General features: G+C 54.9%; 34 protein-coding genes and 1 tRNA gene. 28 read left to right on the plus strand and 7 right to left on the minus strand.

Annotated features, from left to right (window positions below; all coding sequences use genetic code 11):
• Positions 1-433 precede the first annotated feature (433 nt).
• The 11 genes from EZM41_RS08685 to EZM41_RS08735 all read left to right on the plus strand — a co-directional run bounded on the left by EZM41_RS08685 (position 434) and on the right by EZM41_RS08735 (position 14,579).
• Positions 434-1,279: a type III pantothenate kinase gene (locus EZM41_RS08685; RefSeq protein WP_342449275.1), complete on the plus strand. Its 846-nt coding sequence runs from the start codon at positions 434-436 to the stop codon at positions 1,277-1,279.
• A gap of 319 nt (positions 1,280-1,598) precedes the next feature.
• Positions 1,599-3,113 carry a lysine--tRNA ligase gene (lysS, locus tag EZM41_RS08690; protein ID WP_198470713.1) on the plus strand — a complete coding sequence of 505 codons (1,515 nt, stop codon included), beginning with the start codon at positions 1,599-1,601 and terminating at the stop codon, positions 3,111-3,113.
• A gap of 6 nt (positions 3,114-3,119) precedes the next feature.
• The gene (ligA, locus tag EZM41_RS08695) at positions 3,120-5,129 is read left to right on the plus strand and encodes an NAD-dependent DNA ligase LigA (protein ID WP_198470714.1); all 2,010 of its coding nucleotides are present in this window, start codon (positions 3,120-3,122) and stop codon (positions 5,127-5,129) included.
• Positions 5,130-5,131: 2 nt separating this feature from the next.
• Positions 5,132-5,422, plus strand: a complete 291-nt coding sequence (gene gatC / locus EZM41_RS08700) for an Asp-tRNA(Asn)/Glu-tRNA(Gln) amidotransferase subunit GatC (protein WP_198470715.1) — start codon at positions 5,132-5,134, stop codon at positions 5,420-5,422.
• A gap of 3 nt (positions 5,423-5,425) precedes the next feature.
• Complete coding sequence (gene gatA, locus EZM41_RS08705; RefSeq protein WP_198470716.1) at positions 5,426-6,892, plus strand: Asp-tRNA(Asn)/Glu-tRNA(Gln) amidotransferase subunit GatA; 1,467 nt, start codon at positions 5,426-5,428, stop codon at positions 6,890-6,892.
• Positions 6,892-8,361, plus strand: a complete 1,470-nt coding sequence (gatB, locus tag EZM41_RS08710; protein WP_198470717.1) for an Asp-tRNA(Asn)/Glu-tRNA(Gln) amidotransferase subunit GatB — start codon at positions 6,892-6,894, stop codon at positions 8,359-8,361. The genes gatA and gatB overlap by 1 nt, the downstream gene beginning before the upstream one ends.
• Before the next feature lie 31 nt (positions 8,362-8,392).
• Positions 8,393-10,477, plus strand: a complete 2,085-nt coding sequence (fusA, locus tag EZM41_RS08715) for an elongation factor G (protein ID WP_198470718.1) — start codon at positions 8,393-8,395, stop codon at positions 10,475-10,477.
• A gap of 58 nt (positions 10,478-10,535) precedes the next feature.
• Complete coding sequence (locus EZM41_RS08720; protein WP_198470719.1) at positions 10,536-11,372, plus strand: sulfide/dihydroorotate dehydrogenase-like FAD/NAD-binding protein; 837 nt, start codon at positions 10,536-10,538, stop codon at positions 11,370-11,372.
• Entirely contained in the window at positions 11,369-12,793 is a 1,425-nt protein-coding gene (gltA, locus tag EZM41_RS08725) for an NADPH-dependent glutamate synthase (RefSeq protein ID WP_198470720.1), read from the plus strand. The genes EZM41_RS08720 and gltA overlap by 4 nt, the downstream gene beginning before the upstream one ends.
• A gap of 32 nt (positions 12,794-12,825) precedes the next feature.
• A complete protein-coding gene (locus tag EZM41_RS08730; protein WP_198470721.1) occupies positions 12,826-13,200 on the plus strand; it encodes a dihydroneopterin aldolase in 375 nt (124 codons plus the stop codon).
• Entirely contained in the window at positions 13,197-14,579 is a 1,383-nt protein-coding gene (locus tag EZM41_RS08735) for a glucose-6-phosphate isomerase (protein WP_342449276.1), read from the plus strand. Before EZM41_RS08730 ends, EZM41_RS08735 begins: the two co-directional genes overlap by 4 nt.
• On the opposite strand, the gene EZM41_RS08740 is transcribed toward EZM41_RS08735, so the two are convergent.
• A complete protein-coding gene (locus EZM41_RS08740) occupies positions 14,559-15,311 on the minus strand; it encodes a tRNA 2-thiocytidine biosynthesis TtcA family protein (RefSeq protein WP_232619237.1) in 753 nt (250 codons plus the stop codon). The genes EZM41_RS08735 and EZM41_RS08740 overlap by 21 nt on opposite strands.
• 107 nt (positions 15,312-15,418) lie before the next feature.
• Here EZM41_RS08740 and EZM41_RS08745 point away from each other — a divergent pair, with 107 nt between their 5' ends.
• The gene (locus EZM41_RS08745; RefSeq protein ID WP_198470723.1) at positions 15,419-16,084 is read left to right on the plus strand and encodes a response regulator; all 666 of its coding nucleotides are present in this window, start codon (positions 15,419-15,421) and stop codon (positions 16,082-16,084) included.
• 9 nt (positions 16,085-16,093) lie between these two features.
• Here the strand turns inward: EZM41_RS08745 and fliD are convergent, their stop codons facing one another.
• Positions 16,094-17,554, minus strand: coding sequence for a flagellar filament capping protein FliD (fliD, locus tag EZM41_RS08750; RefSeq protein WP_198470724.1), 1,461 nt, complete (start codon positions 17,552-17,554; stop codon positions 16,094-16,096).
• Positions 17,555-17,685: 131 nt separating this feature from the next.
• Between fliD and EZM41_RS13845 the strand changes: the two genes are divergently transcribed.
• The 7 genes from EZM41_RS13845 to EZM41_RS08780 all read left to right on the plus strand — a co-directional run bounded on the left by EZM41_RS13845 (position 17,686) and on the right by EZM41_RS08780 (position 22,368).
• Positions 17,686-18,252, plus strand: a complete 567-nt coding sequence (locus EZM41_RS13845; protein WP_232619238.1) for a D-sedoheptulose-7-phosphate isomerase — start codon at positions 17,686-17,688, stop codon at positions 18,250-18,252.
• Positions 18,249-18,989, plus strand: coding sequence for a nucleotidyltransferase family protein (locus EZM41_RS08755; protein ID WP_342449277.1), 741 nt, complete (start codon positions 18,249-18,251; stop codon positions 18,987-18,989). The genes EZM41_RS13845 and EZM41_RS08755 overlap by 4 nt, the downstream gene beginning before the upstream one ends.
• 61 nt (positions 18,990-19,050) lie before the next feature.
• The gene (locus EZM41_RS08760) at positions 19,051-19,659 is read left to right on the plus strand and encodes a hypothetical protein (protein WP_198470726.1); all 609 of its coding nucleotides are present in this window, start codon (positions 19,051-19,053) and stop codon (positions 19,657-19,659) included.
• A gap of 4 nt (positions 19,660-19,663) precedes the next feature.
• A complete protein-coding gene (locus EZM41_RS08765; protein ID WP_342449278.1) occupies positions 19,664-20,239 on the plus strand; it encodes a D-glycero-alpha-D-manno-heptose-1,7-bisphosphate 7-phosphatase in 576 nt (191 codons plus the stop codon).
• A 5-nt stretch (positions 20,240-20,244) separates the two neighbouring features.
• Complete coding sequence (locus EZM41_RS08770) at positions 20,245-21,294, plus strand: lysylphosphatidylglycerol synthase transmembrane domain-containing protein (RefSeq protein WP_198470728.1); 1,050 nt, start codon at positions 20,245-20,247, stop codon at positions 21,292-21,294.
• Positions 21,263-21,859, plus strand: coding sequence for a methyltransferase family protein (locus tag EZM41_RS08775; RefSeq protein ID WP_198470729.1), 597 nt, complete (start codon positions 21,263-21,265; stop codon positions 21,857-21,859). Before EZM41_RS08770 ends, EZM41_RS08775 begins: the two co-directional genes overlap by 32 nt.
• Positions 21,859-22,368, plus strand: a complete 510-nt coding sequence (locus EZM41_RS08780; protein WP_198470730.1) for a methylated-DNA--[protein]-cysteine S-methyltransferase — start codon at positions 21,859-21,861, stop codon at positions 22,366-22,368. The genes EZM41_RS08775 and EZM41_RS08780 overlap by 1 nt, the downstream gene beginning before the upstream one ends.
• Here EZM41_RS08780 and EZM41_RS08785 read toward each other — a convergent pair.
• From EZM41_RS08785 to EZM41_RS08795, 3 genes are read right to left on the minus strand one after another with little or no spacing between them, the layout of a single operon-like run.
• Positions 22,349-23,299, minus strand: a complete 951-nt coding sequence (locus EZM41_RS08785; RefSeq protein ID WP_198470731.1) for a membrane dipeptidase — start codon at positions 23,297-23,299, stop codon at positions 22,349-22,351. The genes EZM41_RS08780 and EZM41_RS08785 overlap by 20 nt on opposite strands.
• On the minus strand, positions 23,296-24,147 hold the full coding sequence (locus EZM41_RS08790) for an MBL fold metallo-hydrolase (RefSeq protein WP_232619245.1): 852 nt from the start codon (positions 24,145-24,147) through the stop codon (positions 23,296-23,298). The genes EZM41_RS08785 and EZM41_RS08790 overlap by 4 nt, the downstream gene beginning before the upstream one ends.
• 5 nt (positions 24,148-24,152) lie before the next feature.
• A complete protein-coding gene (locus tag EZM41_RS08795) occupies positions 24,153-24,722 on the minus strand; it encodes an isochorismatase family protein (RefSeq protein ID WP_198470733.1) in 570 nt (189 codons plus the stop codon).
• 182 nt (positions 24,723-24,904) lie between these two features.
• On the opposite strand from EZM41_RS08795, the gene EZM41_RS08800 reads away from it, so the two are divergent.
• Entirely contained in the window at positions 24,905-25,552 is a 648-nt protein-coding gene (locus tag EZM41_RS08800; RefSeq protein ID WP_198470734.1) for a hypothetical protein, read from the plus strand.
• Positions 25,553-25,558: 6 nt separating this feature from the next.
• Here the strand turns inward: EZM41_RS08800 and thiS are convergent, their stop codons facing one another.
• The gene (thiS, locus tag EZM41_RS08805) at positions 25,559-25,756 is read right to left on the minus strand and encodes a sulfur carrier protein ThiS (RefSeq protein ID WP_198470735.1); all 198 of its coding nucleotides are present in this window, start codon (positions 25,754-25,756) and stop codon (positions 25,559-25,561) included.
• Complete coding sequence (locus EZM41_RS08810) at positions 25,753-27,927, minus strand: aldehyde ferredoxin oxidoreductase C-terminal domain-containing protein (protein WP_198470736.1); 2,175 nt, start codon at positions 27,925-27,927, stop codon at positions 25,753-25,755. The genes thiS and EZM41_RS08810 overlap by 4 nt, the downstream gene beginning before the upstream one ends.
• Before the next feature lie 208 nt (positions 27,928-28,135).
• Here EZM41_RS08810 and EZM41_RS08815 point away from each other — a divergent pair.
• The 8 genes from EZM41_RS08815 to EZM41_RS08850 form a co-directional block, all read left to right on the plus strand.
• A tRNA-Leu gene (locus EZM41_RS08815) sits at positions 28,136-28,223 on the plus strand.
• A gap of 132 nt (positions 28,224-28,355) precedes the next feature.
• Positions 28,356-31,940: a DNA-directed RNA polymerase subunit beta gene (rpoB, locus tag EZM41_RS08820; protein WP_198470737.1), complete on the plus strand. Its 3,585-nt coding sequence runs from the start codon at positions 28,356-28,358 to the stop codon at positions 31,938-31,940.
• A complete protein-coding gene (gene rpoC, locus EZM41_RS08825; protein ID WP_198470738.1) occupies positions 31,941-36,917 on the plus strand; it encodes a DNA-directed RNA polymerase subunit beta' in 4,977 nt (1,658 codons plus the stop codon).
• Positions 36,918-36,999: 82 nt separating this feature from the next.
• Entirely contained in the window at positions 37,000-37,248 is a 249-nt protein-coding gene (locus EZM41_RS08830; RefSeq protein ID WP_198470739.1) for a ribosomal L7Ae/L30e/S12e/Gadd45 family protein, read from the plus strand.
• 24 nt (positions 37,249-37,272) lie between these two features.
• Complete coding sequence (gene rpsL, locus EZM41_RS08835) at positions 37,273-37,644, plus strand: 30S ribosomal protein S12 (RefSeq protein WP_198470740.1); 372 nt, start codon at positions 37,273-37,275, stop codon at positions 37,642-37,644.
• A 15-nt stretch (positions 37,645-37,659) separates the two neighbouring features.
• Positions 37,660-38,130, plus strand: coding sequence for a 30S ribosomal protein S7 (rpsG, locus tag EZM41_RS08840; RefSeq protein WP_198470741.1), 471 nt, complete (start codon positions 37,660-37,662; stop codon positions 38,128-38,130).
• Between the two features lie 43 nt (positions 38,131-38,173).
• On the plus strand, positions 38,174-40,258 hold the full coding sequence (fusA, locus tag EZM41_RS08845; RefSeq protein ID WP_198470742.1) for an elongation factor G: 2,085 nt from the start codon (positions 38,174-38,176) through the stop codon (positions 40,256-40,258).
• A 42-nt stretch (positions 40,259-40,300) separates the two neighbouring features.
• A partial coding sequence (locus tag EZM41_RS08850) for a GTP-binding protein (protein ID WP_232619247.1) occupies positions 40,301-40,455 on the plus strand: 155 nt, incomplete at its 3' end.

Genomic DNA, 40,455 nt, shown 5'->3' on the forward strand with positions numbered 1-40,455 from the left:
TCACTCATCACTCACTTCCACTTCCGCACTCACTTTCACATTCACTCTCACTTTTATATTTTCATCACGGGTTACTCCATGTAGTGGCCCCGCCAAGACGCATCGAGCATCATGGGTATAACTGATATAATATTGCTGCACGAGAGGGACAAACTGACTTTATTTTGGTACATGGCCTATGCCTTGGACGTAGAAGAAGAAACCATGCAAGAGATGTGGAGAAGCTCGGAGGCGAAGAAGATATGCCATTTTGGCGGAGAAGTTAGAAAAGAGGGGCGAGTTGAAAGGCAAGAAGATAGGCAAGATAGAAGCCAAACGCTCGACGTTGATAAAATTCCTCAAGCGCAAGTTCGGTCTCGCATCGCGTTAATCGAGCTTCAGCGCCGTCAATCTCAAATGGGCCTAAGTGCGAGAAAGAGAAAGGAGAACGCCGTTGTCAGATATAGTGTCAGGCATAGCGAAGGACGAAAACACAAAAAGCAAAGACGCGACCTCAAGGGTTTTGGTGCTGGATGTGGGGAATACGAACACCGTCATAGGAGTTTACAAGGGCGATGAACTGCTTGGGCACTGGAGGCTTATATCGGAGCGGCACACCGCAGACGAACTGGGCGTATACTTGACGAACCTCTTAAAGACGGTGAATGTTCACTTGAACTCCTTTGACGGGGCGATTCTCTCCAGCGTTGTGCCCTCCCTCGATATTCCATGGAGGGATGGGGTGAGGCGCTACCTTGGCTTGGAGTGCATGACGGTTTCGACGGATTTGGACTTGGGTATAGAGGTGCTCTACGGAGCGCCGAAAGAGGTTGGAGCAGACCGCTTGGTCAACGCGGTGGCCGGCGTGGCGCGTTACGGCTCTCCGCTCATCATCGTTGATTTCGGCACGGCCATCACTCTCGATTACGTGGGACTCGGAGGAAAATATATGGGAGGGGCGATAGCGCCTGGGCTCGAAGTGAGCATGGAGGCTCTCTTCGGTCGCACGGCCAAGTTGCCGCGCATAGCTTTGGATGCCCCGCCGCCCAGTGTCGTGGGGAAAAACACGGTGGATTCCATAAAATCGGGCATACTCTTTGGCTATGCGGGGTTGGTGGATGCGCTCGTGGAGCGCATTTGGGACGAGTTGGGAGAAGGGGCGAAAGTCATAGGGACAGGCGGCCACGCACATTTGATCGCCATGCATTCGAAGTATATGAAGTTGGTAGAGCCATGGCTCACTCTGGAGGGCTTAAAACTCATATACGAAAGGAACGCCCCAGGCATTAGCGCATCCTAAAGCGTCCGTAGTATCCAAAAGAAAGAGAAACACAAGCCTTCGGGCTTTTAGCGGCGTTATATCTCGCTCGAGCGCCATGACTGTGGGAAAACGCCCTTGTGCGCAATGGCGCGCGGCGCAGAATGCGGTAAAATATCGGCTATACGGGTGCAAAAGCTTGCCCAAGGTTTCTCGGCTTGCTTAGACAAGCTCTATAGCGTACAGGCCTTACAGCGTTTTTATAGCGCCCTTTGCTTCGCCGCGGATATGCGCTGTGCTTTTATGTATCATTTCACCTATAGCGTGTTCGCATCAAAAGTTACAGAGAGGGGTAATCGCGATGACACCTCACGATGAGGTTCAGCTCAACTCCGAAGCGCCGGAAGAGGAAATCTACAGACAGAGATTAGAAAAGCTCGAACGTCTGCGAAAAGAGGAAGGATATAACCCCTTCCGCGTAGAGCGCTGGACGAGAGAGCATCCTCTGTCTTATGTGGTGGAACACTATTCTCATCTCGCTCCCGACGAGCATGCCGACTCCTTTGTCGTCACGGCGGGCAGAATCATGACGATCAGGAGACACGGCAAGGCTTCCTTTGCCGATTTGGAGGACGAGACATCTCGTCTGCAGCTTTATTTCCAGTTAGATGCCCTCGGAGAGGCATCGTATGATTTTTTCAAGAAATGGGTTGACCCGGGAGACTTCGTAGGCATAAAGGGGCACCCTTTTAGGACGCGCAGGGGGGAGCTTTCCATACACGTCGTGGAATTTAAGCTCTTGTCTAAGACGTTGCGGCCGCTCCCCGAAAAGTGGCACGGCCTCAAAGACACGGAGATCCGCTACCGTCGGCGTTATCTCGACCTGCTGGCGAACCCCGAGGTGCGGGAGGTCTTCAGGAAGAGGGCACTCATAATCGAGGCCGTGCGCGAATGCATGAGGCGCCACGATACCGTCGAAGTGGAAACTCCTGTCCTTTCTCCTATAGCGGGAGGTGCGACTGCCAGGCCCTTCATAACCTATCACAACGCCCTCGGCATGAACCTATATCTGCGCATTGCCACAGAGCTTTACTTGAAGCGCCTGATAGTGGGCATGATGGGCCGGGTCTTCGAAATAGGCAAGAACTTTCGCAACGAGGGCGTGGACTCCATGCACAACCCCGAGTTCACGGCTATGGAAGTCTACTGGGCATATGCCGATTACAAAGACATGATGGACCTCACAGAGGAGATCGTTGTGGCTTGCGCCGACGCTGTGGGCGGCAGGCGCGTCGTCTATCAGGGGCAGGAGATAAACTTTGAGCCTCCCTTTAGGCGTGCCACCATGGCGGAGCTCGTAAAAGAGCACGCCGGCGTGGATTTTTCCCAGATCGAAAGCGACGAAGAGGCCCGCGAGATCGCCCGACGACTTGGGGTCGAGGTGGAGGCAGGCGAGAGCAAATACTCGATCCTCGCGGAGTTGTTCGAGGAGTTCGTGGAAGAAAAGCTCGTGCAGCCCACGTTCGTGTTCAAATATCCGGTAGAAGTGTCACCTTTGGCGAAAAGAGACCCGGAAGACCCGAATTTTACCAACCGCTTTGAACTCTTCATATGCGGCGCTGAGGTGGCAAACGCATATAGCGAGCTGAACGACCCCATCGACCAAAAAGAGCGTTTCCTCGAACAACAAAGAAAGCGCCAGGCGGGCGACGAGGAAGCCCACCCTTACGACGAGGATTTCGTGATGGCGCTGGAATACGGCATGCCCCCCACGGGCGGGCTCGGCATCGGAATAGACAGGCTCGTCATGTTTCTCACCGACTCGCGCTCTATTCGCGATGTCATGCTCTTCCCCACGATGCGGCCAAAAGGATAGCGGCAAATGGATAAAGCAGCAGCGGCAAGGCGCATAGAGGAGCTTAAAAGGGAAATAGCTCGCCACGATTATCTTTACTATGTGCTCGATTCGCCCGAAATAAGCGATGAAGAGTACGATGCGCTTATGCGTGAGCTGCGCGCGCTTGAAGAGGCCTATCCGGATCTGCGCACGCCCGATTCCCCCACGCAGCGCGTCGGGGGTATGCCCGTGGACGAGTTTGAGCATGTGGTTCACGAGGTGCCGATGCTGAGCTTGGACAACGTCTTCGATTTGGGCGAGCTCAAGTCCTTTTGCGACCGCGTAAGCCGCGCCTTGAAAGAGGAGGTCTCATACACTGCCGAGCTCAAAATAGACGGCGTCGCCGTTTCTCTCATTTACGAAGACGGCGTCTTCGTCCGCGGATCCACCAGAGGAGACGGAAGAGTGGGCGAGGATGTGACGGCCAACCTCCGCACCGTAAAAAGTATGCCGTTGCGCTTGATGAAGCCCGTTTCCGGGCGCTTGGAAGTGCGCGGCGAAGTTTACATGCAAAAGAAAGACTTCGCCGAACTGAACGCCCAGCGCGAGGAAGAGGGCGAACCGCTCTTTGCCAATCCGAGGAACGCCGCCGCCGGCAGCCTCAGGCAGCTCGATCCTTCGATAACGGCGAAAAGACACCTGCGCGTCTTCGTTTACCAGGCGGTGAACGCCGTACAGCGCGGCTTGAAATCTCAATACGAGGTGCTTCAGTGGCTCAAGGGTTTAGGTCTCCCCACCCAGGGCACAGAGAGGTTATGCGATAGCTTCGACGAGCTGACGAAATACATAGACGAGTGGAGGGAGAAACGCTTTGCTCTGCCCTACGTGACGGACGGCGTGGTGGTCAAAGTCGATGACCTGGCCAAACAGGAAATCCTGGGGACTACGGCCAAAGCCCCGCGCTGGGCGGTGGCTTTCAAATATCCGGCCGAGGAGAAGAGGACAAGGGTAAAGGATATCGAAATCTCCGTCGGCCGCACGGGGGCGTTGACGCCCGTTGCCATTCTCGAGCCTGTGCGGCTTTCGGGGACGATAGTCCAGCGCGCATCTCTCCACAACGAGGATGAGATACGCCGCAAAGATGTCAGAGTGGGCGATTATGTATGGGTGAGGAAGGCGGGGGAGATAATCCCTGAAGTTGTGCGCGTGGATAAAGAAGCTCGAAGGGAGGGATCGCCCCCCTTCGAGATGCCCAAAGAGTGCCCTGCGTGCGGCTCTTCGGTGGTGCGCCTTCCCGGTGAGGCCGCCCACCGCTGCCTCAATCGCTCATGCCCTGCGCAAATAAAGGAAGGTTTGAAACATTTCGCCTCACGGAGCGGCATGGACATCCAAGGTCTCGGTGAGAAGTTGATAGACCAGTTAGTGGAGAAGGGCTTCATCCGCGATATAGCCGACCTGTATACGCTTTCGGAAGAAGAGCTGGCTTCGTTGGAGCGAATGGGTAAGAAATCGGCGCAGAACCTGATTCGAGCGCTGGAGGCATCGAAAAACCGCCCGTTGGCCAATCTCATCTACGCCTTGGGCATACGCTACGTTGGCTCTCGCGTCGCCGAGCTTTTGGCCGAGAATTTCGGCAGCCTCGAGCGCCTTATGGAGGCCACCGAGGAGGAGATCTTGCAGATAGAGGGGATCGGCCCTCGGATAGCCTCTTCTGTGGTGAGTTTTTTTCGCGACGAAGCCAACAGAAGGACCATAGAGCGCCTCATCGCGCTCGGCGTTAAAACGCGCTTGGAACGCCCTGCGCTTGAAAAGGATGTGTGGCGGGGCTTGCGCTTCGTTTTTACCGGCGAACTTGAGCGCGCCACCAGGCTTGAGGCGGAAAACATCGTAAAAAGCCTCGGAGGGCAGGTCTCCTCTGACGTGAGCCGCAAGACTTCTTATGTGGTCGTCGGGAAAAACCCTGGGAGCAAATTGGAGCGCGCTGTTAATTTGGGCGTTAAAACTATAGATGAAGATTCGTTCTGGCGCATGGTTGAGGAAGCCAAGGAGGGATAAAAATGGCAGTATCTGAGGCGGATGTCCGCCGCGTCGCCCTTCTCGCCCGTCTGGAGGTCACAGACGAGGAGGCAAGATCGCTCACGGAGCACTTCGGCAAGATTTTGGAGCACTTTCATCGCCTTCAAGAGTTAGAATTGAGCGGGGTCGACCCCTTTTCCCTTGAGGGACCGGGCACGCCCTGGAGGGTTGACGAGGCTAAACCCTGGGATGGGCGTGACGAGATCTTGTCCGAGGCGCCACGGCGCGAGGGAGATTTCTTCGTCGTCCCGCGCATCGTAGAGGAGGAATGACGGATGGAATTGTGGCAACTCCCTGCCTGGAAGATAGCGGAGGAGGTGAGGCGCGGAAACCTCTCCGCATCGCAGGCGGTGGAATCGCACATCAGGCGCATGGAAAGCCTCGAGCCTTCGATTAACGCCATAATCACCCCTATGCCGGAGGAGGCCAGGAAGAGGGCATTAGCGATAGATGAGGCGCTGTCTAAAGGAGCTGACCTCCCTTTAGCCGGTGTGCCTGTCGCAGTAAAAGACCTCTTATGTACTAAGGGAGTCCGCACGACGTGCGGCAGCCGCGTCTTGGGAGAGTGGAAGCCCCCTTACTCCGCTACTGTCGTGCGCTACCTGGAGGAAAGTGGGGCAGTCGTGATAGGCAAAGCCAACATGGACGAATTTGCCATGGGAAGCTCAACGGAGCAATCGGCCTTCGGTGCCACATCTAACCCCTGGGACGTTTCGCGCGTCCCCGGCGGCAGCTCCGGCGGGAGCGCTGCGGCTGTCGCTGCCGGTTATGCTCCTATAGCGCTCGGAAGCGACACGGGCGGCTCGATCAGACAACCGGCTGCGCTCTGCGGCGTTTACGGCCTGAAGCCCACGTATGGCCTGGTGAGCCGCTGGGGCCTCATAGCGTACGCCTCGTCATTGGACCAGGTGGGACCGTTTTCGAGAGACCTTGCGGACTTAGCACTCGCCCTTGAGGTGATTTCCGCTTACGATCCGCTGGACTCCACGTGTGTGCCGGGGAGCCGTCCTCGCTATCGCGACGCCTTGAAGGCGCACGACCTAAAGGGGCAGCGCATAGGCTTTCTGAAAGGATATCAAGATTTCGATATGGATGACGAGGTAAAAGAAAAGTTCGCTTTGGCTTTGAGAATATGCCAAGAAGGCGGGGCCGAGATGGTGGAGGTCTCTTTGCCCGTCTCTACCGGATACGGCCTTCCCTGTTACTATATAGTTGCGCCTGCTGAGGCGAGCTCGAACCTCGCTCGCTATGACGGTGTCCAGTACGGCTTGAGCGAAGAAGGAAAGAGCATCCTCGAGCTTTACCTCAAAACCAGAGGTAAGGGCTTCGGGAACGAGGTGAAGCGGAGGATTTTGGTCGGGACTTATGTGTTGAGTTCGGGCTATTACGATGCCTACTACCTCGTGGCTCAAAAAGTCCGGCGCCTGATAGCAGACGAGTTCACTGCGGCCTTCTCGGCCGTCGATGCCTTGATTACGCCGACATCTCCAACGCTCGCTTTTAAAAAAGGAGAGAAACTCGACGATCCGATCCAGATGTATATGTCAGACTTATTCACATTGCCTGTAAACCTGGCAGGGCTACCGGCCATCTCGATGAACGTCGGTTACAGCAAAGCCGGGCTTCCCGTAGGGGTTCAGATTGTGGCTCCGAGATGGGGGGAGACGGAGATTTTGAAAGTGGCCTCCGTTTTGACCGATGCCGTCGGCTCGCCGAAGGTGGCCATGGGAGGTGAGGGTTGATGCCGCTTTCTTTTACGCCTGTCATAGGGCTTGAGATCCACGTGCAGCTTGCGACCGTTTCTAAGCTCTTTTGCAGCTGTTCTACAAATTACATCGGAGAGAAACCCAACACCAATGTCTGCCCTGTCTGCCTGGGTCTTCCGGGGACGCTTCCGGTCCTGAACGGGCGCGCCGTGGAGTTCGCCGCGAAGACCGCCCTTGCCTTGAATTGTCGTGTCCAAAACAGGACGCGCTTTCACAGGAAGAACTACTTTTATCCCGACCTCCCGAAGGCTTACCAGATAAGCCAGTATGACCTTCCGCTGGCGGTGGACGGCTATGTGGAGCTGACCGAGGCGGACGGGTCCAAGCGGAGGATCGGCATACAGCGCCTTCATCTGGAAGAGGACACCGGCAAGCTTGTTCACATAGCAAGCGACGGCCGCCTGAGCGGGGCGCTTTACTCCCTCGTCGATTACAACAGGGCCGGCATACCTCTGATGGAGATCGTTTCGGCTCCCGACATCACGTCTCCGGCTCAGGCGAAAGAATACGTGGCGCGGCTTCGCCAGCTCGTGCGGTATCTCGGCGTCTCCGACGGGGATATGGAATCCGGCTCGCTGAGGGTCGATGCCAATGTATCGGTCAAGGTTTCGGACGGCCGGTGGGGGAAGAAGTCGGAGATCAAGAATATGAACTCCCTGAGGGCCATAGAAAGGGCCTTGGAGTACGAAATCGAGCGCCAAAGCGGTATGTTGGCCAGGGGCGAGGAAGTGGAGCAGGAGACGCGCCATTGGGATGATGCCGCCGGCGTGACTCGTTCGAGCCGCAGCAAGGAAGAGGCTCACGATTATAGATATTTCCCAGAGCCAGACCTTTTGCCCCTCGTATTGGAGGAGGGGTTTTTAGAAGAGACCGCCGAAGCGATGCCCGAGCTGCCGTGGGAAGTGTTCAGGCGCTTCGAAGAAGTCTACGGAATCGAGCCCGAAGACGCGGCGCTACTTTCGGAGCGTCGCGATGTGGCGGCATATTTCGAAGCCTGCGTGATGGCTGGGGCATCTCCGGATAAGGCAGCCAACTGGATTAAGACGGAACTCTTTCGCGTCATGAACGAGCGCAAGTGTTCGGCCGACGACTTTCCCGTGAGGCCAGAGGTGCTGACCGAGCTCCTCAGAAAAGTGGAACAGGGAGAGCTGTCCGCCACGGCGGCCAAGGACGTTTTTGGCCTTATGGCAGACCGGTCCTTGAGGCTCGACGAGGCGATAGAGGCCGCGGGAGTGTTCGTGGGCAAGGTGTCAGGCGGTACCCTAAAAGATATAATAGATACGGTATTGCGCGAGAACGCGGAAGTGGTCGAAGATATCAAGTCTGGCCGCGACAAGAAAGGCAAAAAGGTGAAATTCCTGCAGGGATTGGTCATGCGCCACACCAAGGGGCAGGCGGATCCGCAGGAGGTTTCAGAGCTCTTAGAGGAATCGCTTAAGAATTGAGAGGATCGCACAATTCGGAGGGGGTATGGCTATGGGGACACGCAGGCCCGAAGGGATCAGGGTTGTAGCTCTGGCTGGACACGGGGGATCAGGAAAAACTGCGCTGACAGAGGCGTTGCTCTTCGATACGGGTGCCATCTCGCGCATGGGGCGCACAGAAGATGGAAATACCGTGACGGACTTTGATCCAGAAGAGAAGAAGCGCCAGATATCCATAAATGCCTCTGTGGCTACGCTTTACCACGAAGACAAGACGATATTCATCCTCGACACGCCCGGCTATGCCGATTTCGTTGGAGATTTGAGATCGAGCATGCGCGCCTGCGATGCGGCTGTAGTGCTCGTGAGCGCCGTCGACGGCGTTGAGGTGCAGACCGAAAGGGCATGGAGCTTCACCGAGGACTTCGGCATAGCGACTGTCTTTTATGTCAGCAAGATGGACAGGGATAACGCCTCGTTTGATAGGACATTGGGCGAGATCCGCCAATACTTAAGCGACAAGGTTGTGCCTTTATATTTACCGATAGGCTCGGAGAAGAACTTCAAAGGCCTGGTGGACGTCCTCGCGAACAAGGCTTACTTATATGCCGGAGACGGAAGCAAAGGATTCGAGGAAGCCGTTGTTCCTCAAGATATGGCCGACGAAGTTTCAAAAGCACGGGAAGAGGCGATCGAGCGCATTGTGGAGGCCGACGACGAACTGATGATGCGCTACCTCGAAGGGGACAGCATCTCCAAAGAAGAGCTGCTTCCCGTCCTGCGCAAGGCCGTTAGGGAGCGGAAGCTCTTTCCGGCGTTGCCGGGCGCTGCTCCTGCCAATGTCGGCGTCATGCAGCTTCTCGATGTGATTTCGGACATACTCCCCTCTCCTCTGGAGGTGCCCCCCCGCAAAGGAATAAAGGGAGAGGCAGAGGTGGACGTGCCCCCGGATCCGAACGGACCTTTTATGGCCCTCTGCTTCAAGGTTATGGTGGATCCCTACGTGGGCAAACTTTCCTTCATTCGTGTCTTTTCGGGCAGGCATTCCAGCGACAAGGGGCTATTCAACGTCAATAAAGAGACGGAAGAGCGAGTGAGCGGCTATCGCCTGATGCGCGGCAAGGATGGAGAAGAGGTTAAGGAGATCACGACGGGTGATGTAGTTGCTGTGCCGAAGCTCTCGAGCGTAGCCGTGGGAGATACGCTCGCCGAGCGCGGTTGCGACGTGCGCTTTCCGCCGATCCGGTTCCCGGAGCCGGTCTACAGCATCGCCGTCGTGCCCAAGAGCAGGGCGGATGAGGACAAACTCTCTAACGCCATTCATAAAATCTTGGAGGAAGACCCGACCCTTCGCTTCGAGAAGAACGCCGAGACGGGCGATAACCTGCTTTCGGGCATGGGGGATCTCCATCTGGACATCGTCTTATCCAGGATCAGGGAGCGCTACGGCGTGGATCTGGAGACGCGCCTGCCGCGCGTGCCCTACAAAGAGACGATAAAGCGGACTGCCAAAGCGCAGGGGAGATACAAGAAGCAAACCGGCGGCCGCGGCCAGTATGGCGACGTGTGGATAGAGTTTGAACCCCTCGAGCGAGGAGCCGGCTTTCAGTTCGAAGACAGGATAGTGGGCGGCGCCGTGCCCAAATCGTATATACCCGCCGTGGAGAAGGGTTTGAGAGAGGCGATACAGAAGGGCGTCTTGGCAGGTTACCCCGCCGTCGACTTCAAGGCCAAGCTCTACGATGGTTCGTATCACGAGGTGGACTCTTCAGAATTGGCATTTAAGATAGCGGCTTCTCTCTCCTTCAAAAAGGGCTTTTCCGAGGCGTCTCCGACGCTGCTTGAGCCGATAATGGATGTCGAAATCGTCGTCCCTGAAGATTACCTCGGCGATGTCATGGGAGATCTCAACGGCCGCAGGGGTAGGATCATGGGCATAGAGGGCCGCGGCAGACTGCAGGTGGTCAAGGCTCAAGTGCCGCTTGCCGAGATGTTCCGCTACGCCATAACCTTGCGCTCTATGACCTCAGGAAGGGGGAGTTTTTCTATGTCCTTCTCCCATTACGAGGAAGTGCCGCAGGAAATCGCGAAGAGGATCATAGCCCAAGCTCAGGCGGAAGAGGGGGAAGAGGAGTAAAGGGATCATACCTATGTTAAAATAATTACAAATATTATGTGCTGCGGGTGGGATAAAGATGCATGCAATCCTTGAGAAAAGGTTGATTGCGCCGAACGAATATGACATGTGGGTGGAGGCCCCTAAGGTTGCCTCTCATGCCAGGCCGGGGCAGTTCGTCGTCGTGAGGCCGACGTCTAAGGGTGAGCGGATTCCACTCACCATAGCCGATTACGATTTGAAGAGAGGCAGCATACGCTTCATATTTCAAGCCGTCGGCAAGACCACCCATCAAATGGCGCGCTTTGAGGTGGGCGACTCCTTGTCTGATGTCTTGGGCCCCTTGGGCAGGCCGAGCGAGATTAAAAAGTGGGGCACGGTTATGCTGGTCGGCGGGGGCGTCGGCATAGCGGCTTTGTTCCCCATCCTGAGGGAACTCAAGCGCGTAGGCAACTACACCATTACCGTGCTCGGCGGCAGGAGCTCGGAATTGGTCATCATGAAAGACGAATGCAGGAGATATTCCGACAAGCTGATAATAACGACGGACGACGGCTCTGAGGGGATAAAAGGCGTCGTTACGGAGGGCATGAGAGTCGCTTCCGAAGGTAGGAAAATAGACCAGGCTTGGGCGATAGGGCCCACCATAATGATGAAGTTCGCCTCCCTCGCCGCCAAGGAGATGGGCATTCCGATATGGGTATCGCTTAACCCTATCATGGTGGATGGCACTGGCATGTGCGGCGGTTGCCGAGTGGAAGTGGGAGGAGAAGTGCGATTTGCCTGCGTAGATGGCCCCGAATTCGACGGCTGGGCAGTGAACTGGGACGTCCTCATGAGGCGGCTTCAACAGTACAAGGAGGAGGAAAAGCTCTCCTTGGAGCAATACATGGCGGAGGTGGAAAGCGTCGTATGAGCCCGAAGGTTAGGCAAAAGAAAGTACCCATCGCTGAGCAAAAGCCGGAGGAGCGGATTCGCAACTTCAATGAAGTCTGCTTGGGCTATACGATGGAGGAAGCGATAGAAGAAGGGATGCGCTGCCTGCAGTGCAAGAATGCCCCTTGTGTGGCTGGTTGCCCTGTGACCATCGACATTCCGGGTTTTATAAAGGCTTTGAGAGAAGGCAACATCGACGAATCGTGGAAGATCTTGAGCAGCGCGACGAATTTGCCGGCCGTCTGCGGCAGGGTTTGTCCTCAGGAAACGCAGTGCGAGGGCGTATGCACCTTGGGAAGAGGGAAGGATTTTGAGCCCGTAGCCATAGGGAAACTCGAGCGTTTCGTGGCGGATTGGAAAGCAGGCAGTGGCGTGCAATCAGCGCCCGTCGTACATCGAGGTGAGCCAAAAGGAAAAGTAGCGATCGTAGGCTCGGGGCCGGCAGGTTTGACCGCAGCAGGTGACCTCGCCAAGATGGGCTATCGCGTCAAGATATACGAAGCTCTTCACGAGCCCGGAGGCGTCCTTATGTATGGAATACCTGAATTTCGTCTTCCAAAGGCGATCGTCCGGAGGGAAATAGAGAACATAAAGCTGCTCGGTGTAGAGGTCGAGGTCGACACGGCCGTAGGCAGAAGCATAACGGTAGAGGAGTTGCGCGGCGAATACGATGCCATCTTCATCGGCACCGGGGCCGGCACGCCGCGCTTCATCGGCATCCCCGGCACCACACTGAACGGCGTCTATTCGGCGAGCGAATTTTTGACCCGCGTTAATCTCATGCACGCCTATCGCTTTCCGGAATACGACACGCCCATAAAGAAGTTGAAGAACGTCGTGGTGGTGGGCGGCGGCAACGTGGCCATGGACGCCGCGAGGTCAGCTCTGCGCCTCGGGGCCGAACACGTTACGGTGGCTTACAGGCGGACGCAGGCCGAGATGCCGGCCAGGGTGGAGGAGTACCATCACGCTGTAGAAGAGGGGATCGAGTTCTGCTGGCTTACCAATCCGGTGGAGTATGTGGGCGACGAGCGCGGTTGGGTGAAAGCTGTAAATTGCATACGGATGGAGTTGGGCGAGCCGGACGAGTCCGGGCGCAGACGTCCGATTCCCGTCCCAGGGAGCGAATTTCTGCTTGAGGCGGACGGTGCCATAGAGGCCATAGGCCAGGGCTCCAATAAGGTTCTCCTCGATGCCTTTCCAGAGTTGAAGCTGAATAAGCACGGTTACATAGTGGCTGACCCGGAGACCGGCGCTACCTCAGTTGAGGGCGTATTTGCCGGCGGCGATATCGTAACAGGGGCAGCCACCGTCATTTTGGCTATGGGTGCGGGCAAAAACGCCGCCAAGGCGATAGATGAGTACATTAGCACCAAGAGGTTAAAGGCGGCATCGCGCTGATCACCTTGCGAGGCGCAGAAGGGGGGCAAAAAATGCTGGTTACGCTCGCTTTGAGAGGAATGCAGTTTCACGCTTTTCACGGTTGCCTTGAGGTGGAAAGGGAGTTGGGACAGATCTTTTCCATAAATGTTGGTATGGACTACGAGCTATCTCCGGAAGAGGCCGACAACCCGGAGGCAGTCCCTTCTTACCAGGAGGTCTTCGAGCGGGTTCAGCACGTGGTGATGGGCAGAAAGTTTCGCACCCTCGAGGCCTTGGGATGGGGCATAGGAAAGGCTATCCTCGAGGCCTATCCCTTCGTCGAAGATGTCTATGTGGATGTGAGCAGCAACCAGCTCTTCGTGCCGGGTTTGATCGACTCCAAGGTCGTCACCGTCAGCCTCGACAGGGAAGAGTTAGAAGGGTGAGACCCTTGAGCGAGCTTATGGCTGTCGCTTTAGGTGGTGCATTGCGCGAAGACGACGTGAGCAGAAAGAACCTCGAACGCCTCGAGCCGCAGCTTAGGCGTGCCGATGAATGGCTTAGGTCCGGCTCCGAGAGAGACGAAGAGGGCTTTGGATGGCTCAAACTTCCCTATCAGGATATAATGCAGGTGCTCGAAGTCTCTCACTGGCTTTCGCGGTTCGATGCGCTTGTTCAGATCGGCATAGGCGGATCTGCCTTGGGCAACAGGATGCTCCATGGGGCTCTCCTGCCGCCATACTATAACGAATTTTCCAGAGAGGAACGCCATGGTCCTCGTTTCTACTTGATGGAAAATCTGGATTCACGAAACGTCCTCGCCATATGGGAGCTTATCGATCCATCCAAAACGGCATTTGTGGTGGTGAGCAAGTCGGGGCAGACCACCGAAACCGCGGTGCAATTTCTTTGGGCATGGCAGAAGATGACAGACCTCTTCGGTGAGTCGGCAAAAGATCACTTCGTTGTGGTGACCGATCCTCAGTCGGGGATTTTGAGGCGATTTGCCGATGAGGTGGGGTGCAGGAGCCTTTCCATCCCTCAGGGCGTAGGGGGGCGCTATTCCGTGCTCTCTCCCGTCGGATTGCTCTCCGCTGCGACGCTCGACATAGAGGTGGAGTCCCTCTTAAAGGGGGCTCAAGAGATGGACCTAAGGCTATCTACTGCGAACTCTCTCTTCGAAAACCCGGCGTGGCTTTTGGCCGGCCTCTACTACCTGCACTCGACGAGAGGGCGCAATATGACTGTCCTTATGCCATATGCCGATGCGCTGAAAGACTTTACCGAGTGGTTCGCTCAGCTTTGGGCTGAAAGCCTCGGCAAGGGCGGCAGGGGATCAACTCCGATCCGTGCCCTTGGAGCTGTAGATCAGCACTCACAACTCCAACTCTATTCCGAAGGCCCAGATGATAAGCTGTTTACGCTCCTCGAAGTCAGAGAGACGCTGGGCGACCTATCGATCCCTTTCGGCTGCGAAGAAAAGAGCCTCAAGGATTTTTCTTACCTAAAAGGTCAGAAGTTAGGCGACATCTTGAACGAAGAGGCCAAGGCAACAGCTGCGGCCTTGGTCAAGGCCGGTCGCCCGGTTATATGGATGGAGCTGCCGCGGCTGGAGGAGCACAACCTCGGCGCGCTAATTTTTTTATGGGAATACGTGACCGCTCTGTGCGGTGCGCTCTACGGGGTAAATCCCTTCGATCAACCCGGCGTGGAGCAGAGCAAGCGATATGCCTACGGGTTGTTGGGGCGCAAGGGATTTGAGGACGAAGCGAAGGACGTGTCGGAATACTTCAGCCTGATAGAGTCATTCAGGCTTGTGGTTTAGCCCGCTTCTTTTCCAAATGGCCTTTAGGGCGCCGAGTGCGTTGCCCTTTATGGAGACGCGGGACCTTTCTTCCAGTTCTTTGACGAGTTGTTTTATCAAAGCACGGCGATTTCCTTTGGCGAAAGGACAGCTGAATTGTATGACAGGCAGGTTTAGCCTCCTTGTCTCCAACTCTATAGACCGCTCCTCCAGATAGATGAGTGGTCTGATGGCCCAGAGTCGCGAGCGACTCATCCAGATCTTGGGATAAAGGGGCGCGAATCGGCCCGCGAAGAAGAGGTTCAAGAGGGCCGTTTCGAGCGCGTCATCGAGGTGATGGCCGAGCGCAAGCGCTTGGCTTTCCTCTTTTTGGGCCATGCTGCACAGGATGCCGCGCCTCATGTTGGCGCAAAAACTGCAGGGGGAATCCTCACCCCGGGAACGCATTATAGAGTAAATCGGATATCTGGTGATGCGCAGCGGCACGTCGAGGGCGCGGCAAAATTCCTCCATAGGGGAAAGATCGAGCTCTCCCCCTGTGGGATCGAGCGTGCAGGCCTTCAGGGCGAAAGGTTTTGGAGCTACGCGGCGCAACCTCGCTAAGGCCGCGAGGAGGAGCAGGCTGTCTTTGCCTCCCGAAAGTGCCACGCATATGGTATCCGAAGGCCTTATCATGGCGAAGTCCGCGACCGCCTCTCCTACCTTTCGCTTCGTGCCGTTTGAAAGCGACGTGAATGTGTTCGCCTTGTTCAAAAATGATACCCCCTTGACGATTGCGGCTATCCTTCGCTGCTATAATCATGATATCTCATGTTTTTGCGAGTATCGCCTGCTCGCTCCTTAGGGAGGTGTTTTAAAAGTTGCAGACTATTCGGGTCGTGCTGGTCGATGACCATCGCCTCTTCCGTGATGGCCTCAGGAGATTGCTGGAACTGGAGCCGGACGTAGAAGTGATCGGCGAGGCCAAGGACGGCAAGGAGGCCGTGCAGGTGATCGCCGAGAAGAAGCCCGATGTCGTGCTGCTCGACATAAGTATGCCAAAGGGAGACGGTGTGCAGGTGATAAGGCAGGTCAAAAACGACTCGCTTCCCGTGCGCTTTTTGGCTATCACGGCCTATGACGACGAGGAATCCCTTTCGGCGCTCTCGTCAGCCGGCGTGCACGGGTATCTGCTTAAGGAGTCCGGCTATTTGGAGCTGATTTCCGCCCTCAGGTCGGTGGCCAGAGGGGAGCCCTATGTAGATCCGAAGGTGGCGGGGAGGCTGCTGACTTCGTTTCACGAAGGCAACGGCGATGAGCCGCTATGCAGCCTCACGCCAAGAGAAAGGGAAACTTTTTACTGGCTTTCACAAGGGTTGAAGAACGAAGAGATAGCATTAAGGATGGTCGTCTCTGAAAAAACCGTAAAAAACCATGTAAGCCGTATTCTCAAAAAACTAGGCCTGCGCGACAGAACACAAGCCGCCATCATGGCCTGGCGTTTGGGCCTGGCGCAGAAGAGTCGGCAGAAGAATGGCCGCGCTTAGGCTACCGCGTCATGAAGTCGATGCAGCGTTTGAGCCCGACAAAATGCCGAGAACGCTGGCGAGCCATGAGGCTTGCTGATTCAACTGCGCCAGCGTGTTTTCCATCTGGCTAAACCGCTCGTATAACCCTCTCTGGCGAATGGAGAGGCGCTCTTCGAAATCGGCTATCCTTTTGTCGATCGCCTCGATTTGGTTTTGTAGGTGTTGAACTTGGCTTGGTACGCGCCCCCTCAGTGCCGTGCTTCCTCCTATGGCGACGGGAACGGCATCGACCATATTGGCGAGATAACTTTCGAACTTATTCACGACGCCGTTTACCAGGCCCGCTACGCCTTGAGGGTCTTCCGTCATCGCCGCCATGAATTTATCGGTGTCGAATTCGAGCTTGCCGCTCTTGCCGTAGTCGATTGACTCCGTTGTTATGCCGATTTGAGAGAGCTGAGAGAAACCGTCTAACGACAAGGGATCGGCTACAATTTGGCGAAGGTAAGACTTCGCCTGCCATAGGATGGGATCTCCGCGCAGGAGTCCCCTCTGGGCCTCGAGCTCAGACTCCGGCTCCTCGACCTTTTTCTCTTGCAGCCGCACGTTGATCCAATCCATGGTGTCGTTGTAGGCCGCTACGAAGCTTTGAATGGATTCCACTGCTTTTTGGGCGTCTAAGACTATATCCGCTCTTACTTTCCCTACCCCGTTTATTTTGAGCGTAAGCCCTTGGATTAAATCTGAGATTTCGTTGCTCGGGCGCGTAACGCTTACGCCATCGATAACCAGTTTAGCGTCTTGTGCTGCTATGTGGTGCTCCGGATCATCCAGATCCAGTCCTAAGTTATCGAGCACCACTTGAGGGCCCTCTAACGAGAAAGCAGCTTCTGTGCCGGTTTGCGTGCTTTCGATTACGAGGCGGTTGTCGAAGACGCGCGCCTGAACAGGGAGCGCTTCACCCGTCGTTTCGTCTACGGCTTTGTTTATGCGTGCCGCTACATCAGAAAGGGTATCTGTGGGGTGAAGGTCGATCTTGGCCCGCTGGTCATCTACTTTTATGTAAAAATAGGAGTCCGTCGTGATTCCCGCGTTTTTGAGTATCCCGGAGAGGGAGTTGCTGATGCGCATCTCTGCTGTGGCCTTTTGTAATACCTCGATTTCATAGCTGTTTATTTCTGCCTCGGGCGTGGCGGTAATCGCAAGCACTGATGAAGGATCTGTAGTAGATGAAAGAGAGGAAAGCTCGGCCTGCTTGGCGGTGAACGTGCTCGATAGCTTCAAGGGAGAAATAGAGCTGCGCAGCGCCTTTAGATAGGCGGAAAATTCGTTATAAAGCCCAACCTTCAGTTCGAGCTTATCCTTTTCGGCCTGCCAAAGCTCTTCGGGCTTCCTGGCCGCTTCCATCATCTTGTCGATCATTTGCCCCCAGTCTATACCGGAGGTGAGGCCCGTCACCTGAAACAGCGGTGCTGTATAATCAGCCATAGGATGACCTCCATAAAATACAAGTTGTCATATTGTTTTCGGATGTTTTTTGCCTTCGCTGAAGTGGCGGGGCGCGAGCGATTCTGTAAAGGTTCCCGTGATAGAATAAACCGGTGGAGGTGGGTGTGCCTTTGGAGGAGCGCATAAGGGAAGATATGGAAGCCTCTATAGCGTTAAAACGAAAGGCGATGCGAGACCTAAAACCCGTGGCGGAAGCAGCGCGCTTGCTGATAGAGGCACTTTCGTCGGGCAAACGGGCCTTTTTTTGCGGCAACGGCGGCTCGGCCGCCGATGCGCAGCACCTGGCGGCCGAGCTATTGGGGAAATTTCGCAAGGTGCGCCCTTCGCTCCCGGCCCTTGCCCTCCATACGAACACCAGCGCTGTGACCGCCATCGCCAACGATTTCTCTTACGACGAGGTGTTCGTGCGACAGCTTGAAGGGCTCGCTGGGCCTGGAGACGCCCTGATCGGCATTTCGACGAGCGGATGCAGCGCGAATGTCGTCAATGCGGTGCGCTGGGGCGCGGAACACGGCATGGTAACCATAGGCTTGACCGGCGAGGGAGGGGGCGAGATGAAGCCCTATTGCAGGGTGTTGCTCGAGGCTCCATCGCGCGATACGCCGCGCATCCAGGAGCTCCATATTACTTGGGGACACATCATTTGCGCCCTGGTCGAGGAGAGGTTATTTCCGTGAGTGGACCTTTGGCCGTAATATTAGCCGGCGGCGAGGGTAAACGGTTGCGCCCCGTCGTTTCGGATGTGCCCAAACCGCTTGCCCCCATAGCCGGCAGGCCTTTCGTCCACTGGTTGCTGGATCTCCTTTCGTTTAGGGGCATAAGAAAGGCGCTTTTCCTTTTGGGGTATAAGGCCTCCGATATAATCTCGAGCTGTGGCGACGGCGGCAGGTGGGGGATCGAAATATTTTACAGCGTAGAGGAAGAGCCTCTCGACAAGGGCGGAGCGCTCCGCAATGCCATTTCGCTTTTAGATGCCGAGGATTTTTTGCTCATGAACGGGGATACTCTTTTGGATGTGGATTATTGCAGGCTTTTGTCGTTTCACTGCCGTATGGGTGCCGCGATCACCTTTGCTGTCAGGTCGTGGAGAGACCTTTCCCGCGTGGATCCGCTCGACGTCGACGAGGGAGGAAGGGTAAAAGCCTTCGGCGACAAAAATCTGATGCCCAGGGATGACGGGTCCTGGCTCGTAAACGGCGGGGTTTACGGGGTGAAGCGCGCTGTTGTAGAAAAGATCCCCTTGCGCAGGATCTCTTGGGAAGGGGAGGTAATACCTGCCCTTTTGTCGCAAGGGGAACCTTTATGCGCCCTTGAGGTGGGCGGTTTTTTTATAGACATAGGCGTGCCGGAAGATTATGCGAGGGCACAGCGGGAAATTCCTGCCTTTGTGGCATCTTTGAAATCCGCATCATAGAACCTCGCCGGTGTGGCGTGCGCGAAGATGCCGCTTTGTGCGCAAAAGGGGGAGTAAACTCATGCGCGTGTTGATCGATGATACGGAGTGGGAGAACCTGGAAGGGGAGCTCTTAGAGGAGGAGAGAAGAGGTTTATTGGAGCGCGCGAGAAAGGAGGCTGCCAAGGACAGACGTTTCATCCGAGACATATTGGTGGACGGCAAACCGCTTCAGGAAGAAGCGTTTCTTTCTATGAAGGGAGGACTGGAGGTAAAATTCGTGACCATCTCCGTCAAGGAGCTGGTGACGGAATCTCTGGAGGAAACCCAGCGCTACATGCCGGCGTTGCTCGACGGGATCAACTTGGTAGCCGATCGCCTGGAAGAGAAATACGACAAGGATGCCCTCACTTTGTTACAACAGATAACCGAAGGGATAGGGTGGGTAGTGAAAGTGCTTCACAACAGCCTGCTCTTGTTGGGCATAACCGATGCTGACTTAGGAGACGGCGAGTTGGGCACGACGCGCGAGCGCCTGTTGCAGGTGCTTGAGGGAGCGCTGAGCCCCTTGGAGGAAGGCAAATTCTTCGAGCTGGCTTATCGTCTGAGGGAAGAAGTTGAGCCCGCGCTGAGCGACTTGAGGCGGTATGTCGACGAGTTGTTGGCTATGGCTTCGGGAGAAGTGCAATAAAGCCGTGAGGAAAGCGATCTTCCTGGATAGGGACGGGACGCTCATCGAGACCGTTCCATACCTTTCGCGCCTTTCTCAAATAAAGCTGCTCAACGGTGTGCCCGAGGCGCTGTCGTTGTTGAAGGGGAAAGGTTACAGCCTGGTGGTCGTTACGAATCAAAGCGGCGTCGCACGGGGGTTTTTCGATGTGAATTTCGTCTTGGAGAGTCACAGGCGGATCCAGCTTCTCTTAGAAGAGGCGGGCGTAGCCGTGGATGCCTTTTACTTTTGCCCTCATCATCCCACTGAGGGGGACCCACCTTATAAGGTAGATTGCGACTGCCGAAAACCCAAGCCTGGCCTCCTGCTGCGCGCAGCCGGCGAGTTGGGCCTTGAGCTTGCCGGCTCTTGGGTGGTGGGAGACGACCTGCCCGACCTCATGATGGCCCGCAACCTTGGATTGTATTTTGCGCTGGTAAGAAGCGGCTACGGAAGGACGCTGGAAGAGGGTGGCCTTTTACCCCCCTTGAGAGAAGGGGAATGGGTGGTAGACGACCTCCTGGCGGCGGCTCATTTGATAGCGAATAAATCCTCAGGTTAAAAACCATGCCGACGATTTCTTTATCTCTGCGCAAGGGTTTAGCGATATTTATAGGCTTGGCCGTGATAACGGCCTTAATAGTGCTCTTTTTTACCGTAGATGCCGACACGTGGAATTCGCTTTACTCCATGAATAAGCGGTTTTTCTTGCTCGCTTTTTCGGCGGCGGCTTTATCGTGGTTCTTTGAGGCCTTGCGCTTTAAGGTTCTGGTGGAAGCCGCAGGCGAGCGCATTTCCTTTAAGTTGGGGCTTTATCTCACATTTCTCAACTACTTCGGTTCGGCGATAACCCCAATGCAGAGCGGCGGAGGGCCTTTTCAGGTTTATGTGCTCTATAAAAACGGCGTAAACGTGGGCAAAGGCGTAGCCGTAACCCTGACGAAGACGCTCATGGTGCTTTTTTTATTAGGAGTGATGGTTATCGTCGCGCTCTTTCTGCAACCTCAGATTTTGGCCGGGCAGACCCTGATCGAGGGCTTGTTCGGCTATGTTACCGTAGTAGTCCTTGGGATTTGGTTTGTGACCGCGCTGAGCTTGCTGCGGCCCAAGCTCATGAAGCGCTTAATAGGTGGGTTAACGGTTTGGCTGAAGGAGATCGGGATCATAAAAGACGCTTTGGCCTTCAAGGTGATACGCTTTGTCAATCGAGAGATAGATAACTATTGTGAGAACTTTCGGGCATTATTTTCGTCTGGCTTAAAGAAATGTATGATAGCCCTCGCTCTCACCTCTTTGCAGCTCTTTTGTTCGTTTCTCGTTTTGCCCCTTTTGGTTTGGTCGATGGACCTGTCTGCGGATTTGATGGGGGTGATGATGCTTCAGGCGGTCTTCACCTTTGTCCTTTACTTTGTGCCGACTCCTGGAGCCAGCGGTGTGGCCGAAGGCGGGGCAACGGCCATTTTCAAGCTCTTGGTGCCCTGGAACATGGCCGGCGTGACGGCTTTGCTGTGGCGCGTGTTCACGGCCTATATTCCGGTGTTTTTAGGAGCGTTAGTAGCCATATACTTTTTAGACAAGGGGGTCAATGGCGAAATTGAGAGGCCTTACGAGGGGTAGGCGCTCAAGCGAAATCCGGGCATGGGCCTTTAAGATGAGGGGCGGCATATGGACGGCGCTGTTTTGCGCTATCCTCTTTTTGGCCGAGGTCAATCTTTCTGCTCTGCCTGCCATGCTGGTTCTGGTGGCGGCCGGTCAAGCGTTGCGCTTTTGGGCGGCCGGTTGCATAAAGCGCTATCGCGGGGAGGAAGCCAAAGCGGAAATCCTGGTAACCTGGGGTCCCTATGCCGTCGTTCGAAATCCCCTCTATTTGGGCAACGGCCTAATAGGATTGGGTTGGAGCCTGTTGGCCGGTCCGCGGGCTATCGCGTTATTTGTGACGTCTTACCTAATTCTGTATGTCTTTCTCATCATCCCTCATGAAGAGACCATCCTCGAGCGATGTTTCCGCGAGGAGTTTCACCGTTACAAGGAGCGCGTGGGTAGGCTCATTCCAAAGATACCTTTTGAGTTAAGCGAAATTGCCGGTCCGTTTCAATGGAGTGTCCTTTGGGAGAGCGAGCGGCACTCGCTTCTTGTCACGATATTGGGCACATCGCTTCTGTTGTCCAGGGGGTGGTGGTGATGGCTCTCCTTTGGCGATATGCTACAGGAAAGGAAACGGTTTACAGGGCAACGCTGTCCGCGCCGCTCGGCCTTTGGGAGGCTCTTTGGTGCGATAGGGGATTGTTGATGATGTATAGCAGGCTTCATGGGGAAGAGATCGAGAAAGAGTGCGCGTTGCCCGCTTGGCTTGCTCGCGCTTGGGAATCCTATTGGAACGGTGAGGCCTTCGAGGTGCCGCTCTGCGCCGTGCCTCCCCTTTCGGAGTTTGCTCGCAGCGTTTATGAAGTCGTGGCTCAGATTCCCTTTGGTTGTGTGTTATCCTACGGCCGTGTCGCGGCGTCGATCGGAAGGCCCAATGCAGCCAGAGCCGTCGGAAGCGTCATGCGCCGCAACAGATGGTCCCTCTTTGTGCCGTGTCATCGCGTGATCGGCGCCGATGGCTCGCTCAAAGGGTACGGCGGTAAAGAAGGTTTGGCACTGAAGGCGGCCTTGCTCCGATTCGAAGGCGCTAAGACAGAGCACCCTTGAGCAACCTTTCCCAGTTGCCGTGCAAGACAGCCTCGGCTTCTGCCTTCGAGTAGCCGGCTTCGAGTAAGCCCCTTTCGAGGGAGGAGACTTCCTCCAGCGGAAGCGTGCCGCGGCTATTTTCGCGGTAGTCTATATCGAGTCCGAGTGCCACGTATTCTATACCTACAAGGTCAGCTGCGTAACTGATGTGCCTTATGAGGTCTTCTGCGGAGGCCTCGCCGTTTTCTTTTAGAAACTTCTTTACTGTGCTCAACCCTATCAGCCCGTTTCTTTCGGCCACGGCCTTCAGTTGATCGTCGGTGAAATTTCGCCTGTGGCGGCAGAGAGCATATACGTTGCCATGACTTATCAGGACGGTCCTCTCGAAACCTTCGACGATGTCCCAAAAACTTTTAGGGGATGCATGGGCCGCATCCACGACAATGCCCAGCTCTTCCATTATTTTTAAGGCTTTTTTGCCGAGCGTAGTTACGCCGTAATCTTTGTCCGAGCCGCAGCCCGAGGCGAGCGTGTTGTCGTCGTTCCACGTGAGAGATGCCATGCGGACGCCGTAATGGTGCAGCATGTATAACAAGTCCACATTGGTCCCGATGCCGTCTAACCCCTCCACACTCAAGAATAGAGGGAAGCGACCCTCCAGCATGTTCCTCTGGTAGTCGTCGTAGCGCGCGACGAGAGCGATCTCTCGGCTTTCCTTGAGTTCTGCAGCCAAGATGCCGAGGTATTGCATTAATCTTTCCAAGGCGGAAGAGCTGTCGGTGCGGAACGCACTTTCGATCCAAACGCTCAATATCGCGGCGCCAATCGTAGAGCTCAATAGTTTCGGGATGAACCTCGAAGCCAAAACCTTCCTCTCGCCTTGCTCTCGCAGGGGGAGCACTTCGTTGAGCATGTCTGAGTGGCCGTCGAATATGTAGCCTTTGTTTGTCACGGGCAATCATCTCCTTCCTTCGCCGACGCGGTTGCTGCCGGCTCCTTCAGGCTCAAGTCGGATAGTTCAACCACCATCCCGTCGCTGGCCGCGATTACGCTCGTTCTGGCCGTGGAAAGCCGGCCTTCTAATGCCCTTGGGTCGGCCTCGGATAGCCCCCTTCCCAGGTGCGTGAGTATCAGCATGCGTGGGTGAAGTTCGTCGAGGAGGCGCTCGACGTCGCAGATCGAGAGGTGGTCTATCCCAGGCCTCGGCTTTTCGAACGTAACGTTGACCACCAAGAGCTCGCACTCGCGGAAGCGATGTGCCAAACTTTCGTGCATGCAAGTATCGCTGACCAATCCCCAAGTGGGCATGGAAGGGTGTCGAAAGACGAAACCGAAACAGTCCACCCCGTGATGAATGAGGCGCACACCTTCTACAGAAGCTCTCCCCGGGAGGGCGATCGCTTTTCCGTCCTCCCAGGTCGTTAGATGTGCCACTTTGCTGCGCAAGAAACGGAAGAGGATCGGTTCGTTCCCGGTTATGGCATCTTCGGGAAGGACAACTGTGCCATTTTTTTGGCGCCCCCCTCCTGTCATGGCGAGCGTCAAGACGTTTACGTCGTTGCTGTGGTCTATATGGCGGTGAGAGAGCAGCAAGCCGTCAAGGGTCGAAGGGTCATGGAGAGGGCGTAGTTCTTTCATCTTCACCAAAGCCCCGGGCCCCGGGTCTATGGAGAAGTTGAACCCGTCATAGGAAAGCCATATCCCTCCGGTTGCTCTGATTTGGCTGATCATGGTAAAACGCGCCCCTCCTGTGCCCAAAAAGTGAATGTAACTCGAGGCGGCGCCGCGTCCTTCCTCCATGGGCCTCACTTCGAAGCCTCTCCCTTAAAATAGGGGAGCATTGCTCTGAAAGCCTCTGTGGCCGCTCGGCCGAGCCACTGATAAACGATCGTCTCTGTCGGGATTACCAAGGCGCCGACCGAGGCAAGGGCCCTTAGAGCGCTTTCATGGTGATGGGATCTTCGGCTTCCGACGGCGTCGAGCGAGACGGCAACCTGGTAACCTTCTTTCAATAGATCTAAAGCGGTGCTCAAGACGCAGATGTGGCTTTCTATGCCGGCCATGACGATTTGGTCGCGGCTTCCGTTGCGGATGAAATCGGCAAAGCCGGCTTCCGCCCAGCAAGAAAAGTGCACCTTTTCGAAACGCGTCGAGCCGGAGGGCAAGGCCTCGCGGACTCCTTCTGCCGTCGGGCCTAAGCCTGAAGGGTAATGCTCCGTGTATTTCACTGGTATGCCCAAGAGGTCGGCCGCTTTTAAAAGGGTTTTGGTATTCTTTGCGATTTCGTCGTTATTTTGCATCGCAGGCAGTAGCTTCTCTTGCATGTCCACCAAGAGCAGCTGAGATTTGGAAGATTGCAAAACAAAGGGGACCATCACGTTCCCTCCCATCGGCATGATTTTATTTTCCTCGAAAGTTTATTATAGTGCAGATGGCGGGATAGTGGAAAAGAAGACCCCTTTGTGCTATGCTCTAACCGCTTCTATATCCTGTGAGGTTTCCTGGTTCGATTGAGCGATGAAGGCCGGATTTTCGGAAAGGCGAAGGTGGTGGAAATATGGCGTGCTACGAGATGGACGACGCCGAGAAAAAGGGTGAAACGTGGTCGGTGGGGGATATTTTGCGCGCTATGTCGGCTGGAGAGGAGCTCCCCCCATATATAGAGCGGTTGCTCCTTCAGCTTCAGGCGTGGATGAGCTCGGCCTTGAGCGGCGAAGCCGCCTACGGAGAGGATGACGAGGCTTTGGGTTTTGACGAGAGGCGCTTCGGCGGCGATCCGGAAGTTTTGTGGGACCAACTGGAATGGCTGGAAGAGCATGCCGATCTACTCATAGCCTCTGACGTAACTTCGTGCGCCAACGAAGACGCCGTTGTCCTCTGCTTGGGTCCCTTAGACCTCGATGAGGCATTTCGAACGGCGATAGACCATGCCGCGATCTTCGGCAAGGGCAAGTGCCGCCGCGTGTGGATCGTGAGCGACAGCTGGCTCGTGGGCGACGTCATCCACTATTTGCGTCACCTTCGCGTCTTGGCTGCCGAAGGGATAACGATACGGTTTCTCTTGGTGACGCCTTGGGGATGGACCGAAGTGCCTGTGGGCAGAGAGATGGACGACAAGAAGCACCTCAACTGGGAGGTGCCGCGTGCCGAAAAGCGGGGACAAAAGCCCAGGCCAAAGAACAACAATAAAAAGGAAGAAGGTTAGAGGACTTTACCCACCCCCTATCATATGAACTACCTGCACATTTGCCCCGTCCGGCACTTCTGTTTTGTCAAACCGATCGCGAGGCACAGGAGTGCCGTTTATCCATACAGCTATCATGGGAAAGGTATAACGCTTGGCATCCAGGATTTCTCGCACGGTCATCCCTGGGTGCCATTTCATGCTTTCGCCGTTTACGGAGATCACAAACCTTCCTCCCACTGGTCCTCCTTGCGAGCATGTTTTTTTACGACTGCGACGACGCTTTCGAAATCCATCCCGAGCTCTTCGAGCTTTTTGATGGTGGGAATGCCGTTTTTATCCCATCCGCGCCGCTTGTAAACGGCGTCCACCAGCTTCTCCCATTGGGCAAGCCGCAGCTTTTGGAGCCTTTTGATCTTCTCTTCCGTCGAAAGCCCCTGTGGGTCCACCCCTGAGGAACGGAGCTGTTCATCGTAATAATCACGCCTGGCTTCCCATTCGTCTTCAAATACCGGCGATATGGCACGCAACGGGATGTTGTGGTCTTTGCGAGTGCCCTTTCCGAGGCGGAGCTGGAAGATGCGCTGAAAGTTATAGACCCTCTCTGACTGTAGGATCAATTCCGCCTTGTCTATTTTCTTTCCGGTCATTGCGTTGAAGAGATCTACGTAGTTTTGGACGTGCTCCGGCACTTTTGCGGCCTCCTGAGGTGGGTATTTCGTGAGATTATCTTCGGGTTCTATGTCGTTCCAGGGTAGTTTGCATAGGCCGGCCAGGGAAAACCATAGGCGGAAGTTGGGAAAGTAATGGAGCGCCTCGGCTTTGTCCTCGAACGTCGGCAGTTGCTTGTTTACCATGTCCATGAAGATGAGCCATGCCTCGTCGTGCTGCGGCCCCTTGAGCGTCAAGAAATACCCGCCCCACTGAGCGACCGATTCCTTAGACACATATTCGGAGACCTCGATGCCCTGGCCTTCCATGCCTATCGCTTCCAAGACCTCTCGCGGTGCGCCAAAGCGCTCGGCAAAGGTTGCTTTCATTCTGCGGATGCCCTTTCCCACAAGAGCGGCAAATTCGCCCCTTCCTTCGCCTATGCGGTGGATCAGCTCCATCAGCGCTTCGGCCTTCCCGAAACCGAGCTCGAGCCCTCCGGTGATTTTATCGTTCAAATAGCCGAGCTCGTAGCATTCGCATACGAATGCCAGGCCGGTGCCTAACGATATAGTGTCGATGCCATAGAAGTCAGCGTAAAATGCTGCTTCGGCGGTCCATTCCGGATCGAAGACGCCTATGTTGGATCCCAAGGCCGCGCAGGTCTCGTATTCGGGGCCATCCACGGACACAGTGCGACCTTTCCACGGTCCGGTTTTGAGGGTAAAGCCGTCTATCGCCTTGGAACACGCCATGGTACAGCCGTACCAACACTCATCCGGTATACCTTGGGTGAACATCTTTTCATATATGGTTGAGCGTATGTTTTTTGCATCGGGGTGCTGGCCGAACTTGTAATTGTGCACGGGGAGGAGATGGTAGTCGTTCATGATTTCGTTCAAATGGACGGTTCCCACGCGCCTCATGCGGCTTTGTTTGTCGTCGAGCTCGTATATCTCCCTGTGGAGTTTCAATCCCAACCTTTGTATGGTCTCCGGGTCTGCGGGGTTGTTGCTCATGCCTGACCATCCGTGCTTGCGCACGACGATCGCCGCGATCCTTTTGTCGCGAAGCACTGTGCCTCCGCCTCCGCGCCCCGCCTGTTTTAGGCGGACTATTCCGCGGCGAGTGTCGTAAAAGCTCGTGTTTAGGCATCCCAAGTATGTGTTTTCGGCGCCCTTGCCCGTGGCGATGACGGATATAAAACGCTTGTCCTTTTCGGACGCCGCGAAGCGCTCATGTAGTTCTTCGGCTATAGAATGAGCGTTTATGTCCGTAAAGGGCGATTCCAAGACTTGGACCTTTCCCTCATCTCCGTCGATGAAAACGATCACGTCTCTTTCTGCCTTTCCCTGGATTTCCAAGGCATCCCAGCCGGCGAACTTGAGAAGTGGCGCAAAGTGTCCGCCCGAGTTGCTGTCGTATGTCTGATCCGTCAAGGGGGATATGAAAACGGCATAGTATTTGCCAGAGCCCGGGTATTGCGTTATGCCGCAGAGCGGGCCGCCCGATATGACTATTTCGTTTTCCGGGTCGTTCCACTTCGTTTCATCCTTCACTGCATCCCACAGTAGCTTGAGGCCGAAACCCCGACCGCCTACGAACTTTTCTTTCATCTCCTCCGTGACGATTTTTTCTGCGATTTTCAAATTGCCCACGTTCACGTAAAGGGTTTTACCGGTGTACCCCCTATAGGGCTCGCAGGGACTGTACGCCCATTCTGAAAGGACTTTTGCCTCCTTCACGAGACACTCCCCCTTTAATTGTTACTCTTTATACTATACTTGTACTCGCTTCTTTTTGGCAACTTGCGCTCGGTTCCCCCCGACTGTCGCGCTATCGCGGGCGAAGCCTTTGAAGGAATGGGCAACTTCGCTTTGGTTTTAGGTGTGGCAAACCGATCTATTGCAAACCGCGGTCGTGGCTGTTACAATCTAAAGCTAATGAAGGTGTGTCGAGGTGGCGGAACAGGTAGACGCGCTAGACTCAGGCTCTAGTGGGCAATACGCCTGTGGGGGTTCGAGTCCCCCCCTCGACACCAGGGAAAAAGGGTATAACCTTTGGTCAACTTACCTGGGGTTGACCAAAGGTGATTTGTGTGTTATTATCACCTCTTGCTGTGGTTTATCGATCCCCCAAAATCCTCAAGTAAACAGGGAGGTTGGTTTCTCCCATGCCCAGATTTGCTCCTAGCGGTAAGGGACGAGAAAGGCTAACTTATGGTCCTGCGCGCGATTGGTTGGAGATGCCTGATCTGCTCGAAGTCCAGCGCAATTCTTACGAGTGGTTCTTTCAGACCAAGGCGGATCCCGGTCGACGCAAGGCCCAAGGATTGCAGGAGTTGTTGGAAGAAGTATTTCCTATTGAGAGCTACAACGGTTCATTCGCTCTCGAGTTCGTGAGTTATTACATTGACCCTCCTTCCATTTCTCAAGAAGAGGCGTGCAGGCGGGATCTGACATGGTCTTCGCCGGTGAGGGCTACTATACGCCTGATCAATCGCAAGACCAGTGAGATTAAAGAAGAGGAGATATATTTAGGCGATTTCCCCCTCATGACGGAGAAGGGCAGCTTCATCGTCAACGGGACGGAGCGCGTAGTTGTAAGTCAGCTCTCTCGATCGCCCGGCCTCTATTTGAGCATCGAGATGGGGTCACCGGGGCAGGAGGTCTATAAGGCCAAGGTCATCCCTGACCGAGGAGCATGGCTCGATTTCGACCTGACGCCCGGTGAGATCCTGTCGGTCAATATCGACAATCGCAGAAAAGTTCCAGCCACGACGCTGCTCAAGGCTTTCGGCGTGCCAAACGACGACGAGCTCTTGTTCCTCTTCGGTGCTACAAAAGAGGAAGTCGATCTCGTGGAGGAAGAGGTGAAGGGCAAGCTGCTGGCCGAGTCCGTGATCGACGAGACCGGCAAGGTGGTAATACCCAAAAATGACCGAATCACCAAGGAGCACCTCGAGCTTTTATGGAACATGGGACGGACTCGCGTGTGTCTGTGGAACGTGGACAGCTCCTTAGCAGCTACACTGGAGCGTGACGACACGACCAACACGGAAGAGGCCGTATTGGAGATCTTCCGCAGGATGCGCCCCAACGAACCTGTCAGACTCGAAAATGCCAGAGAGTACATCCAGGGCCTTTTCTTCGATACGAGGCGGTACAACCTCGGCCGCGTCGGGCGTTACAAACTCAATAAACGCTTGGGGCTCGACATCCCCGATTCGATTAGGACTCTTACTCCGGAAGATATTGTCAATGTCGTGTTGAAGCTTATTGCCCTTAGAGATGGCAACGAACGAGAAGATGACATAGATCACCTCGGCAACCGCCGTGTGCGTTCCGTGGGCGAGCTCCTTCAGAATCAGATCCGCATAGGTTTGCTCCGCATGGAGCGAATAGCGAAAGACAGGATGACCACGGTGCCAGATCTCTCGACTGCGACGGCGCGAGACCTCGTGAATGTGCGCCCCATACAGGCGGCCATCCGCGAGTTCTTCGGGTCAAGCCAGCTCTCTCAGTTTATGGACCAGACCAATCCGTTGGCCGAATTGACTCACCGCCGCCGCCTTTCGGCGCTCGGACCAGGTGGGTTGAGCCGCGAGAGGGCGGGTTTTGAAGCCAGGGACGTCCATCCTACGCACTATGGCAGGATCTGTCCTATAGAGACGCCGGAAGGCCCGAATATCGGTTTGGTAACCTCATTGGCGGTTTACGCGAGGGTGAACGAATACGGCTTTTTGGTCACGCCTAAGCGCGTAGTTGTAAACAGCCGCGTGACTGACGAAATGGTTTATCTCTCAGCCGATGAGGAAGAGGAGTGCTATGTAGGGCGAGCTAACGAGGCCGTCGACGAGAATGGATATCTTTTGGAACCAGAGGTTTACGTTCGCCACAGAGGGCTCATCGTCACAGTGCCGAGGGAAAAGGTTCAATTTATCGATGTTTCTCCGCAGCAGATCGTCTCCATATCGACAGCGCTGATACCGTTCTTGGAGAATGACGACGCAAACCGGGCCCTTATGGGCTCTAACATGCAGAGACAAGCGGTGCCGCTCATTCAGCCGGAAGCTCCTTTGGTTGGAACCGGCATAGAGTCTCAGGTGGCGAGAGACTCGGGTTGCGCAGTTATAGCGAAGCGTTCTGGTGTAGTTTCTTATGTCGATGCCGCGCGCATAGAGGTGACAGCTGAGAATGGCGAGGTGGATCGCTATAGCCTCACGAAGTTCTCTCGGTCGAATCAGGGGACAGTCATCCACCAGCGCCCGATTGTGGAGGTAGGAGAAAGCGTTGCGGCTGGGGACGCAATAGCCGACGGTCAGTCTATAGATCGCGGCGAATTAGCCCTGGGAAGGAACGTATTAGTGGCCTTCGTCTCTTGGGAAGGGTATAACTTCGAGGATGCCGTACTGGTGAGCGAACGGCTCGTGAAGGAGGATCTCTTCACCTCTATTCACGTGGAGGAATACGAAGTGGACGCGCGCGACACGAAGCTCGGGCCGGAGGAGATAACCCGTGATATACCCAACGTAGGCGAAGAGTCTCTCAAGAATCTGGACGAAAACGGTTTGGTTCGCATCGGAGCCGAGGTGAAGGCCGGAGACATCCTGGTCGGTAAAGTTACCCCGAAGGGAGAATCCGAACAAATGCCCGAGGAAAGGCTTCTGCGGGCAATATTCGGCGAAAAGGCGAGAGAAGTGCGCGATACGTCGCTTCGCATACCTCATGGCGAGGGCGGCAGAGTGGTGGCGATAAAACGCCTCTCCCGTGCGGATTACGGCGACGAGCTCCCGGCCGGCGTCAATGATGTCGTCAAAGTCTCAGTGGCGCAGCTTCGCAAAATCACCGTGGGCGACAAGATGGCCGGTCGCCATGGCAATAAAGGCGTGGTTTCCCGCATTCTGCCCGTGGAGGATATGCCGTATATGCCCGACGGGACTCCTGTGGACGTGGTTTTGAACCCGCTCGGTGTGCCGAGTCGTTTGAACTTGGGTCAAGTTTTGGAGACGATCATGGGTTTTGGGGCGTATTGTAAGGGCGTTTATATAGCTACGCCCGTATTTGAGGGCGCTAACGAGAGGGAGATTTTCGAATTCATAGAAGACATGAACGAGAAGTACCCGGGCATGACGCCCGACGGATGCATCACCCTTTACGACGGACGCACCGGAGAAGCGATGGAAGGCAAGGTAACCGTGGGTTACATGTATATGTTCAAGCTCATACATCTGGTGGACGATAAGATTCATGCCCGCTCCGTTGGACCTTACAGCCTTATCACGCAGCAGCCTTTGGGCGGAAAGGCCCAATTCGGAGGTCAACGCTTTGGAGAGATGGAAGTTTGGGCATTGGAAGGTTATGGTGCTGCTCACACGCTGCGAGAGATGTTGACCGTGAAGTCAGACTACATACGAGGGCGCCTGCAGACGTATGAGCGAATAGTTAAAGGGCAAGATCTGGGCGAGCCCGGCATACCGGAGAGCTTCCGAGTGTTGGTCAAGGAGCTCCAAGGACTTGCGCTGGATGTGGAAGTTTTGTATGACGACGGGACGGTTGGCGATCTCGTCGCTGAAGAGGAAGAGGAAAGGGAGTTTAGATTGGGTCCCTCCGCAGAGGGGATTTCAGAGGAAGCCGGTTGGAAGAAAGAAAAGGCTGTTAAAGACAGGCCTGACTCTCGCAAGGTCAAAGTAACGGAGGCCATGATATTCGGAGGTTCCTCACAAGGAGACAGTGATTCGGAGGAGGATGAAGCCTAAATGGCTCAGCGTGCAATAGCAGGCATCCGCATTCGCTTGGCTAGCCCCGAGAGAATTCGTGAGCTCTCGAGCGGTGAGGTGAAAAAACCTGAGACGATCAATTACAGGACGTTGAGGCCGGAAAAGGATGGGCTCTTTTGCGAGCGCATATTCGGTCCTGTTCGCAGCTACGAGTGTGCCTGTGGTAAATATAAGCGCACAGGCCCTAAGTTTAAGGGAATCGTTTGTGATCGCTGTGGCGTGGAGATTACTGATAGCCGCGTGCGCCGAGAGCGGATGGGCCATATAGAATTGGCCGCGCCGGTCGTCCACCTGTGGTATTTGCGGGGCATTCCCAGCAGATTGAGCCTGCTCGTAGGTGCAGCCACCAAAGACCTCGAGAGGGTAGTATATTTTGCCCCTGTCAGGAGACACGAGGTCCTCTATAAAGTGGTCATAGAGGGGCGCAGAGTGGATTTAGCGCACCGCGGGGACCTGATACCTGCGTGCGAGGAGCGGATTCACTCCCATTACGACCCAAAATTTAAGGCTGAAGAGGCTTACCGCATCGTCGAAGTGGACGATATCTCTTTGGAAGAGGGGGATCTGCTCTCTCCCCAGCAGGTTAATCGTTACAGGGCGGAGTATGGAGAAGAGATCCTCAAAGTGGAGCCAGCCTTTATCCTTCTCTCATCAGATGAGGGGACGTTGCCGAAAGAGGGAAGCGTAATTCCTGCCTCAAAGTTGGAGAAACTCAGGGAGGAGGGAGTAGAACCACAGGTCGAGCGGGCTATGGTGGGAAAACAGGAGGCTTTTGTCGTCACGGCCGTGGTTCATCTGCCTTTTGCTAAAGGCGACATAATCTCGTCGAGCGAACACCAACTCTACATGAGCAAATATCCAGGGCGCTTCTCCGCCAGACAGGAGACGGTCGTAGCAGAGGATGCGTGTTATCTCGTTATAAACAAAGGCAATTCACCATTCGATCATGGCGATATAATAACGGAGAGTGAAGAACGCCTCTGCAGCGCTTACGATAAGGAGTTTTCGGCTGGCATAGGAGCGGAGGGCGTATTGACCTTCTTGAAGCAGCTCAATTTGGACGAATTGGCTGCTTCCCTCAGGGAGGAGATCGCTGAAAGTTCGGGACAAAAAAAGCGCAAACTTATAAAGCGCCTTCAGGTGGTCGAGGACTTCAGGAAGAGCGACAACAAGCCCGAATGGATGATCTTGGAAGTGCTGCCTGTTATTCCGCCAGAATTGCGACCCATGGTTCAATTAGACGGAGGTCGATTTGCCACTTCTGACTTGAATGACCTTTACCGTCGCGTCATAAATCGTAATAACAGGCTGAAGAAGCTCCAGGAGCTCAAAGCCCCGGAGATCATAATACGCAACGAGAAGAGGATGCTGCAGGAGGCTGTAGACGCGCTTTTCGATAACGGAAGGGTCGGCAAGGCTGTCCTTGGCGCGGGCAACAGGCCGCTCAAAAGTTTGACCGATCTTTTGCGCGGTAAGAAAGGGAGGTTCCGTCAGAACCTCTTAGGCAAACGGGTCGACTATTCAGGTCGCTCCGTAATAGTCGTAGGCCCAAATTTGAAAATTTATCAATGTGGTTTGCCAAAGCAAATGGCGTTGGAGCTCTTTAAGCCTTTCGTTATGCATAAATTAGTCGATAACAGTCTGGCTGTTAACATGAGAAGCGCCAAGCGTATGATCGAGAGAGGAAGCGACGAAGTTTGGGGCGTGCTGGAGGAGATCATAAAAGACCACCCTGTGCTCCTGAACAGAGCGCCTACTCTTCATAGATTGAGCATTCAAGCTTTTGAACCGGTGTTGACGGAAGGAAAGGCCATCAGCCTTCACCCGTTAGCGTGCACAGCTTTCAATGCAGACTTCGATGGCGACCAGATGGCTGTCCATGTCCCCCTTTCCCTGGAGGCGCAGTCCGAGGCCAGAGTTATCATGCTTTCAGCCCATAACCTGCTCTCTCCAGCCCATGGGCGCCCGATTGTGACGCCGACTCAAGACATCATCCTCGGCATATACTACCTAACCGGCATGAGGGACGGCCTCAAAGGCGAAGGCATGCATTTCAAAGACGCAGACGACGTCCTCTCGGCGTTGGATCATGGCATAGTTCATATAAACAGCAAAATCAAGTTTCTCTTAAATAATGGAGAGTGGATAGAGACATCGCCGGGAAGAGTCTTGTTTAACAGCGCAATGCCGGCTGAGCTGCCTTTTATCAACGAGAGGCTTGATAAAAAGGCCATCAGCAGGCTCTTTGAAGTGACTCACGACAAAGTCGAACATGCCTCGATGGTGCAGATGTTGGATGCCGTAAAGGCTCTGGGCTTTCGATGGGCTACCAATTCCGGCGCAAGTTTCAACGTCAACAGCGTGGTCATTCCGCCCGAGAAGGATAAGATCGTCAAAGAGACCTTGGCTCAAGAAGAAGAGCTCTATAGTCAATATGGCATGGGTGTGCTCACAGAGGAAGAATATTTGAGACAAAAAGAGCTGCTCTGGTCCGATGCGGCAAGGCGCATTGCAGATCACATAATGGAGGACATGGACGATACCAATCCGCTCAAACTTATGGTCGAATCTGGAGCACGGGGCAGCAAGAGCCAGCTCGCGCAGATGGCTGGCATAAGAGGTCTCATGGCGGATCCTTCTGGGCGCATCATAGACTATCCGATAACGGCCAATTTCCGCGAAGGGTTGAACATGCTCGAGTACTTCATCTCGACCCATGGTGCCAGGAAGGGGCTTGCCGATACGGCGTTGCGCACCGCAAAATCCGGCTATCTGACGCGCCGTCTGGTCGATGTCGGTCAAGATCTGATCATCGTAGCTGACGACTGCGGGACGACGGATGGAATCTACATGAGCGCCTTCGTCCAGGATGGCAAGGTCGCTATTTCGCTGAGTGAGAGAATATACGGGAGGGCTGCCCTTAAGGATGTCTTCGATCCGAAGACAGGACAGCTTCTCGTAGCTCAGGGCGACCTCATATCCCAGGAGGCGGCGGAGGCGATCGAGAAGGCCGGCATCGAAGGCGTGTGGATACGCAGCCCGATGACCTGTGGTCTACGTCATGGCATCTGTCGAAAGTGCTATGGCTTCGATTTGTCGATGCAGGAGCTGGTTTCTATAGGCGAGGCCGTGGGCGTCGTAGCCGCTCAGTCCATCGGAGAGCCCGGCACGCAGCTCACGCTGAGGACTTTTCACACGGGCGGCGTTCATATGGCGGGCGAAGACATCACACAAGGTTTGCCGCGCATAGAGCAGCTTTTTGAGGCGCGGAAGCCGAAGAAAGAGGCCATTCTCTCAGAGATGGACGGGGTCATCGCCGAAATAAGGGAAATGGAAGGCAAGAGAAAGATTGTCGTTCACTCGAGCGATGGGGGTGAACATGCAACTTATACTATCCCGTCCAACCAAAGCATTGTGGTGGAGGAGGGAAGCGCAGTAAAGCGAGGCCAGGTCCTTACGGAGGGTTATGTCGACCCCCAAAAACTGTTGGAAGTCAAAGGTCTCTCTGCAGTGCAGAGTTATTTACTCGACAATATCCAGGAGGAGTATAGATCGCAGGGGGTATCTATAAACAATAAGCACATCGAGGTTATACTCCGCAAGGTTGCCCCTGCAAATAGGGTTCGAATAATAGAAGAGGGCGACAGTTCTTTTGTCGCGGGTGAATTGGCGTGGATGGACGATCTCTGCAAGGAAATCGAAGAGATCCGTCGCGATAACGAACGCTATCTTACAGAAGCCGAAGAGCTGCTTGAAGGTTCTGTTTTGAAAGATGTCGTGGGCACCGGTGGACTCGAAGGCGCTATGCAGTTCAAGGGAGAAAGCTTGAGCCGCGATGTCCTCCGCCAAATACTGCGACCCGGCAGTAGTGTCAGCGAATTGCTCGTAGAGGACCAGGAAGGGCTCTTGCGGGTGATCGTGGGCGAGGCCTCTTTCCGGCGGGAGATGGAAGGACTTGAACTGGTAGAGCCCTTTGACGATGAAGCCGGGCACCGTATAGATGCCGGCGTGCCCTTGAGGCTTTCGCAGTTGAGCTTGATTACCCAGTTGTCTCAGCGGCCCATCTTAGTTCGCGATGTCAAGCGCCTCGATGCCCTTTGCGATAAGGCTTATCTCGCGGCAGATGTGATTGTGGATGGAGAGGTGCTCGCTCATCGCGACCGGCTGCTCACTGCGGACGTGATCCAAAACTTGCGCAGTGCTGATGTCGCCGAAATAAAGATATGGCATGCTCCCGAAGTGATCAACGTGGTGGACCGCATGCAAGAATATCTCATCGCTCAAATATGGGGCCATCCGCTGACGCGCGTTATAAACGCTTCGGGCGAACTGATGGCCGACGCGCCCAGTATAGTGGACGGAAGTGTAGTGAGAGGCATCATCGAGGGTAATATCATCGCCATAGAGGTGGAGGGCAAAGTGCTCTCGCGCGAGGGGATCCTCAAAGAACTGTTCAACGAGATAGCTTATGGAAAGGTCTTGCTCGAGCCGGTGTATGGCGCGTTGAGAGATGTGGTGGTAGAAGCTGGGCGAGAGATCAACCAAGAGATCGTGGACAAGTTGGTAGCAGCGGAACCTCAAGAGTTGGTCTTGCGTCCTATTTACGCCCAGTCGAGGTTTGAGCGTATAATGCAGCGCGTTTCATTTGTGCGAAGATTGAGAGAGGAGCCACAGTGGAAGCCGGTGGTTTTGGGCGTTACCAAGGCCGCTTTGGCGACCGAGAGCTTCCTGTCCGCGGCTTCCTTCCAGCAAACCGCTCAATCTCTGGCCTCTGCTGCCGTAAGGGGCGATATCGATCTCTTGCGAGGCCTTAAGGAAAATGTCATTATCGGGCACTTGATTCCGGCCGGAACGGGATTCGAGGTATATCGCAAGATAGAGGTCTCTTCTGTTGAGGAGGCTTCTTTGAGGAAAGAAGGAGAGCTCCGGGAAGGAAGTATTGTCTCTGTGGCTTAAAGTTTGCTTCCGCCCTTGACAGCGCTCGAGTCTGTTGCTATCATCCGTCGGTGCGATGGGGAGAGTGGAAAGGAGTTGTGCTGTGCCCTTAGGCGATCTTGCTACGCCGCGCTGTGTGGTGGGGGCAAGGCAGGTATATAAAAAGTTACTGATGGGGGAGCTCGAGAAGGTGTTTTTGGCACGCGACGCGGATCCCTCGTTAGTGCAACCAATACTGATAGAGGCTCAAAGGCAGTCGCTTACGGTGGAATGGGCTGATTCCATGAAGCTCTTAGGGAGAGCCTGCGCGGTACAGTGCAAAGCAGCGGCAGCAGGAATTCGCAAAGCGTAACTACATTTGAGGAGGATGAGTTCTGTGCCAACAATTAATCAGCTCGTTCGTAAGGGGCGAGAGGAGAAAAAAACCCGCTCGGGGGCTCCTGCACTTCAAGGTAACCCTCAGCGCAGGGGCGTCTGCACGAGGGTTTATACCGTTACACCAAAGAAGCCCAACTCGGCGCTCAGAAAGGTTGCGCGCGTTCGCTTAACGAGCGGAATCGAGGTGACCTCTTACATTCCCGGCATCGGACACAACCTACAGGAGCATTCCGTAGTCCTTATACGCGGTGGTCGTGTCAAAGACCTGCCGGGTGTTCGTTATCACATAGTTAGGGGTGCTCTCGACTGCGGTGGCGTCGATGGGCGCAAAAAAGCGCGATCCAAATATGGCGCTCGTAAGCCAAAGTAGGGAGGGGAGCATCGAATGCCACGAAAGGGATCGGTAAAGAAAAGGAGCGCAAGCCCGGATCCGGTTTACGGAAACGCCGCTCTATCCAAGATGATAAATTCGGTCATGTGGGACGGAGGCAAGAGTAAGGCGGAAAGGGTTGTCTATGCTGCCCTCGAAAAAGCGGCAAAACGCCTCAATGTGTCACCGCAAGAGGTTTTTGAGAAGGCGCTTGAAAACGTGAAACCGATAGTTGAAGTGCGCCCTCGAAGAGTAGGCGGTGCCACCTATCAAGTGCCGGTTGAGGTTGATCCGCAGAGAGCTCAGAGCTTGGCGATACGCTGGATTATCCAGTATGCTCGCGCTCGCAAAGGCATACCGATGGAAGAGAGGCTTGCCAGGGAATTGGCCGATGCATACAAAGGCGAGGGTGGCGCCGCCAAGAAGCGCGAAGACACTCATAAGATGGCGGAGGCAAACCGTGCGTTTGCCCATTATCGTTGGTAGCGGTTAGTTTTTATTTTTAGTTGGATGGTGAGATGGTGAAAATATGGCGCAAAATGCTACAGTAGATGTCGTCGATTTGCGCCTCATCCGCAATATCGGCATAGCTGCTCATATAGACGCAGGAAAGACCACTACTACAGAGCGCATACTTTTTTACACAGGCCAAAAACACAGGATGGGAGAGGTCGACGAAGGTTCTACTACTACGGACTGGATGGAACAAGAGAGAGAACGAGGCATAACAATTACCTCGGCGGCAATTACGTGTTGGTGGAAGGGGCATATGATCAATATTATTGATACACCCGGCCACGTAGATTTCACTGTGGAGGTCGAGCGATCTCTCCGCGTTTTGGATGGCGCCATAGCTGTATTCTGCGCCGTAGGCGGCGTGGAGCCGCAATCTGAAACAGTGTGGCGGCAAGCAGATCGCTACCGCGTGCCGCGGATCGCCTTCGTAAACAAGCTCGACAGGGTGGGCGCTGACTTCTATGCTGTGGTCAAGCAAATTAGAGAGCGCTTGGGTGCCAATGCCGTGCCGGTTCAGATACCTATCGGACTCGAAGGGGCTTTTACCGGCATCGTGGATTTGGTGCGCATGAAGGCCGTCTTTTATAAAGACGAGCAGGGTTCGGAACTTGTTTTCTCAGATATACCGGCTTCCGTGGCGGGAGAGGCGAAATCTGCGAGGGATGCCATGTTGGAGGCAGCGGCAGAACTTGATGACGAGCTTATGGAGCTTTATCTGGGTGGCCAAGAGATACCCGAGGATCTCCTTAAGAGCGTTATTAAGCAGGGAACGACGAGTATGAAGATAGTGCCAGTTTTGTGCGGATCGGCCCTCAAGAACAAAGGGGTCCAACTCCTTTTGGATGCTGTGGTGGATTACCTCCCCTCGCCGCTGGACCTTCCGCCAGTGGAGGGCGTTGACCCGAATACGGGGGAGACCGTCTTTCGTAAACCCGACATAAACGAACCATTTGCTGCCCTGGCTTTCAAGGTCATGGTCGATCCATATGTGGGGCGCTTGGTCTTCACTCGCGTTTATTCTGGTCGCATAGAAAACGGCGTAACTGTGCTCAATGCCACTACTGGAAGGAGAGAGCGGGTGGGACGCATCCTCAGAATGCAGGCGGATAAGCGCGAGGATCTGAGCTCTGTGTCCGCAGGCATGATAGTGGCTCTGCCCGGCCTTAAAGAGACGCGGACGGGCGATTCGCTTTGTGATCCGTCGGCCCCGGTATTGCTCGAAAGCCTGACCTTTCCGGAGCCGGTCATCGCGTTGGCCGTGGAGCCGGCCACAAAAGCCGATCAAGAGAGGCTTTCCAAGGGGCTTTCGGCTTTGGCCGAAGAGGATCCGACGTTTCACGTCTCCGTGGATCAGGAGACCGGACAGACCATCATATCCGGCATGGGAGAGCTTCACTTAGAGATCATACAAGACAGGCTGAAGAGGGAGTTCGGCGTATCCGCGCGCGTCGGCAATCCTCAGGTGGCCTATACGGAGACGATACGCACTTCCTCCGGTCCGGTGGAGGGTAAGTTCGTCAGACAGAGCGGCGGCCGCGGTCAATATGGCCACGTTGTGATAGAGATGGAGCCGTTGCCCGACGGAAAGGGTTTCGTCTTTGAGGATCGCATCGTCGGCGGAGCTATACCGAGGGAGTTTATACCCGCTGTGCAGAAAGGACTCCAAGAGGCTGCAACCGCAGGGGTGTTAGGGGGTTATCGCGTCGTCGGCGTCAAAGTGAAATTGATCGACGGCAGCTATCATGAGGTGGATAGTTCAGAACTGGCCTTCAGGATCGCCGCCTCTATGGCATTTAAGGAAGCTATGCGAAGGGCGCATCCGGTCCTAATGGAGCCGATTATGGAGGTAGAGGTGGTATTGCCGGAGGAGTTCCTAGGCGAAGTCATGGGAGATCTCGTGGCCCGCAGGGGAAAAGTCGTGAGCATGGACGTTCGCGGCAATGGGCGCGTGATCAAGGCACTCGTACCCCTCGCCGAGATGTTCGGATACGCTACCGACCTGCGCAGCATGACCTCCGGTCGCGCTGTGTACTCCATGCAGTTCAGCCATTACGAAGAGGTGCCAAAGGAGCTCGCAGAAAAGCTCCTATCGAGGTAAACCATAAAAAGGACGTTTAAAAACAAGTAGGAGGGAAAAAACATGGCCAAAGAGAAATTTACAAGGAGCAAGCCACACTTGAACATAGGCACCATCGGTCACATAGACCATGGCAAGACCACGCTCACTGCTGCCATCACAAAGACGTTGAGCCGCAAGGGGTTCGCTAACTTCGTGCCCTTTGAGCAGATCGACAA

Origin of the sequence: Acetomicrobium sp. S15 = DSM 107314, from assembly GCF_016125955.1 — a bacterium.
GTDB classification, from domain to species: domain Bacteria; phylum Synergistota; class Synergistia; order Synergistales; family Thermosynergistaceae; genus Thermosynergistes; species Thermosynergistes pyruvativorans.

Excerpts from the sequence above, each read along its gene's own strand:
- lysS (WP_198470713.1), top strand. The coding sequence starts at position 1,599 with ATGACACCTCACGATGAGGTTCAGCTCAACTCCGAAGCGCCGGAAGAG.
- ligA (WP_198470714.1), top strand. The coding sequence starts at position 3,120 with ATGGATAAAGCAGCAGCGGCAAGGCGCATAGAGGAGCTTAAAAGGGAA.
- gatC (WP_198470715.1), top strand. The coding sequence starts at position 5,132 with ATGGCAGTATCTGAGGCGGATGTCCGCCGCGTCGCCCTTCTCGCCCGT.
- gatA (WP_198470716.1), top strand. The coding sequence starts at position 5,426 with ATGGAATTGTGGCAACTCCCTGCCTGGAAGATAGCGGAGGAGGTGAGG.
- gatB (WP_198470717.1), top strand. The coding sequence starts at position 6,892 with ATGCCGCTTTCTTTTACGCCTGTCATAGGGCTTGAGATCCACGTGCAG.
- fusA (WP_198470718.1), top strand. The coding sequence starts at position 8,393 with ATGGGGACACGCAGGCCCGAAGGGATCAGGGTTGTAGCTCTGGCTGGA.
- EZM41_RS08720 (WP_198470719.1), top strand. The coding sequence starts at position 10,536 with ATGCATGCAATCCTTGAGAAAAGGTTGATTGCGCCGAACGAATATGAC.
- gltA (WP_198470720.1), top strand. The coding sequence starts at position 11,369 with ATGAGCCCGAAGGTTAGGCAAAAGAAAGTACCCATCGCTGAGCAAAAG.
- EZM41_RS08730 (WP_198470721.1), top strand. The coding sequence starts at position 12,826 with ATGCTGGTTACGCTCGCTTTGAGAGGAATGCAGTTTCACGCTTTTCAC.
- fliD (WP_198470724.1), bottom strand. The coding sequence starts at position 17,554 with ATGGCTGATTATACAGCACCGCTGTTTCAGGTGACGGGCCTCACCTCC.
- EZM41_RS08760 (WP_198470726.1), top strand. The coding sequence starts at position 19,051 with ATGCGCGTGTTGATCGATGATACGGAGTGGGAGAACCTGGAAGGGGAG.
- EZM41_RS08770 (WP_198470728.1), top strand. The coding sequence starts at position 20,245 with ATGCCGACGATTTCTTTATCTCTGCGCAAGGGTTTAGCGATATTTATA.
- EZM41_RS08775 (WP_198470729.1), top strand. The coding sequence starts at position 21,263 with ATGGCGAAATTGAGAGGCCTTACGAGGGGTAGGCGCTCAAGCGAAATC.
- EZM41_RS08780 (WP_198470730.1), top strand. The coding sequence starts at position 21,859 with ATGGCTCTCCTTTGGCGATATGCTACAGGAAAGGAAACGGTTTACAGG.
- EZM41_RS08790 (WP_232619245.1), bottom strand. The coding sequence starts at position 24,147 with ATGGAGGAAGGACGCGGCGCCGCCTCGAGTTACATTCACTTTTTGGGC.
- EZM41_RS08795 (WP_198470733.1), bottom strand. The coding sequence starts at position 24,722 with ATGGTCCCCTTTGTTTTGCAATCTTCCAAATCTCAGCTGCTCTTGGTG.
- EZM41_RS08800 (WP_198470734.1), top strand. The coding sequence starts at position 24,905 with ATGGCGTGCTACGAGATGGACGACGCCGAGAAAAAGGGTGAAACGTGG.
- rpoB (WP_198470737.1), top strand. The coding sequence starts at position 28,356 with ATGCCCAGATTTGCTCCTAGCGGTAAGGGACGAGAAAGGCTAACTTAT.
- rpoC (WP_198470738.1), top strand. The coding sequence starts at position 31,941 with ATGGCTCAGCGTGCAATAGCAGGCATCCGCATTCGCTTGGCTAGCCCC.
- rpsG (WP_198470741.1), top strand. The coding sequence starts at position 37,660 with ATGCCACGAAAGGGATCGGTAAAGAAAAGGAGCGCAAGCCCGGATCCG.
- fusA (WP_198470742.1), top strand. The coding sequence starts at position 38,174 with ATGGCGCAAAATGCTACAGTAGATGTCGTCGATTTGCGCCTCATCCGC.